This window comes from Bacillus sp. FDAARGOS_1420, assembly GCF_019344915.1.
GTDB classification, from domain to species: domain Bacteria; phylum Bacillota; class Bacilli; order Bacillales; family Bacillaceae_G; genus Bacillus_A; species Bacillus_A mycoides.
The window spans coordinates 1,845,488-1,902,035 of sequence record NZ_JAHWJB010000002.1 but is presented as its reverse complement, the minus strand read 5'-3'; the positions used below and the strand labels follow the sequence as shown (position 1 = coordinate 1,902,035).

Annotated in this window: 68 protein-coding genes, 2 pseudogenes and 1 other annotated feature (2 of these 71 cut by a window edge); of the genes and pseudogenes, 54 read left to right on the top strand and 16 right to left on the bottom strand. The window is 34.3% G+C overall.

What is annotated here, in order from left to right:
• The 6 genes from I6L50_RS19950 to I6L50_RS19925 all read left to right on the top strand — a co-directional run.
• Positions 1–513 carry the 3' portion of a phosphotransferase enzyme family protein gene (locus tag I6L50_RS19950; protein ID WP_219302587.1) on the top strand. It extends 417 nt beyond the left edge of the window, so 513 of the gene's 930 nt are visible here — the last part of the coding sequence; its start codon lies beyond the left edge, outside the window; the stop codon is at positions 511–513.
• Positions 510–1,022, top strand: coding sequence for a DNA topology modulation protein (locus I6L50_RS19945; protein ID WP_219302585.1), 513 nt, complete (start codon positions 510–512; stop codon positions 1,020–1,022). The genes I6L50_RS19950 and I6L50_RS19945 overlap by 4 nt, the downstream gene beginning before the upstream one ends.
• A gap of 39 nt (positions 1,023–1,061) precedes the next feature.
• Positions 1,062–1,754, top strand: a complete 693-nt coding sequence (locus tag I6L50_RS19940; protein WP_219303730.1) for a formylglycine-generating enzyme family protein — start codon at positions 1,062–1,064, stop codon at positions 1,752–1,754.
• A 92-nt stretch (positions 1,755–1,846) separates the two neighbouring features.
• On the top strand, positions 1,847–3,043 hold the full coding sequence (locus I6L50_RS19935) for a macrolide family glycosyltransferase (RefSeq protein ID WP_219302583.1): 1,197 nt from the start codon (positions 1,847–1,849) through the stop codon (positions 3,041–3,043).
• Positions 3,044–3,119: 76 nt separating this feature from the next.
• A complete protein-coding gene (locus I6L50_RS19930) occupies positions 3,120–3,656 on the top strand; it encodes a phosphatase (RefSeq protein WP_219302581.1) in 537 nt (178 codons plus the stop codon).
• 462 nt (positions 3,657–4,118) lie between these two features.
• Complete coding sequence (locus I6L50_RS19925; protein ID WP_219302579.1) at positions 4,119–5,486, top strand: lytic polysaccharide monooxygenase; 1,368 nt, start codon at positions 4,119–4,121, stop codon at positions 5,484–5,486.
• A 212-nt stretch (positions 5,487–5,698) separates the two neighbouring features.
• Here the strand turns inward: I6L50_RS19925 and I6L50_RS19920 are convergent, their stop codons facing one another.
• The 3 genes from I6L50_RS19920 to I6L50_RS19910 all read right to left on the bottom strand — a co-directional run bounded on the left by I6L50_RS19920 (position 5,699) and on the right by I6L50_RS19910 (position 7,226).
• Complete coding sequence (locus tag I6L50_RS19920; RefSeq protein WP_002136715.1) at positions 5,699–6,133, bottom strand: GNAT family N-acetyltransferase; 435 nt, start codon at positions 6,131–6,133, stop codon at positions 5,699–5,701.
• Positions 6,134–6,238: 105 nt separating this feature from the next.
• Entirely contained in the window at positions 6,239–6,901 is a 663-nt protein-coding gene (gene rpiA, locus I6L50_RS19915; RefSeq protein WP_219303729.1) for a ribose 5-phosphate isomerase A, read from the bottom strand.
• Between the two features lie 4 nt (positions 6,902–6,905).
• Positions 6,906–7,226 (bottom strand): 2Fe-2S iron-sulfur cluster-binding protein, encoded by a 321-nt coding sequence (locus tag I6L50_RS19910; protein WP_002085119.1) that lies wholly within the window; start codon positions 7,224–7,226, stop codon positions 6,906–6,908.
• A gap of 143 nt (positions 7,227–7,369) precedes the next feature.
• Here I6L50_RS19910 and I6L50_RS19905 point away from each other — a divergent pair, with 143 nt between their 5' ends.
• Together I6L50_RS19905 and clpP are read left to right on the top strand one after the other, a co-directional pair.
• The gene (locus I6L50_RS19905) at positions 7,370–8,056 is read left to right on the top strand and encodes an RNA polymerase subunit sigma-70 (protein ID WP_113938483.1); all 687 of its coding nucleotides are present in this window, start codon (positions 7,370–7,372) and stop codon (positions 8,054–8,056) included.
• Between the two features lie 20 nt (positions 8,057–8,076).
• Positions 8,077–8,658: an ATP-dependent Clp endopeptidase proteolytic subunit ClpP gene (clpP, locus tag I6L50_RS19900; protein ID WP_002147396.1), complete on the top strand. Its 582-nt coding sequence runs from the start codon at positions 8,077–8,079 to the stop codon at positions 8,656–8,658.
• A gap of 53 nt (positions 8,659–8,711) precedes the next feature.
• Here the strand turns inward: clpP and I6L50_RS19895 are convergent, their stop codons facing one another.
• On the bottom strand, positions 8,712–9,569 hold the full coding sequence (locus tag I6L50_RS19895; RefSeq protein ID WP_219302577.1) for a glycine betaine ABC transporter substrate-binding protein: 858 nt from the start codon (positions 9,567–9,569) through the stop codon (positions 8,712–8,714).
• 171 nt (positions 9,570–9,740) lie between these two features.
• Between I6L50_RS19895 and I6L50_RS19890 the strand changes: the two genes are divergently transcribed.
• On the top strand, positions 9,741–10,946 hold the full coding sequence (locus I6L50_RS19890; protein WP_000370622.1) for a quaternary amine ABC transporter ATP-binding protein: 1,206 nt from the start codon (positions 9,741–9,743) through the stop codon (positions 10,944–10,946).
• Positions 10,939–11,775 carry an ABC transporter permease gene (locus I6L50_RS19885; protein WP_219302575.1) on the top strand — a complete coding sequence of 279 codons (837 nt, stop codon included), beginning with the start codon at positions 10,939–10,941 and terminating at the stop codon, positions 11,773–11,775. The genes I6L50_RS19890 and I6L50_RS19885 overlap by 8 nt, the downstream gene beginning before the upstream one ends.
• A gap of 47 nt (positions 11,776–11,822) precedes the next feature.
• Here I6L50_RS19885 and I6L50_RS19880 read toward each other — a convergent pair whose 3' ends face one another.
• Positions 11,823–12,059, bottom strand: coding sequence for a hypothetical protein (locus I6L50_RS19880; protein ID WP_002085127.1), 237 nt, complete (start codon positions 12,057–12,059; stop codon positions 11,823–11,825).
• A 215-nt stretch (positions 12,060–12,274) separates the two neighbouring features.
• On the opposite strand from I6L50_RS19880, the gene I6L50_RS19875 reads away from it, so the two are divergent.
• The 8 genes and pseudogenes from I6L50_RS19875 (at position 12,275) to I6L50_RS19840 (ending at position 15,973) form a co-directional block, all read left to right on the top strand.
• Complete coding sequence (locus I6L50_RS19875; protein ID WP_002127725.1) at positions 12,275–12,448, top strand: glycine zipper domain-containing protein; 174 nt, start codon at positions 12,275–12,277, stop codon at positions 12,446–12,448.
• A gap of 104 nt (positions 12,449–12,552) precedes the next feature.
• A pseudogene (locus tag I6L50_RS19870) lies at positions 12,553–12,798 on the top strand (HIT family protein).
• Positions 12,776–13,606: a PP2C family serine/threonine-protein phosphatase gene (locus I6L50_RS19865; protein WP_219302573.1), complete on the top strand. Its 831-nt coding sequence runs from the start codon at positions 12,776–12,778 to the stop codon at positions 13,604–13,606. The pseudogene I6L50_RS19870 and the gene I6L50_RS19865 overlap by 23 nt, the downstream one beginning before the upstream one ends.
• Before the next feature lie 68 nt (positions 13,607–13,674).
• Positions 13,675–13,998 (top strand): DUF4181 domain-containing protein, encoded by a 324-nt coding sequence (locus I6L50_RS19860; RefSeq protein WP_219303728.1) that lies wholly within the window; start codon positions 13,675–13,677, stop codon positions 13,996–13,998.
• A 28-nt stretch (positions 13,999–14,026) separates the two neighbouring features.
• The gene (locus tag I6L50_RS19855) at positions 14,027–14,467 is read left to right on the top strand and encodes an NUDIX domain-containing protein (RefSeq protein ID WP_219302571.1); all 441 of its coding nucleotides are present in this window, start codon (positions 14,027–14,029) and stop codon (positions 14,465–14,467) included.
• 21 nt (positions 14,468–14,488) lie between these two features.
• Positions 14,489–14,869 carry a DUF4181 domain-containing protein gene (locus tag I6L50_RS19850; RefSeq protein WP_219302569.1) on the top strand — a complete coding sequence of 127 codons (381 nt, stop codon included), beginning with the start codon at positions 14,489–14,491 and terminating at the stop codon, positions 14,867–14,869.
• Positions 14,870–14,952: 83 nt separating this feature from the next.
• Positions 14,953–15,333: pseudogene (locus tag I6L50_RS19845) on the top strand (DUF4181 domain-containing protein).
• Between the two features lie 43 nt (positions 15,334–15,376).
• Entirely contained in the window at positions 15,377–15,973 is a 597-nt protein-coding gene (locus tag I6L50_RS19840; RefSeq protein ID WP_219302568.1) for a uridine kinase family protein, read from the top strand.
• 26 nt (positions 15,974–15,999) lie between these two features.
• On the opposite strand, the gene I6L50_RS19835 is transcribed toward I6L50_RS19840, so the two are convergent.
• Together I6L50_RS19835 and I6L50_RS19830 are read right to left on the bottom strand one after the other, a co-directional pair.
• The gene (locus I6L50_RS19835) at positions 16,000–16,518 is read right to left on the bottom strand and encodes a GrpB family protein (RefSeq protein ID WP_219302566.1); all 519 of its coding nucleotides are present in this window, start codon (positions 16,516–16,518) and stop codon (positions 16,000–16,002) included.
• Between the two features lie 39 nt (positions 16,519–16,557).
• On the bottom strand, positions 16,558–17,403 hold the full coding sequence (locus tag I6L50_RS19830) for an oxidoreductase (protein ID WP_219302564.1): 846 nt from the start codon (positions 17,401–17,403) through the stop codon (positions 16,558–16,560).
• 135 nt (positions 17,404–17,538) lie between these two features.
• Here I6L50_RS19830 and I6L50_RS19825 point away from each other — a divergent pair, with 135 nt between their 5' ends.
• The 9 genes from I6L50_RS19825 to I6L50_RS19785 all read left to right on the top strand — a co-directional run bounded on the left by I6L50_RS19825 (position 17,539) and on the right by I6L50_RS19785 (position 26,285).
• Positions 17,539–18,498 carry a helix-turn-helix domain-containing protein gene (locus I6L50_RS19825; protein WP_219302562.1) on the top strand — a complete coding sequence of 320 codons (960 nt, stop codon included), beginning with the start codon at positions 17,539–17,541 and terminating at the stop codon, positions 18,496–18,498.
• A 123-nt stretch (positions 18,499–18,621) separates the two neighbouring features.
• Positions 18,622–19,818, top strand: a complete 1,197-nt coding sequence (locus tag I6L50_RS19820) for an MFS transporter (protein ID WP_219302560.1) — start codon at positions 18,622–18,624, stop codon at positions 19,816–19,818.
• A 41-nt stretch (positions 19,819–19,859) separates the two neighbouring features.
• The gene (locus I6L50_RS19815; protein ID WP_219302558.1) at positions 19,860–20,339 is read left to right on the top strand and encodes a DinB family protein; all 480 of its coding nucleotides are present in this window, start codon (positions 19,860–19,862) and stop codon (positions 20,337–20,339) included.
• Positions 20,340–20,508: 169 nt separating this feature from the next.
• Positions 20,509–21,507: an acetoin:2,6-dichlorophenolindophenol oxidoreductase subunit alpha gene (gene acoA / locus I6L50_RS19810; RefSeq protein ID WP_016095568.1), complete on the top strand. Its 999-nt coding sequence runs from the start codon at positions 20,509–20,511 to the stop codon at positions 21,505–21,507.
• A 17-nt stretch (positions 21,508–21,524) separates the two neighbouring features.
• Positions 21,525–22,559 (top strand): acetoin:2,6-dichlorophenolindophenol oxidoreductase subunit beta, encoded by a 1,035-nt coding sequence (gene acoB, locus I6L50_RS19805; protein WP_074608677.1) that lies wholly within the window; start codon positions 21,525–21,527, stop codon positions 22,557–22,559.
• Between the two features lie 27 nt (positions 22,560–22,586).
• Positions 22,587–23,786, top strand: a complete 1,200-nt coding sequence (locus I6L50_RS19800) for a dihydrolipoamide acetyltransferase family protein (protein ID WP_219302556.1) — start codon at positions 22,587–22,589, stop codon at positions 23,784–23,786.
• A gap of 15 nt (positions 23,787–23,801) precedes the next feature.
• Entirely contained in the window at positions 23,802–25,181 is a 1,380-nt protein-coding gene (gene lpdA / locus I6L50_RS19795; RefSeq protein ID WP_219302554.1) for a dihydrolipoyl dehydrogenase, read from the top strand.
• Positions 25,182–25,266: 85 nt separating this feature from the next.
• Positions 25,267–25,638, top strand: a complete 372-nt coding sequence (locus I6L50_RS19790) for a VOC family protein (RefSeq protein WP_307897084.1) — start codon at positions 25,267–25,269, stop codon at positions 25,636–25,638.
• Positions 25,639–25,658: 20 nt separating this feature from the next.
• Entirely contained in the window at positions 25,659–26,285 is a 627-nt protein-coding gene (locus I6L50_RS19785; protein ID WP_219302552.1) for a DUF4085 family protein, read from the top strand.
• A gap of 49 nt (positions 26,286–26,334) precedes the next feature.
• On the opposite strand, the gene I6L50_RS19780 is transcribed toward I6L50_RS19785, so the two are convergent.
• The gene (locus tag I6L50_RS19780; protein WP_060751402.1) at positions 26,335–26,826 is read right to left on the bottom strand and encodes a hypothetical protein; all 492 of its coding nucleotides are present in this window, start codon (positions 26,824–26,826) and stop codon (positions 26,335–26,337) included.
• A 251-nt stretch (positions 26,827–27,077) separates the two neighbouring features.
• Between I6L50_RS19780 and I6L50_RS19775 the strand changes: the two genes are divergently transcribed.
• From I6L50_RS19775 to I6L50_RS19750, 6 genes are all read left to right on the top strand, one after another.
• Complete coding sequence (locus tag I6L50_RS19775) at positions 27,078–27,848, top strand: DeoR/GlpR family DNA-binding transcription regulator (protein WP_219302550.1); 771 nt, start codon at positions 27,078–27,080, stop codon at positions 27,846–27,848.
• A gap of 12 nt (positions 27,849–27,860) precedes the next feature.
• A complete protein-coding gene (locus tag I6L50_RS19770) occupies positions 27,861–28,457 on the top strand; it encodes a GNAT family N-acetyltransferase (RefSeq protein ID WP_107886811.1) in 597 nt (198 codons plus the stop codon).
• Positions 28,430–28,768: an NIPSNAP family protein gene (locus tag I6L50_RS19765; protein WP_002127705.1), complete on the top strand. Its 339-nt coding sequence runs from the start codon at positions 28,430–28,432 to the stop codon at positions 28,766–28,768. The genes I6L50_RS19770 and I6L50_RS19765 overlap by 28 nt, the downstream gene beginning before the upstream one ends.
• 314 nt (positions 28,769–29,082) lie before the next feature.
• A complete protein-coding gene (locus tag I6L50_RS19760; protein ID WP_219302548.1) occupies positions 29,083–30,933 on the top strand; it encodes a sigma-54-dependent Fis family transcriptional regulator in 1,851 nt (616 codons plus the stop codon).
• A gap of 115 nt (positions 30,934–31,048) precedes the next feature.
• A complete protein-coding gene (locus I6L50_RS19755) occupies positions 31,049–31,294 on the top strand; it encodes a DUF3977 family protein (RefSeq protein ID WP_000873838.1) in 246 nt (81 codons plus the stop codon).
• A gap of 22 nt (positions 31,295–31,316) precedes the next feature.
• Positions 31,317–31,556 (top strand): DUF3953 domain-containing protein, encoded by a 240-nt coding sequence (locus tag I6L50_RS19750; RefSeq protein WP_002165667.1) that lies wholly within the window; start codon positions 31,317–31,319, stop codon positions 31,554–31,556.
• 47 nt (positions 31,557–31,603) lie between these two features.
• On the opposite strand, the gene I6L50_RS19745 is transcribed toward I6L50_RS19750, so the two are convergent.
• The gene (locus tag I6L50_RS19745; RefSeq protein WP_002165668.1) at positions 31,604–32,215 is read right to left on the bottom strand and encodes a TetR/AcrR family transcriptional regulator; all 612 of its coding nucleotides are present in this window, start codon (positions 32,213–32,215) and stop codon (positions 31,604–31,606) included.
• 159 nt (positions 32,216–32,374) lie between these two features.
• Between I6L50_RS19745 and kynU the strand changes: the two genes are divergently transcribed.
• The 5 genes from kynU to I6L50_RS19720 all read left to right on the top strand — a co-directional run bounded on the left by kynU (position 32,375) and on the right by I6L50_RS19720 (position 36,866).
• Positions 32,375–33,661 carry a kynureninase gene (gene kynU / locus I6L50_RS19740; RefSeq protein ID WP_219302546.1) on the top strand — a complete coding sequence of 429 codons (1,287 nt, stop codon included), beginning with the start codon at positions 32,375–32,377 and terminating at the stop codon, positions 33,659–33,661.
• A gap of 2 nt (positions 33,662–33,663) precedes the next feature.
• Positions 33,664–34,293, top strand: a complete 630-nt coding sequence (gene kynB, locus I6L50_RS19735; RefSeq protein ID WP_078185613.1) for an arylformamidase — start codon at positions 33,664–33,666, stop codon at positions 34,291–34,293.
• A gap of 33 nt (positions 34,294–34,326) precedes the next feature.
• On the top strand, positions 34,327–35,166 hold the full coding sequence (kynA, locus tag I6L50_RS19730; protein ID WP_000661975.1) for a tryptophan 2,3-dioxygenase: 840 nt from the start codon (positions 34,327–34,329) through the stop codon (positions 35,164–35,166).
• Positions 35,167–35,292: 126 nt separating this feature from the next.
• Positions 35,293–36,210, top strand: a complete 918-nt coding sequence (locus I6L50_RS19725; RefSeq protein WP_113936327.1) for a serine hydrolase domain-containing protein — start codon at positions 35,293–35,295, stop codon at positions 36,208–36,210.
• A 20-nt stretch (positions 36,211–36,230) separates the two neighbouring features.
• Complete coding sequence (locus I6L50_RS19720; RefSeq protein ID WP_219302544.1) at positions 36,231–36,866, top strand: Pr6Pr family membrane protein; 636 nt, start codon at positions 36,231–36,233, stop codon at positions 36,864–36,866.
• Between the two features lie 56 nt (positions 36,867–36,922).
• On the opposite strand, the gene I6L50_RS19715 is transcribed toward I6L50_RS19720, so the two are convergent.
• Entirely contained in the window at positions 36,923–37,255 is a 333-nt protein-coding gene (locus I6L50_RS19715; RefSeq protein WP_219302542.1) for a DUF3889 domain-containing protein, read from the bottom strand.
• Positions 37,256–37,400: 145 nt separating this feature from the next.
• Between I6L50_RS19715 and sleB the strand changes: the two genes are divergently transcribed.
• The 7 genes from sleB (at position 37,401) to I6L50_RS19680 (ending at position 43,397) form a co-directional block, all read left to right on the top strand.
• Complete coding sequence (gene sleB / locus I6L50_RS19710; protein ID WP_002013086.1) at positions 37,401–38,180, top strand: spore cortex-lytic enzyme; 780 nt, start codon at positions 37,401–37,403, stop codon at positions 38,178–38,180.
• Between the two features lie 15 nt (positions 38,181–38,195).
• A complete protein-coding gene (gene ypeB / locus I6L50_RS19705; RefSeq protein ID WP_219302541.1) occupies positions 38,196–39,536 on the top strand; it encodes a germination protein YpeB in 1,341 nt (446 codons plus the stop codon).
• Positions 39,537–39,562: 26 nt separating this feature from the next.
• On the top strand, positions 39,563–40,159 hold the full coding sequence (locus I6L50_RS19700; protein WP_002085166.1) for a YhcN/YlaJ family sporulation lipoprotein: 597 nt from the start codon (positions 39,563–39,565) through the stop codon (positions 40,157–40,159).
• Between the two features lie 104 nt (positions 40,160–40,263).
• Positions 40,264–40,620 carry a hypothetical protein gene (locus I6L50_RS19695; RefSeq protein ID WP_002127693.1) on the top strand — a complete coding sequence of 119 codons (357 nt, stop codon included), beginning with the start codon at positions 40,264–40,266 and terminating at the stop codon, positions 40,618–40,620.
• Positions 40,621–40,647: 27 nt separating this feature from the next.
• Positions 40,648–41,145 carry a GNAT family N-acetyltransferase gene (locus I6L50_RS19690; RefSeq protein ID WP_219302539.1) on the top strand — a complete coding sequence of 166 codons (498 nt, stop codon included), beginning with the start codon at positions 40,648–40,650 and terminating at the stop codon, positions 41,143–41,145.
• Between the two features lie 334 nt (positions 41,146–41,479).
• Complete coding sequence (locus I6L50_RS19685; protein WP_219302537.1) at positions 41,480–42,559, top strand: RNA-guided endonuclease InsQ/TnpB family protein; 1,080 nt, start codon at positions 41,480–41,482, stop codon at positions 42,557–42,559.
• 301 nt (positions 42,560–42,860) lie between these two features.
• Positions 42,861–43,397 (top strand): DUF1697 domain-containing protein, encoded by a 537-nt coding sequence (locus tag I6L50_RS19680; RefSeq protein ID WP_219302535.1) that lies wholly within the window; start codon positions 42,861–42,863, stop codon positions 43,395–43,397.
• Between the two features lie 41 nt (positions 43,398–43,438).
• On the opposite strand, the gene I6L50_RS19675 is transcribed toward I6L50_RS19680, so the two are convergent.
• Positions 43,439–43,843: a hypothetical protein gene (locus I6L50_RS19675; protein ID WP_113710064.1), complete on the bottom strand. Its 405-nt coding sequence runs from the start codon at positions 43,841–43,843 to the stop codon at positions 43,439–43,441.
• Between the two features lie 209 nt (positions 43,844–44,052).
• Here I6L50_RS19675 and I6L50_RS19670 point away from each other — a divergent pair, with 209 nt between their 5' ends.
• Positions 44,053–45,222 carry a ParM/StbA family protein gene (locus I6L50_RS19670; RefSeq protein ID WP_219302533.1) on the top strand — a complete coding sequence of 390 codons (1,170 nt, stop codon included), beginning with the start codon at positions 44,053–44,055 and terminating at the stop codon, positions 45,220–45,222.
• Positions 45,223–45,233: 11 nt separating this feature from the next.
• The gene (locus tag I6L50_RS19665) at positions 45,234–45,569 is read left to right on the top strand and encodes a hypothetical protein (protein ID WP_002085171.1); all 336 of its coding nucleotides are present in this window, start codon (positions 45,234–45,236) and stop codon (positions 45,567–45,569) included.
• 280 nt (positions 45,570–45,849) lie between these two features.
• On the opposite strand, the gene mleBCA is transcribed toward I6L50_RS19665, so the two are convergent.
• On the bottom strand, positions 45,850–46,707 hold the full coding sequence (gene mleBCA / locus I6L50_RS19660) for a BCA family alpha/beta fold macrolide esterase (protein ID WP_201052254.1): 858 nt from the start codon (positions 46,705–46,707) through the stop codon (positions 45,850–45,852).
• A 236-nt stretch (positions 46,708–46,943) separates the two neighbouring features.
• On the opposite strand from mleBCA, the gene I6L50_RS19655 reads away from it, so the two are divergent.
• Entirely contained in the window at positions 46,944–47,870 is a 927-nt protein-coding gene (locus tag I6L50_RS19655) for an NADP-dependent oxidoreductase (protein ID WP_002013102.1), read from the top strand.
• Positions 47,871–47,931: 61 nt separating this feature from the next.
• On the opposite strand, the gene I6L50_RS19650 is transcribed toward I6L50_RS19655, so the two are convergent.
• A complete protein-coding gene (locus I6L50_RS19650; RefSeq protein WP_219302531.1) occupies positions 47,932–48,636 on the bottom strand; it encodes a class I SAM-dependent methyltransferase in 705 nt (234 codons plus the stop codon).
• Positions 48,633–49,535, bottom strand: a complete 903-nt coding sequence (locus I6L50_RS19645; RefSeq protein WP_219302529.1) for an SMP-30/gluconolactonase/LRE family protein — start codon at positions 49,533–49,535, stop codon at positions 48,633–48,635. Before I6L50_RS19645 ends, I6L50_RS19650 begins: the two co-directional genes overlap by 4 nt.
• Before the next feature lie 141 nt (positions 49,536–49,676).
• On the opposite strand from I6L50_RS19645, the gene I6L50_RS19640 reads away from it, so the two are divergent.
• Both I6L50_RS19640 and lysS read left to right on the top strand, forming a co-directional pair.
• Entirely contained in the window at positions 49,677–49,847 is a 171-nt protein-coding gene (locus I6L50_RS19640) for a DUF2197 domain-containing protein (protein WP_078203372.1), read from the top strand.
• 71 nt (positions 49,848–49,918) lie between these two features.
• Positions 49,919–50,175 (top strand) — a binding site (T-box leader).
• An 83-nt stretch (positions 50,176–50,258) separates the two neighbouring features.
• Complete coding sequence (gene lysS, locus I6L50_RS19635; protein ID WP_219302528.1) at positions 50,259–51,812, top strand: lysine--tRNA ligase; 1,554 nt, start codon at positions 50,259–50,261, stop codon at positions 51,810–51,812.
• Positions 51,813–51,873: 61 nt separating this feature from the next.
• On the opposite strand, the gene I6L50_RS19630 is transcribed toward lysS, so the two are convergent.
• Positions 51,874–52,302, bottom strand: coding sequence for a cell wall hydrolase (locus I6L50_RS19630; RefSeq protein WP_002013108.1), 429 nt, complete (start codon positions 52,300–52,302; stop codon positions 51,874–51,876).
• 159 nt (positions 52,303–52,461) lie between these two features.
• On the opposite strand from I6L50_RS19630, the gene I6L50_RS19625 reads away from it, so the two are divergent.
• From I6L50_RS19625 to I6L50_RS19610, 4 genes are all read left to right on the top strand, one after another.
• Complete coding sequence (locus I6L50_RS19625) at positions 52,462–53,376, top strand: acetamidase/formamidase family protein (RefSeq protein ID WP_219302526.1); 915 nt, start codon at positions 52,462–52,464, stop codon at positions 53,374–53,376.
• Between the two features lie 121 nt (positions 53,377–53,497).
• The gene (locus I6L50_RS19620; protein ID WP_002127681.1) at positions 53,498–54,205 is read left to right on the top strand and encodes a response regulator transcription factor; all 708 of its coding nucleotides are present in this window, start codon (positions 53,498–53,500) and stop codon (positions 54,203–54,205) included.
• Positions 54,202–55,185 (top strand): sensor histidine kinase, encoded by a 984-nt coding sequence (locus I6L50_RS19615; protein ID WP_219302524.1) that lies wholly within the window; start codon positions 54,202–54,204, stop codon positions 55,183–55,185. The genes I6L50_RS19620 and I6L50_RS19615 overlap by 4 nt, the downstream gene beginning before the upstream one ends.
• 134 nt (positions 55,186–55,319) lie before the next feature.
• Entirely contained in the window at positions 55,320–56,219 is a 900-nt protein-coding gene (locus tag I6L50_RS19610; protein WP_219302522.1) for a LysR substrate-binding domain-containing protein, read from the top strand.
• A gap of 116 nt (positions 56,220–56,335) precedes the next feature.
• Here I6L50_RS19610 and I6L50_RS19605 read toward each other — a convergent pair whose 3' ends face one another.
• A protein-coding gene (locus I6L50_RS19605; RefSeq protein WP_219302520.1) for an aldo/keto reductase family protein crosses the window boundary here: on the bottom strand, positions 56,336–56,548 show its end. Its footprint extends 777 nt past the window's final position; the window shows 213 of its 990 coding nt (coding positions 778–990); its start codon lies beyond the right edge, outside the window; the stop codon is at positions 56,336–56,338.

The following is a 56,548-nucleotide window of genomic DNA, read 5'->3' as shown; positions in this document are numbered from 1 at the left end:
TACGAATGGGCTTTACCGAATTTAGTAAAGAATGAGCATGTTCATCAGGATGTAATTCAAAAAATGGATCAAATACATACAACTTTCAAGGAAACGATTCACTCATTACCGAAACAAATTATTCATCGCGATATGCACTTATCAAATGTAATCTTTAGAGAAAGTGATTTTCAAGGGTTTATTGATTTTGAGCTTCTAGAAGAAAACGTTAGAGTATTCGATTTATGCTATTGCTGTACAAGTATTTTAAGTGAGATATTTAGTGATGAAACATTAAGAGGGAAATGGTTACAAATTGTAAGTGAAATTTTTAAAGGATATTATAAGCAAAACATTTTAACGAGAGCAGAACTACAATCAATTTGGTATGTAATGCTTTCAATTCAAATTATATTTATTACTTATTTTGTTCAGTTAAAAGATTTACTAAAGTTAAATGAAGAGATGTTTTTATGGATTTTTGCTAATAAGGAAGATATTGAAGAATCTATAGAAAGAAGCGTACTCATATGAAAAAAATAATATTAATAGGTTCTGGTGGTTCAGGAAAATCTACATTAGCAAAACAGTTAGGGAATAAATTAAATATTAAGGTGCACCATCTTGATGCACTATTCTGGAAACCAAATTGGGAGGGGGTACCGAAAGAGGAGCAAAGAATTGTTCAAAATAACTTAATTCAAGATGAGAATTGGATTATTGATGGGAATTATGGCGGAACAATGGATATAAGACTGAATGCAGCTGACACAATTATCTTCCTTGATATTCATAGAACGATTTGTGTTTATCGCGCTTTTAAAAGAATTGTACAATATCGAAATAAAACAAGACCGGATATGGGGGCTGGGTGTGAAGAAAGGTTTGACTTACAATTCTTCAAGTGGATATGGGAGTATCCTAAGACGAAAAGACCTTCAACTTTCAAAAGACTAAATCAATTAAGTCAGGATAAAGAAATTATTATTTTAAAATCTTCAAATGAAGTTAAGCGATTTTTAAAAGAAGTGCAGCAAGTATAAACTTATGCACTCAAAGAGTAAATTTTGTTCCATTTTAAAATGGAGGGGATAACATTGAATGAAATCATTCGATCGATTGATTCTTATATGGTGAAAATTCCAGCAGGAGAAGTAACATTAAGAGATGATCGTATAAAAAAAGAATGGCAAGTTCAAATTAAACCATTTCTTCTTGCAAAGTATGCTGTAACAATGGAAATATATTATGCTATTACAAATAGTACACCAAATAATAATAAAGATAAGCATAAACCTGTTGTAAATATTTCATGGAATGATGCAATTGCTTTTTGTAATTTACTGTCTAAAATAGCAGGGTTTACAGAGTATTATTCTATACAAGATGATGGGAAAAAGGTTAGTTGTAACTTACATTCAAATGGCTATCGATTACCGTCTGAGGCAGAGTGGCAATATGCATGTAAAGCAAATACGACGGGATATACATATGGAGCACTTGAGAAAATAGCGTGGTATAATGAAAATTCAAGTGGGCAAATTCATGACGTCGGTAAAAAAGAGCCGAATGCATGGGGACTTTATGATATGTTAGGGAACGTTTGGGAATGGTGCTATGATTTGTATGATGAAACAGTGTACGGGTCATACCGCATTTTTCGTGGTGGTAGTTGGGCTGAAGCAGCTAGAGGTTGCGGTGCCACTTGTCGCCGTCGTAGTCATCCTACATTTCATATAGATGATCTCGGTTTTAGGCTTGCTAGGTCAATTTAGCAGGAAAATGATACATATAACACCGTAAAGAGTATGGAAAGTATCCATATTCTTTACAACATAGAAATTTTGAAATTTGAGGAGTGTTTTGAATGGCACGTGTTTTATTCATTAACGCTGGATCAGAAGGACATATAAATCCAACATTACAGGTTGTAGAAGAACTGATTTCTCGCGGTGAAGAGGTAGTTTATTTTTCAATAGAGGCTTTCAGGGAGCGTATTGAGAAGACAGGTGCTACTGTACGAACGATTGATGATCAAAAATTTATACAAGCATTTCTTTCCGGTGGTCGGAATTATTTACAGGAAAGAATAAATGGTCTTTTACATACAGCAGATGTTATTATACCGAGTGTTCTAGAACAAATTGAAGGAGAACATTTTGATTATATTATTCATGATTCGATGTTTGGCTGTGGTCGCTTAATTGCCCAAATTCTTAATCTTCCAGCCATAAATTCATGCACATCTTTTGCACAAGATGAAAAATCATTTAAACAAATGTTAGACCATCTTTCTAAAAATATCCCACTGGAAGTTCAGGATAGAATACATAATGATTTTGAAAACTTAACTAATGGAATTACAGAAAAATATGGTGTTAATATAAACTCACCGTATGAAGTTTTCTGTAATCCAGCTTCACTTACTATTGTGTATACAATTAAGGAGTTCCAACCTTTTGGGGATACATTTAATGAAACATTCAAATTTGTGGGTCCATCTATCTCTACACAAGTGAAAAATGAAGGTTTTGATTACACTTCAATTGAAGAAAAAAGCCTGATTTACATTTCATTAGGTACTGTTTTTAATGAAGCGCTTGATTTTTATAAACTTTGTATGAAGGCGTTCGAGAATAGTAAGCATACAATTGTTATGTCTATTGGCAACAAAACGGAAATAAGTGATTTAGGTAATATCCCTAAAAACTTCATTGTGAAAAACTATGTACCACAAACTGAACTTCTCAAATATACGAAACTATTTATTACACACGGCGGTATGAACAGTACGCATGAAGGGATATATAACGGTGTTCCACTCGTTGTAATTCCGCAAAGTGCAGATCAGCCAGTAATCGCAAAGCAAGTGGAGAGTCTCGGGGCAGGAGTTAAATTGCAAATGCAAGGATTAACTGCGGATCAACTAAGTGAAAGTGTAGAAATAGTATTAAATAATCCGTCATGTAAAGAAGCTGCTTTGAATTTGAAGGAGTCTCTCCGAAAATCAGGTGGGTATAAGCAAGCAGTTGATGAAATCTTTAAATTTACAGGCTGTTATTAAAACTATACATGTGAAAGGGTGTCTATATTAAATGATATAGACACTTTTATGTTATATGAAGCGAGGAATTGATGAAATGGAAAGAATGAAAATACTAGATGTAAATTTTGCTGACATGACAGCTACACCATTTTTTCAAGTGGAGGCGAAAAATAGAATTAGATTCGATATAGAATTATTTGAGGGTAATTTGAGAGGATTAAGAGGGATTTTGACTGAACTTTTTAAAAGTCCTGATACAATTGATGTTTCATTTATTTCCGGTTACATAACATATGGTAAAAGTAAGAGAATAAATGAGAAAACAAAAATTGGAAGGTTCATGAAGATTAAGAATTGGGCAGAAACGAAAGTAGACGTTGATGATCTTGAAAGTACAATCATATTTACTACGATTAAAGGTGTACATGAAGATGAAGTATATAAGTATTGCAAGTATGTCGTTAATGGTGGTCAGCAAGCGTATATTTCTTTTTATAACGATACTTATTTATTGTATATAAGTACAGACGTTATTGACATTGTTTCACCAGATACAAGTTTAATAGAAAAGTTAAAACTTCAATACAGTGAAGAATATGATAAGTTTTATGAAACTATATTGACGGATTAGGAAATGTTTACAAGTGATAAGTAATTTCAAAGTATTGATAGAAAGATATATGGAAAATGGAGATGGCACGTTGTTTTAAAATAATGTGATCTCACATTGCCATGCGTTTTAAGTTAACGATGAAGGGTTTCAAGACGACTTGGTGCAATTCATCCATATATATACCTAAAATTTTTCATTACAAGTACTACAATTTCTATTGCTCACTTTTTCTTTATAAATTTAGGATGTAGTTTTACGTGTTAGTAGTAATTTCACTGTTTCTGCACAACTTCTGCACACATTTAGGTGATTTCTATGTCATGATATATTCCATAAGTGAAATATTTCACAAGAAATGAAATGTTTCTTTACGACGGTGTATGCATATTTACGCATACACGAAATAAGATTGACTCTTGTTATTCTTTTACATCAAAGCCCACATTACACTACGAAGTATAACAAGAAGGGGACAGGAACATGAATAATCGATTTTTAAAACAACTACAAAACTTGAAAATGAACAAAAAAAGTATAGGAGCTGTTGCATTAACAGCTGGAATTATCAGCACGACACTTATTCCTCAAAATGCATACGCGCACGGCTTTGTTGAAAAGCCTGGTAGCCGTTCCGCTTTATGTAGTCCAACTTATGGTGCTCTAAATGTAAACTGTGGAAGTGTTATGTATGAACCACAAAGTTTAGAAGCTCCAAAAGGATTCCCACAAGGTGGCCCAGTTGATGGGCAAATCGCTTCTGCAGGTGGGAAATTTGGCGGTATTTTAGATCAACAAACAGCAAATCGTTGGTTTAAAAATACAATCACTGGTGGGGAAAATACATTTACTTGGAAGTATACAGCACCTCACTTAACAAGCAAATGGCACTACTATATTACAAAAAAAGGATGGAATCCAAATAAAGCACTAACAAGAGCAGACTTTGAGCCAATTGGCACTGTACAACATGATGGTTCTGCAGCTTCAAATAATTTAACTCATAAAATCAATGTACCTACTGACCGTAGTGGATATCATGTGATTTTAGCTGTATGGGATGTAGCTGATACAGCAAATGCGTTCTATAATGTAATTGATGTGAATCTCATCAATAATGTGAAACCAGACACAGAAGCGCCAAGTATTCCAAATGGAATTCAGGCGCAAAAAGTAACAGCAAATAGTATAGAACTAACATGGAACGTTTCTACGGATAATGTAGGAGTAAAAGGGTACCAAATCTTCCGTAACGGAGAGATGATTGACACAGTACCAGGCACTTATTTTATTGATAAGAAATTACAACCAAGCACAGAATACACTTATACTGTAAAAGCAATTGACGCAGCTGGCAATGTATCGAAAGAAAGTACAGCGCTTACAGTGAAAACAATAGTTGAAGCTCCTGATACAGAAGCACCAACACAACCAAAAGGATTACATAGCATGGGAACAACAGCGGCAAGTGTGGATCTAATGTGGAGCCCATCTGATGATAACGTTGGAGTAGACTATTACGATATTTATAGAGAAATAGAAGGAACAATGAAAAAAATTGCAACATCCAATACGACTTCTTATATGGATAAAAATTTACTCGCTAATACTACTTATAAATATGCAGTGAAAGCAGTGGATGTAGTTGGAAATGAATCCGTACAAAGTGATACGTTCACAATTACTACAAAAACTGAAAGCGCTTCATATGAAGCGTGGGATGCAAAGAAAGCATATAAAAAGGAAGATAGAGTTTTACACGAGGGAAAAGTGTATGAAGCAGTCCAGAATTATGAAGGACATGGGGATCCAAACTGGATTTTTGCTTTATCCTTATGGAAAACAGTGTAAGCTTTACCTCAAAATGAAATGAAAGATGATGGGCTTTGATGCAAAAAAAGGAAGTTTGAGAGTTAACTTTTCTGCTTATAAAAAAGACGACGTATTCAGCGTCGTCTTTTTGTATTAATCTAGAATATTCATCAAAGAGACTTTCAAACGAATAAGCTACAGAAAGGTTACTATACGAATACATAATGTAGAATCATATAGTAACCTTTCTATTATGATAACACTTTCGTCATAAGAATATGTGGAATTCCATCTTCCATAAATACGTCGGAAGAAGTTTGATAGCCTAATTTTTCATAAAACCCTTCAGCTTGTGTTTGACCGTGTAGTTTAACTTTGTTTGCTTCTTTGTTACGAGCAATCTCTTCTAACTTTTGAATGATTACTTTGCCTAATCCGTATTTGCGATAGTCTTTTAAAATACAAATTCTTTCTAGTTTACCCATTCCTTCAACGAATCGTATACGGCCAGTTCCTACAGGAAGTTCATTATAATAAACTAATATATGTTTGCATGCCTCGCCAATTTGGTCATATGTATCGAATTCATCTTCAAGAGGTACACCTTGTTCTTTTACAAAGACTTCTTTTCGAATGTGAAAGGCAGTTTCTAAATCTGTAAGTTCTGTTATGAGTTTGGATTGCAAATTGTTCAGCCCTTTCTAGTGTGATATGAATGTGTTTTCATAGTATATCATACTGTAATGCTATAAAAGAAAAAACTGACTTGCGAAAGTCAGTTTTTAAAATGGTTAATATTCTTTTATACCGTTTTTTGTTCCGATGATCGCTTTGCTCGTCATATTGATAAATAATCCTGTTTCAACTACACCGGTAATCATCTTTAGCTCTGTATGTGTATCATTTGGATTCAATATTTTGTTTGGAAAAATACAATCAATAATTAAATTGCCGTTATCAGTTATAAATGGTCCGCCATCTTTCATACGTAAACGCGTTTCGCATCCTAAAGATTGAATTCTCTTTTCAGTTTGCTTCCAAGAGAAGGGGATGATTTCAATAGGAAGTGGAAAGGTACCTAAATGTGAAACGAGTTTGGATTCATCTGCAATAATAATAAGTTCTTTAGAGGAGGTGGCAACAATCTTTTCGCGAAGTAATGCACCACCGCCACCTTTTATTAATTGTAAATCATTATTGATTTCATCTGCTCCATCAATTGTGAGATCAAGTATATCAATTTCATTTAAAGAGATTAGCGGAATAGATAATTGTTTTGCTAATACTTCAGTTTCTTTTGATGTCGGTACAGCTTGAATGGATAACCCTTCTTGTACACGGTGACCTAACTTTTGTATCGTCCAATATACGGTTGAACCCGTACCAAGTCCAATCGTCATACCATCTCTTACAAAGCTAGCAGCATATTCGCCTGCAAGCTGTTTTAAATTCATCATTTTACTCCGCCGGGCGTGGTCCAGCATCTAAACCGGAACTTTCAACTGTAAGTATTGGGCGAACAGTAATATCTTTATGTACACGCATTTGGCACGATAATCGTAAGTGGTCTTCAATTCCTTTTTCCGTAATAGCTTGTTTTTCATCATTTGTCGCCTCACAAAAATCACCTGCAATGACTTCAACTCTACAAGTTGTACATCTTGCTTTGCCACCGCAACGATGAAGAATGTGTACACCGTTATCTTCAAGTGCTAATACTAATTTCGTTCCTTCTTTAATATCGAAAGTTCCGGTACCTTCAACTGTTAATTTTGGCAAATTGATTCCTCCTCATGTAAAATGCTATATAACATATTTATGACCCGTATTCATGAACATAAACATAAAATTAATTATAAGCCCCGTAACTTTTTTATTTGTTCAATCGTTTAATAAGTAAGCGCTGAAAAGGAGTGGTTATTTTGTGCACAAAAGTAACTCAGGTTTTAAAGAATCATATCGATATGAATCATTCAAATATAAATTTATTAATTGAACATTATCCAGAGGTAAAAAGATACTGTACGTTTTTGACGAAGAATAAATGGGATGGGGAAGACCTTGCCCAAGAAGCAATTTGCAAAGTTCTTCAAAAGTATAGTGAGAAGAAAATTTGTATAACGCTTCTGTATAAAATTGCTCGAAATCAATGGTTAGATCAAATGAAATCAAAATCCGTACAAGAAAAATTAGAACAGCAAGTTACATTTGAAGAACCACATGAAAAAATTGCAGATTTGCATGAAATGGTAGGGAAATTATTGTCTTCGTTAAATGTGCAACAATCTGTAATTTTATTATTAAAGGATGTTTTTCAATATAGTATCGCGGATATTGCTAAAGTATGTTCGGTATCAGAAGGTGCAGTAAAAGCATCGTTATTTAGGAGTAGAAATAGGCTGAAAACTGTAAGTGAAGAAGGAATTGAAATAGTGGAGTACACGGATGATGTTGAAATCGTTGTAACTTCTATTCGTGAAGAAAGACCTGAATTGTTGACGAAACTTCTCCCAACAATAGACTTCACTAAGTTACCATCAATACAACCAGTGTTATTATTCAGTATGAAAAAACCTTCTTCTTACAGTTGTATGCTTAGTGCGGCATAAAATAGATGGAGGGATTTAATATGAATGCAATTCCTTACGTAGTAGAACAAACGAAATTAGGAGAACGCTCCTATGATATATATTCAAGATTATTAAAAGACCGAATTATTATGATTGGTTCAGAAATTAACGATCAAGTTGCAAGCAGTGTAGTAGCACAATTATTGTTTTTAGAAGCGGAAGATGCAGAAAAAGATATATTCCTGTATATCAATAGTCCGGGCGGTTCAACGACAGCGGGATTTGCAATATTAGATACGATGAACCTTATTAAACCAGATGTGCAAACACTTTGTATGGGCTTTGCGGCATCATTTGGTGCGCTTTTACTATTAGCTGGCGCAAAGGGAAAAAGATTTGCGCTCCCTAACAGTGAAATCATGATTCATCAACCGCTCGGCGGTGTAAAAGGGCAAGCAACGGAGATTGAAATTACAGCAAAAAGAATATTAAAGTTAAAACATGATATTAACAAAATCATATCTGATCGAACAGGGCAACCAGTAGAAAAGGTAGCTCATGATACAGAAAGAGATTATTTTATGACGGCAGTAGAAGCGAAGGAATATGGAATTGTTGATGCTGTTATTGAGAAAAAATAATGTGAAACAGGCTAGAGAATACGCTGAATTCTCTAGCCTGTTTCTGTCGTTCTTTATTCTTTTACCCATTCATCGACTAACAATTGATTCTTTTTTATCCATTTTCGAGCAGCTTCTTCTGGATCTTTCGTTTTATTTAACATGACCATTAACGTACCAAGCTGTTCATCATTCATTTTCCATTTATCAAAGTATTTCACAATATCCGGATGATCTTTTTCGAAACCTTTACGAACGGAGTAATAAATGTCATCTTTTTCACCATATACTTTCTTAGGGTCTTTTAAATATTTTAAGTCAAATTCTGAAAAGCCCCAATGCGGATTCCAAAGCGTAACAGCGATTGGTTTCTTTTTCGTATATGCCTTCTTGAGTTCGCTCATCATCGCAGCTTCTGAAGATTGGACAAGTTTTAATTTTATATCATATGCCTTCATTGCTTTATCCGTTAAATTCATAAGGCTACTACCTGGTTCAATCCCAACAATTTTATTATCTAGCTCATCTTTATGTGCGTTTAAATCTTCTATGCTGTTTATGTTTTTCATATAAGAAGGGACGACTAAACCTAGTCCAGTGCCTTCATACCATTTTGATTTTAAGACAATATCATCTTTATAACGAGCATTTAGCGGTTTATCCGTAACAGGCAGCCATACTTCTAAATTTGCATCGACATCACCACGAGCAACACCAGTCCAAATCGCAGCTTTTTCTAAATACATGAGCTCAACTTTATAGCCTTTTTCTTCTAATAAAACTTTCCACATGTTTGCAGTTGCAATATTTTCTTTCCAACTTGTTACACCAAGTTTAATTTTTCCTTTCGAATTTGCATTTGTTGCATTACATGAAGTGAAAATCATAGTAATAAATAATGCAAGGCATATAAGCCATATTTTCTTTCTCATTGAAACCCTCCTAAGAAACGTTTGCCTCTTTAAATAAATGTATAAGTAAGCATTCTTATTATGAACGGAAACGAGAATTTTAAAGAAAGCTTATGAATGTCATTTTTATGTAATATTTCTTTGCAAAATCGCAACACTATGTAAATAGATGGATAGAAAAGGAGTAGTGACATGGATAATACAAAGGTACGTGTTGAAAATGTAACAAAAGTATTTGGGAAACATCCGCAAAGAGCGCTTACCTTATTAAAAGAAGGGAAAAGCAAATCGGAAATTTTAAAAGAGACAGGAATGAACGTTGGGGTGAAAAAGGCAACGTTTGAAGTATACACCGGAGAAATTTTCGTTATTATGGGTTTATCCGGTAGCGGGAAATCAACGCTAGTTCGAATGCTAAATCAATTAATCAAACCGACAGCGGGGCATATATACATAGATGGTGAAGACATCGCAACGATGGGAAAAGAAGAATTGCGAAGAGTAAGAAGGACGAAAATGAGTATGGTTTTTCAGAAGTTTGCTTTATTTCCACATCGTACGGTAATACAAAACGTTGCGTATGGGCTAGAAATTCAAGGAGTTCCAGTAGAGGAACGAGAAAATAAGGCGTTAGAATCGCTACAGTTAGTAGGACTCGATCATCATAAAGATAATTACCCTAGTCAACTTAGTGGTGGTATGCAGCAGCGTGTTGGAATCGCAAGGGCACTAACGAATAATCCAGATGTATTACTAATGGACGAGTCATTTAGTGCATTAGATCCACTAATTCGAAAAGAAATGCAAGATGAATTGTTAGAGTTACAAGATAAAATGGAAAAAACAATTATATTTATTACACATGATTTAGATGAAGCTCTTCGCATTGGAGATCGTATCGCATTAATGAAAGATGGAGAAATCGTTCAAATTGGAACGCCGGAAGAAATTATGATGAGTCCTGCCAATGAATTTGTAGAGAAATTCGTGGCGGACGTGAATTTAGGAAAAGTAATTACGGCGGAATCTATATTAAAACGACCGGAGACTTTATTAATTGATCGTGGACCACGTGTAGCACTTCAAATTATGAGGAATGCAGGTGTTTCTACCGTATATGTTGTAAACAAAAAGTATGAATTTTTAGGTATATTAACTGCGGATGATGCAAGTAAAGCAGTACAAAAACAGTGGCCGATTGCTGATTTATTACTTAACGATATTCCGCACGTTTATTTAGATACTTTACTTGAAGAAACGTATGCAAAAATGGCGGAGATGAAATATCCGTTACCCGTAATTGATGAGAAGAAAAGGTTAAGAGGAATTATTAAACGTGAAAGTGTCATTCAAGCTCTTGCAGGTAACATTGAGGAAGAGGTGAAAGACGATGAATAATATTCCGCGCATTCCATTAGGCGAATGGGTTGATTCATTTGTTGCAAGTTTATATGAGCACTTTGAAGGCTTGTTCCGAGGATTCTCCTATATTATCGGTGGATTTGTTGATTTACTCACTAATTTTTTAACAATAATACCAGCCATAGTGATGATTATCATCTTATGTTTCCTCATTTGGTACACAACGAGGAAATTACCTTTAGTCATTTTTACGCTCATCGGATTATTATTTATTTTAAATATTAACTACTGGGCACAAACGATGCAAACATTAGCGCTCGTACTTACGTCAGTTATTATTTCAATTATTATCGGAATTCCCATTGGCATTTTAGCATCTCAAAATGAACGCTTCTCAAAGTTTTTAAAGCCCACTTTAGATTTCATGCAAACAATGCCAGCCTTCGTTTATTTGATACCAGCCATTACGTTTTTTGGTGTAGGCGTTGTACCTGGTATTATTGCATCAGTAATTTTCGCTATGCCACCGACAATTCGTTTTACAGATTTAGGAATTAGACAAGTTCCAGAAGATTTAATTGAAGCTGCGAATGCATTTGGCTCTACCGCATCACAAAAATTATTTAAAGTACAATTACCCCTCGCAACTGGAACGATTATGGCTGGAGTGAACCAAAGTATAATGCTTTCGCTATCAATGGTTGTAACAGCGTCACTTGTAGGAGCGCCAGGACTTGGAGTCGATGTGTATCGCTCTGTAACACAAGTAAACATCGGAATGGGATTTGAAGCTGGACTAGCTATCGTCGTGATTGCGATTATATTAGACCGAATTACGCAAGGGTTTTATACAAAAAGAAAATAATTCAAAAAACACACTTTATACTACAAAGTGTGTTTTTTGAATTCGAATTACATCCGAACAATAACAGAGCCTCCAGCTGGTGCACAAACTTGGTTTTGCTGTTGTTCCATTGATTTTATTAATTGATTATTTTCTTCGATTAATGAGATTAATTTAGCTAATTGGCTTTCAAGGCTTGCGATGCGCTGCATCATGTATTGCGAATCATAATGCAGTGTATTCCTTACTGGATGAGGGGAGTAAGCATATTGTTGATTTATATTTGGATTCCAATGAGGATACATTTGAATCGTTCCTCCTTCAATAAATTACTGATCTTTCTTATAGTAAATGCCTATGTATATGTAATGGTGACTTGAAAATTCTTTCAAACGAAGAGGATTATGTAGGGGGAATGGAAAAGTAATAAAGTACATTTTTTGGAAATTTTTAAGCGGAATAGTAAATATATTAGGAAGCAGCAACGTTCATGTAAATGGATATTATATGGGGAGAAATTATGAGAGGAGATGCTATTTTGGCTAATAATAAAAAAAGAAATGATGCTATGACAATTGGTGTCGCTATAGGTGTTGTAATCGGTGTAATTCCTGGTGTATTTACTGATAATATAGCAATCGGAATAGCGATTGGGATTGCAGTTGGAATGGGGATTACGCTTTTGAAGAAATAATGAGTTGTAAATTATTTTAATGTGAAAATTCTAATTTCAAGAGATTGAATTTTCGGAATATAAAACCTGTTTTTCCTTTTTTTATGATATTATATATGCAAAGGATGGTGATGGATATGCCAATAAACAATCAAGCAGAACAAAACTGCTTCATTTGTGAAAAACATAAAGGGAACATTAATATTTGCATATGCACATTATTCCGCGTTATCCAAATACACCAAAAGAGTTTTGGTCACCGACTGAAAGCAAATTGGACTGGTGCACCACATGGAGATTCAGAGAAAATAAAAAAACTATGCGAAAGAATACGAAAGTATATGGTAAATGAGTATGCATACAACAAATAATACACAATATTCATGGGTTGGAAGTAGAGAAATGTGTTTAGACGAAGTTTCAGTCAAGCAATATGGTGATATTGTACTTGGTAAATACGGCGGGAATATAAGTGCCGGAGCAAAAAAGAATGAAGACGGTGCATTAGTTTGGTCGAATGGTGATTGGGAATTTACCGTTATATTAGACGGACATAATAGTGCAGAAAGTGTTGATTTAGTAGTAAGTACGATTCAAGCAGAATATGAAAATATAAAAGTAATTATGAATGAACAGATTGAAACAGTATTTCGATCTGTTGAAAATCATATACTTACGATATTTCAATCCCGCTCATTTAAAGAAAAGTGCGAAAGGGTAAAAGGTGAAACAGCTTGCTTAATATGTGTAAGAAAAGAAAATTACATATGGTGGCTATCTATTGGTGATTGCCTAGTTTATGTATTTCATGATGAATTACATAAATTAGGACAATATACATTAAACCAACGTCAATTTTATGAATGGATTGGTAATGTAAACACGTTTGATTTACCCGTTCCATGCTATTCTTCAGGAATTCGTGAACTACGTACTGGAAAGAATCGAATTGTAATGGTGACAGATGGGGTATTAGAATGCGGGGAACGCCGTTATGAAACGCCATTAAATCTTTATAATGATATGAATGGAAATAATATTGAGTTAAAAGAAAATATTCATAATGTGTTAGAACATGTTCATCATCAATTCGGAAGAGATAGTGCGACAATTATTAGTTGGGACGTTGAAAACAAAGAGAATGCTACGTATCCGAGTGATCAGCCAGATAAAAGGTAAAGGAGGAGACATCAATGTTTTTAGTTAAAGTAATTTTATTAGTATTATGGATTATATTTGTAGTTATTTTGGAAAAAGTAGTGAGAAAAAAATTAAATATACCGAAACAAACTGACTGGAATAGTAAATATGTAAACAACTCTCATAAATGGGGTACTAGGGCTCTTATCATTTCTTATATTATTGTTACGATGATATGTGCCACTTTAAATCCCATTTATATTAGTAATTTACCCATATTATTTTTAATAACTTTATACTGCTTTCAATCATATATGGAGTGGAAATATGATAAAGAATCGAGGGAATATGTTATTTCTTTAGGAACAGTTCCATTATTAATAATAACAGGAATTATGATTAATCTTTTCTTTTATAGCTATTGGATTTAATCATATGTGGAATGAATGGGGAGACAAAATGAAAAATCCTAAATTTCGCGCTGAAGTAATGATTTTAAATGATGATCATTCTAAAGTACTTGTACAATGTGATTTAAGGGAAACATTTTATCGTTTTCCAGGAGGTTCTATTGAATTTGGTGAAACAGCAGAAGAAGCTATTGCGCGAGAATTAATGGAAGAATACGATTTGAAGATTGATGTTCAAGAATTAGCAGTTGTAAGTGAGCATATTTTTGAATGGAACAACGAAAAAGGACATCATTGCACATTGTTACATTGGGGAACTGTTCAAGAGAGAGTTACAAATGAAATAAGGCATAAAGAACATGAGGATATTATATTAATATGGAAAAGTATAGAGGAGTTAAAGAATAAGCCCACATATCCTGACGGAATCGTAAGTTATTTAGAAGATAATAAACGTAATATAGTCCACTTTATTATTAAAGATAAATAGATTAATAGAAGGGGGATAACAATGGGAAACTCTACTTTTTGGATTATTATTTTTGCTTTTTGTATAGCGGGCTATTTTTTCGATAAGTTTTTAAGAAAAAAATTGAATATGCCAAAGAGTGGTTTTTGGGGATATAAGCATGTGAATAGTCTGCATGTAAAATTAGAAATAGGATTATTTATAATTTATTTAGTAACTAGTTTTATTTATATATATAACTTCGAAAATGCTAATATTGGATATGCTATTATTACCTATTTGGGCGTAACATGGATTTTAAGAGCGTGGATGGAATGGAAGTATGATAGAGAGTCGAAAGAATTTATTTTTTCAATAATTGGACTAGGTTCATTTATAGTTATGTTCTTAATACTATTTTATCTCATTCCACCAGCTGCATAATAAATTGACTATTCAGAAGATAATAACTGTCATGTAATCCACTTTATTTTAGAAAATGCAACGTAGTAATAGGAGGAATGGAAATGGGAACTTATACTGTTTGGATTATAATTATTGGAGTTGGTATAGGTGGCTATTTTTTTAGAAGAGCTTTTAAGAAAAAAGTTAAATATGGAGAAGAGAGGCTTCTTTGGATATAAACATGTAAATAGTTTACATGTAAAATTGGAAATTGGATTGTTTATTATTTATTTTGTAAGTAGTATGATTTATGTTAATAGCGATGAAAATGCAAACATAGGGTATGCCATTTTCATTTTTTTGCAACGTTATGGACGTTACGGGCATGGATGGAGTGGAAATTTGATAGGGAATCGAAAGAATATATCCTTTCGATAATCGGTTTATTTGCATTTATAGTTATGATTTCATTGCTACTTTACTTCGATCCATTATCAGCGTAAAAGCAAGTCTATAGAAATAAATAAAACGAGGGGATGAAAAAGTTTGGAGTTAAATAAGATATTAGAACGAATTCGAGAGAAATCAACAAAGCAATCACTACTAATAATAGGTGTTGATGGTTGTGGCGGCGCAGGAAAAAGTACGTTGGCTAATAAAATAAAAAGTAAGTTTTCAACTGTAACAATTGTTCATATGGATGATTTTTATTTACCATCCTCACAAATTATAAATGAACATCCTACGAATAAATCGATTGGTGCAGATTTTGATTGGAAACGCCTTTTACAAGAAGTTTTAGATCCGATTAGTAATGGCATTGAAGGATGTTATAAACGTTACGATTGGGAAACGGATTCTTTAGCAGAATCTCATACTGTCCTTGCAAACGGAATTGTTATTATAGAAGGTGTATATGCAACACGTCAGGAACTGGCGGAAATGTATGATTTGAAAATATGGGTGAATTGTCCTCGTGAAACACGTATAAAAAGAGGGATTGCTAGAGATGGAGAAGCAGCACGCGATATGTGGGAAAATAATTGGATGGTTGCTGAAGATATGTATATAGAAAGTCATAAGCCACATGAATTTGCAGATTTTATTATTGATGGTACAAATCAAGAGTTAACTAATAAATAAGAAACCATTTAGTAGTAAATGGTTTCTTATTTAAATTTATCATTTATTTTAGCTAAAATAGATGTAACGAAATTTGTTTTATCCTCTGCATATTTATGCTTATCATTTGGGTTAGCTTTTGAAAATTGAATCTTTAACTGTTCATATTGAATACGAGAGGTTTTATTGTCTATTAAGTAATCTCTGAATTTTAATTGTTCTATTAAATATGAATTCCCTTGTTCATACATATGAATTTGATGAGTTCTTGGCTCACCTTTATTGAAATAATACCTTTCGGGTAATACATCTTTTCTATATTTATAATTTAATTGTTCTAGGTTTGTAATACATTTTAGACCACTTTTGGAATCTCTTAATTCAATCGCAATATCAATAATAGGTTTTGCGCTTAAATGTGGGATGGAAGTACTTCCAATATGGTGTATCGCTAAAATATATTTTCCAATGTGTTCCTCAATTAATTGTTTTTCTTTTGAAAACTCAAATTCCCACTCTTCGGACCACGGAACTAAAAACACTTTACCATAGGGTAAACCTAGCATTTAATTAGCACCCCTTACATATTTTTTCAATAAAGTTACTTACATTTTCTTAAAGCTCCTCAATACAAGAAACTCCCACAATCTCCAAGGAAGAACCTTCTTCGCAAAGATCATAAATTTTACACCTTTCCCAATTGGGTATCGTAATGTAGTACGCCTTGCTTCAGCAATTTCTACGATTTTATTTGCAACATCCATCGGATTACCAAGTGTATCGTTGCCATTGTTTATGTGCTTTTGTATTTTATCCATATATTCTTTGTAAGGAGAGGTTGTATCAGATTGGTTTTCAGCTAATTGTTTACCAACTTCCCATATGTTCGTGTTATAAGAACCAGGTTCAAGTAAGGCAACGTCTATTCCGAAAGGCTTTACTTCTAAGCGAAGGGATTCACTCCAGCCTTCTAATGCATACTTTGAAGAAACGTAAGGGGATAAACCAGGGAATCCTACTTGCCCGCTAATACTGCTTATATTAATGATTTTTCCGCTTTTCTGCTTTCTCATATATGGTAAGACAAGTTGCGTGATGGATATAGCTCCAAAAAGATTTGTTTCAAATTGTTTTCGGTATTCCTCCACTAGGATTTCTTCGATAAAGCCCCCATTTGCATATCCTGCATTATTTATGAGAATGTCTATTCTGTTTATTTCGTTTAAAAATAATTGGAAGTTATGTATAGAACCTTGATCTGTTACATCTAATTGTTGAACTTTTATATTTTGTTGTAAGTGGAGTTTAGTAGCTTGAGATATTAAGTCTACTTGTTTTTCAAGATTTCGCATTGTAGCAATGACAAAATAGTCTTTTTTCGCAAGTTCAAGTGTCGTTAAAAGTCCGAATCCACTTGATGCCCCTGTAATAATCGCGATTTTTTTATTCATTGTTCGCTCGCTTTCTTTTTCTTTTATCATAACGAGTTATGGGAATAAAATCTATTTATTGTATAAAGATATTTGTTATAATTGAAAATAATTATCAATTGAATTTTAGTTTTATATAAAAGGAGTGTGGATTTCATGAAGACTAACGGTTTTCATGATATTTTTCATAAATACTTTCATGGTTTACAAGTTGTAGAGGAAAAACATATGAATATGCCCAAAACAATAGGTATGGGTGAAATACGAAGATGGACTTCATTTTCAGGTATGGAAATTGTGTTATCAAATTATCAATTTCATAATAACCATCGCATTCAATTTGCATCGGACGCAGCAATGGTGGAGCTTAATTTTTGTTTACAAGGGTTCGGAGAAGTGCAAGTTGGTCATTCTTCGTATGAATTAATGACTGGAAATAGCTATTTATATTTTATGAATGATTTTGATGTAGTATTTGAATATGAAAAAGAAACGCCTCTATATTCATTAGCGATTGGGATTCCTGTACAATTGTTTAATCATTTCATGATGAATAATGCTATTGAAAAAAGTCTTGATTTTCATTCTATATTAGGAAATCAATCTTTTAAAAAGTTTCAAAATCCAATTGATTCTATAACATCTAATCTTATTAAGAGAATGATAGAGTATCCCCAAAAGGATCGTATTAATCAACTAGAAATAGAAAGTAAAGCGCTCGAATTGCTTTCTATACATTTTGGGAGAGTGTTGCTTAATGATTGTGACGCAAATAAAAGGAGTCAATTATCAAAACAGGATTTGAATAAAATAAAACAGGCTGAAGAAATTTTACTTCAACGAATGGAATCACCCCCATCATTATTAGAATTAGCTAAAATAGTAGAGTTAAATGATTATAAATTAAAAATTGGGTTTAAAGAATTATTTGGGATGTCCACATTTGCATATTTACGAGAAAAACGTATGGAACATGCGATAGATTTACTGCGTTCGGGAAATAGTAATGTGACCGAAACGGCATTTGCAGTTGGATACAATAATGTCAGTCATTTTTCAGAGTTATTTCGTAAAAAGTATGGAATGAATCCATCAGAACTTTTACGTATTTATTAACGTAAAACAGGAATAATCCGCTATACCGTAAATTCCTCCGTCATTTGGTAGTTGCTTTTTGTAATGGTCATTATAATTACAAACAACATCCAATTGGAAATAACTTTTTATGGAGGAATTTAAATGAAAGAACGGAATGAAAGTCATTTTTGGATATTTGTATTAACAGGAATGTTTCTTATTATAACAACGACGGGTTTTGCACGTATGGCATATGGAATTATATTGCCGTTTATGCAAGAAGGACTCCATTTATCTACAGCTCAAGCAGGTATGTTAGGAACTATACTCTTTTTAGGGTATTTATTAACAGTCGGAACATCTGGAATACTTACTATCCGTTTTGGAGCAAAATCAGTTTTATTAATAGGGAGTTGGCTCGTCGTTATAAGTTTAATAGGATTAGCATTTGTTTCCTCATTTTGGATAGCCTCTATTTGTATGCTATGTGCTGGAGCTGGAAGTGCTCTTGTATATACACCACTCATGTCAATAACAGTAGGATGGTTTCCAGAAAAAAGAGGAACTGCAATGGGGCTGTTATTAAGCGGTGCTGGCATAGGCATGCTATTTAGTGGAATAATTGTTCCTTATATAGTACGTATATTTCCAGAGTATAGTTGGCGTGGTTCATGGCTTTTGTTTGGCGTTATTACATGTATTGTTGTATTCGTTGCCTCAATTGTTTTGAAAAATCCAGAAGTTACTGAAGATGAGGGGGAAAGGAATAATAAGTCGTTTTTATGGAAAACGAAAGAGTTATACATCATTGCATGGATGTATTTTATTGTGGGCGTTGTTTATTTAATTCCAAATTTATATCAAACTAGTTTTATGATTAATAATGGTATTTCGGCATCAATTTCGGGAACTGTTTATGCGATTGCAGGAATGTTTTCAATCGTAGGAGCTCCTGTCTGGGGATTGATTTCGGATCGGATTGGTATAAAGAAGACGTTATGTATTGCACTTTTATTAGCTGTAATAGGTGATATGATTCCAATTATATTTGGACATATCATTGGCTTTATCATGTCGGCAATTATTTGGGGTTCCAGCCTCGGAGGTATCCTTTTATTAATTCAAGTTGCTGCTTCAAAGCAAGTATCTCCGAAATATGTCTCAATGGCAATTAGTTTTATATCCGTTTTCTATGCAGTTGGTCAAATGATTGGACCAGGACTTGCAGGATGGATTATCGGGGAAAGTGGTTATACAACAGCTTATGGATTAGGTGCTTTCGGTTTCTTTATGTGCATATGTTTGGGATTAAGGCTAAAAAGAGGGGATCTGGCAAACTCAGCGTATATAGAGAAGTGAGTATTGTCTTGAAATGAATCTTTTTAACGGGGGGAAGAAAAGTGTTCCATGTTAAAGACGTATTAGCAGATCAGTTATTAGCAAATGCGAATGATCCCAGTTGGTATATTCCATTTTCAGATGCAGTTAAGGATTTATCTGAGAGAGAAGCTTTATGGAAACCGAATGAAGAGTGTAATAGTATAGCTGAAATTGTACAACATTTACTGTATTGGAATACGACGTGGCAAACTAGGTACAAAGAATCAAATGTTAATGCTGTGCCCGCTATTGGTGATAATAACAAAAGTTTTATGCTTTCAGATAATCAAACATTTGAAGAGTTAAGAGAAAAACTATTAGAGAAACTGTTACAATGGCAAAGTCTCATAAATGAAGACAAGGTTGAAAGTGATGTAATTGGATTTCCTGTATGTACGAAGTGGTGGGAAGTATTAGCTAATGTAACGACTCATAACGCGTATCACATTGGTCAAATTATTTACATTCGGAAATTACAGAAGAGTTTTGATAATGAATAAGATAATAATTCTCAAATTAGGTGAACAAAAGTGGACAAAACGAGACAGATGTCTCATTTTGTCCACTTTTTTATTATGAAAGAAAAGAGAAAACCTATTAAATCAGGGATTAGAATTTGGCACAGTACTTGCAATATAAAAGATGAACAAGAAAATAGGAGGGCTGGACATGTTAAAAACAACTGAAAGTAAAGGGAATGAAATTACGAAAGAACAAGCTCGTTGGATGTATGAAAAAATGTTAGAGATTCGTAAGTTTGAAGACAAGGTGCATGAATTGTTCGCGCAAGGCGTTCTGCCAGGTTTCGTTCATTTATACGCTGGTGAAGAAGCGGTAGCAGTTGGTGTATGTGCCCACTTAACGGATAGTGACAGTATTACAAGTACGCATAGAGGACATGGGCATTGTATCGCAAAAGGCTGTGATTTAAACGGAATGATGGCTGAACTTTTTGGGAAAGTGACAGGGTTATGTAAAGGTAAAGGCGGTTCCATGCATATTGCCGATTTAGATAAAGGAATGCTTGGTGCAAATGGGATTGTAGGCGGAGGTTTTCCACTTGCTTGTGGTTCAGCATTAACAGCTAAATATAAAGGAACGAAAGATGTGAGTGTTTGCTTCTTCGGCGACGGAGCAAATAATGAAGGGACATTTCACGAAGGGGTTAATTTAGCAGCGATTTGGAAGTTACCAGTTATTTTTATCGCAGAAAATAACGGCTACGGTGAAGCAACAACATTTGAATATGCGTCAAGTTGTGATTCCATTGCAGATCGAGCGAAAGCTTACAATATTCCAGGTGTTCAAGTGGATGGAAAAGATTTACTTGCAGTGTATAAAGCGGCGGAGGAAGCAGTAGAACGTGCGCGTAATGGCGGTGGCCCAACAATAATTGAATGTATGACATATCGTAATTACGGTCATTTCGAAGGTGAAGCGCAAACATATAAAACTTCAGAAGAAAAAGAAGAACATTTAAATGAAAAAGATGCGATTGTGAATTTCCGTAAGCATTTAATTCATGAAGCTTTATTAACGGAATCTGAACTTGTGGATATGGAAAAGGCAGTAGATGAAGCAGTGCAACAATCAATTGAATTTAGTGAAAATAGTCCATATCCAGAGGATGAAGAATTATTAAAAGATGTATACGTTTCTTACAAATAAGAGGAGGGTGAAAAATAATGACTAGAACAGTAAGTATGTCAACTGCAATTAATGAAGCGATGAAAATTTCAATGCGTCGTGATGAAAATGTAATTTTAATCGGAGAAGACGTTGCAGGTGGTGCACAAGTTGATCACTTGCAAGATGATGAAGCATGGGGCGGTGTACTCGGTGTTACGAAAGGACTTGTACAAGAATTTGGCCGAAATCGTATTTTAGATACACCAATTTCAGAAGCAGGTTATATGGGAGCGGCAATGGCAGCTGCGGCAACAGGTTTACGTCCGATAGCTGAATTAATGTTTAATGATTTTATCGGAAGTTGTCTTGATCAAGTATTAAACCAAGGTGCAAAGTTCCGCTATATGTTCGGTGGAAAAGCGAAAGTGCCAGTTACAGTACGTACGATGCACGGTGCTGGATTTAGCGCAGCGGCACAGCATTCACAAAGTTTATATGCGTTATTTACGAGCATTCCAGGTATAAAAGTTGTCGTTCCTTCCACTCCTTATGACGCAAAAGGCTTATTATTAGCGGCAATTGAAGATGACGATCCAGTAATCTTCTTTGAAGATAAAACACTTTACAATATGAAAGGCGAAGTACCAGAAGGGTACTATACAATTCCTTTAGGAAAAGCAGATATTAAACGTGAAGGTTCTGATGTAACAATCGTTGCAATTGGAAAACAAGTTCATACAGCGCTCGCTGCTGCTGAGCAATTAGCGAAAAAAGGACTTGAAGTAGAAGTAATCGATCCGCGTTCTTTATCACCACTTGATGAAGATACGATTTTAGCATCTGTTGAAAAAACGAATCGCCTGATTGTTATTGACGAAGCAAATCCAAGATGTAGTATCGCAACAGATATTGCGGCAATTGTAGCGGATAAAGGATTCGATTTGTTAGATGCACCTATTAAACGAATTACAGCACCACATACACCAGTTCCGTTTTCGCCACCACTTGAAAAGTTATATTTACCAACGCCGGAGAAAGTAATTGAAACTGTATCAGAAATGATCGGAGACCAATCTTTATTACATGTGTAATGAAACGATGAGAAGGGAGAGAGAAACATGGCTGTAGAAGTTGTAATGCCGAAGTTAGGTATGGCGATGAAAGAAGGTATTATTACGAGCTGGAATATTAAAGCAGGTGATAATGTAGAAAAAGGTGAACTAATTGCTAGTATTAACTCGGAAAAAATCGAAACTGAAATAGAAGCACCAGCTGATGGAACTGTTCTTGATATAGCTGTAAGTGAAGATGAGGGAGTGCCGCCGGGTACTGTAATTTGCTACATCGGTAAACCGAACGAAAAAGTAGAAGTTCATGAAAACATACATGCTGTAGAAGAAAAAGCATCAAATCCAGAACCTAAAAAGGTACAACATTCAGAACCATATGCGATAGATGTGACGAAGCAAAGAGTTAAAATATCTCCAGTAGCAAAGAAAATTGCAAAAACTGAAAATCTCGATATTAGATCATTAATTGGTACAGGACCTGGCGGAAGAATTACAAAGGTAGATGTATTAAAGGCGCTTGAAGAAAGAGTAGCAATTCCAGAAGTACTTGAACAAGAAGAAAGTAAAGTCATTCCTATTACTGGTATGCGAAAAGCAATTGCGAACCGTATGCATGCAAGCCTACAAAATAGTGCGCAATTAACATTAACGATGAAAGTAAATGTTACAGATTTAGTTGCTTTACATAAAGAAATAGCGGAAGTTGTACAAAAACGATACGATAACAAACTAACTATTACTGATTTCGTTTCTCGTGCTGTTGTATTAGCGCTTAGAGAGCATAAAGAAATGAACAGCGCGTATATAAATGATGCCATTCATCAATTTGAACATGTTCATTTAGGTATGGCGGTCGCGTTAGAAAAAGGATTAGTGGTTCCAGCTATTCGCTTTGCTAATAATCTATCTTTAGTAGAGTTATCTAAAGAGATTAAAAATGTGGCACAAAAGGCACGAGCAGGCAGTTTAAGTAGTGATGATATGCAAGGGACAACATTTACAATTAGTAATTTAGGTAGCTTCGGTATTGAATATTTTACGCCAGTATTAAATACACCTGAAACTGGTATTTTAGGTGTAGGTGCAATTGAACATGTTCCTGTATATAAAGGGAAAAAATTAAGAAAAGGAAGTATGTTACCTTTAAGTTTAACATTTGATCATCGTGTACTAGACGGTGCACCAGCAGCTGCATTTTTACGCACAATTAAAGAGTATTTAGAAGAGCCTGTAACAATTCTTTTATAAAGAGAAGGTGAGAAAATGAGTAATTTAGTTGTTATTGGGGGCGGACCTGCTGGTTATGTAGCGGCAATTACCGCGGCTCAAAATGGAAAAGATGTCACTCTTATTGATGAAGCTGATCTTGGCGGGACTTGTTTAAATGTCGGTTGTATGCCTACGAAATCATTGTTAGAAAGTGCGGAAGTGCATGACATTGTGAGAAAAGCGAATAATTATGGAGTTACACTTAACGAAGGAAGTATATCAATTGATTGGAAGCAAATACAGGCGAGGAAATCACAAATCGTAACGCAGCTCGTCCAAGGAATCCAATATTTAATGAAGAAAAATAAAATAAAAGTTATACAAGGTAAAGCGAAATTTGAAACGGATCACCGTATGCGAGTTACACACGGTGATAAAGAAGATGTAGTACATGGAGAACAGTTCATTATAGCGGCAGGATCAGAACCAACTGAATTACCTTTTGCCCCATTTGATGGGAAGTGGATTTTAAATAGTAGTCATGCAATGTCCCTAGAAAATATACCAAAATCATTATTAATCGTTGGTGGTGGTGTAATAGGTTGCGAGTTTGCAAGCATTTATAGTCGTCTTGGAACAAAAGTTACGATTGTTGAAATGGCATCGCAATTATTACCTGGTGAAGATGAAGATATCGCACAAATTTTAAGGGAGAAACTAGAAAATGATGGCGTAAAAATATTTACAGGAGCGGCTTTAAAAGGATTAAATAATTATAAGAAGCAGGCTTCATTTGAATATGAAGGAAGTATCCAAGAAGCCAACCCGGAATTCATTCTCGTTTCTGTAGGTCGAAAACCACGTGTACAAGAATTAGCTTTAGAAAAAGCAGGCATTCAATTTTCAAATAAAGGAATTTCTGTGAATGAACATATGCAAACAAATGTATCACATATTTACGCAGCGGGTGATGTGATTGGTGGAATACAGCTTGCTCACATTGCCTTCCATGAAGGAACGACAGCGGCATTACACGCGAGCGGAGAAGATGTGAAAGTAAACTATCATGCTGTACCTCGCTGTATTTATACAGCTCCAGAAATTGCTAGTGTCGGTTTAACAGAAAAAGGAGCAAGAGAGCAATATGGGGATATACTTATTGGAGAATTTCCTTTTACAGCGAACGGAAAAGCGCTTATTATTGGAGAACAAACGGGGAAAGTAAAAGTTATTGTGGAACCTAAATATCAAGAAATTGTAGGAATTTCTATTATCGGTCCTCGTGCAACCGAACTAATCGGACAAGGGACTGTAATGATTCATACAGAAGTAACCGCTGATATAATGAGAGATTATATTGCAGCACATCCAACTTTATCTGAAGCAATCCATGAAGCATTATTGCAGGCAGTAGGACAAGCGGTGCATGCTTAAGTGGAGAAAGACTAGTCTTGAATGACTGGTCTTTTTTACGATGTATAAGTAAAATGAATGAAAATGGTATAAATAAAAAGGGGGAATCTATATACAAATTCGTTTAGAATTATTTGTTGCGGATTTACAGAAGTCTATTCAGTTTTACGAAGAAATACTTGGTTTTAATTTTTTTAATAAAACTGAGAAAAGCGCAGTGATGAGATTAAACGATTTTGCATTATTATTAACTCCAGATTACATTTTGCATAAAGATCATTATTTGAGGAAAGGAGGATTAACGCCGAAAGGAAAAGGTATAGAGATTATAGTAGCTGTTCAAAATGTTGAACAAATATATGAACATGTGCTTGAGAGAGATTATTTAATAGAATCAGCTCTTCAACCACAGCCGTGGGGAATGAGGGACTTTCGATTAAGTGATCCAGATGGTTATTATTTGAGGATAACATCATAATAAGAAAACGAGGAATGTATTTGAAATATTACAACAAAAATTGGTATAAAGAAATGCAAATGATAGAATTTGTAAGTTTTATAGAGTCTATAGAAGAATGGACAGAAATGGATATTCAAAGTTTACTAGATGAAATAGCGGAAAGGAAACTAGATTTATTAAAATTTCTTCCTGCATCAATATATTCACTTTTTCATACTAGCATAATTAATTCAAAATATCCTTCCGATGAATTGAAAAAACTTTTGAAAGAATGGATAGAGAATTGTGAGAAAAGAAGGTCTCATTTAGATCGATTTTACTTAGAACACTTTCATTCGATTAAGAAAACCCTTCCACTAAACGCTATTCAGTTACATGAATACTCACTACATGACAGTGTAGTCAAATCAGTAGAGAGAAGATCAAAAGATACGCTAATCATAACTTTAGATTGCAGTGGTACTTTCAGTGAATTTGACAAACTGGAAGTAACTTTTACAGGCGTAACGAAATGTTCTATTCCGGAAAATTTTGAAGGTGCTTGGTGGTTATATCATGAAATAGATCTCACTAATGAAGGTTTCGAATTGGGTGTTTTATTTGATTGCCCATTTGAAGAAGTGACGATTTGTGCAAAAGATGTATTGCTTGAGATGGGTAACTAGTAAACTTTATAACTTTACAAACAAAAAAACAGTCTTATATGACTGTTTTTTATTTAGATGCTAAATTATCAAGTTTCCAATATGTATCTGTTAACGGCGCAGCTTTGCTATCTATGTATAAATACATATTATTTAAATCTTTTGGAGAAGTTTTCATATTAAATACAATGTCGGTAGTTAAAGAAAACTCAGATGGAACCTTTTTAGCATTTTCATTTTGTATAAATTCACCTTCGTATTTTTCACCCGTTTTTTCATCTTTTATGAAATATTTTATTTCTGAAAGATCTATCGTTTGTCCGTCAGCACGAGCATTATTTATAGTAACGCGAGCTGTGAGACGCCACTCTTTGTCTATTTTATCGAATTTTGCATTTTCAACAGTTGCTCTATAGTATTCGTTTTTAAATATTTCCCCATAGTGCATTGCATTCTTTTCAAAAGCGCTCTTTTCTTGTTTTGGTGCAGTATTTCCACTACATCCTGCCATTATTCCTGTAAATAATAATGCTGTACAAGTTACTTTAATTATAGATTTCATAGTAATCCCTTTCTGTATTAAAAAGTAAAACATAGGAATAATTTTACATCAGTAGGAAGGTAAATGGAAGTATGTTTGTGGAATATGCAAATATACATTTATTTCGTTTTTAAGTTAATGGGATAGAAAGAGGGAGAAAAACTGTATAAAGCTGAATAAATAAGAATTGAAAATATTGTAATACAGAAAAAGCATGCATATAATTAAAATAAAGATTAAATTTCTGAATCTTCAATAATGGTGGTGGGAACATGTTTACTGAAGAGCGTAGAGAGAAAATTTTAGAGTTACTTAAGAAAGATGGAAGAGTAATCGCAAAGGATCTTGCTGAAATTTTTGATATGTCTATTGATTCTATAAGAAGAGATCTATCTATTATGGAGAAAGAGAATTTATTAAAAAGAACGCACGGAGGTGCAGTTGAACTTACGCGAGTGAGAAACTTAGCTGCCGAACCATCGAAACGTTATCGTGATAGTTCAATAGATGAAGATGCGATTGCGAAAGTTGCTGTATCCTACATACAAGAAGGAGATTCCGTTTTTATTGGCGGGGCTTCCATTCATTATGCCATGTTAAAGTATTTACCTGAAACATCATTTACAGTTATTACGAATGCTTTAGAAATTGCTAGTAAGTTACGGGAATATAAGAACATTGATACGTACTTAATTGGTGGAAAAGTGAAACCATCAGGAAATATGACAGATACACTGGCCTCTGAATTGATAAGTAGATTCTCTATTGATCTTTATTTCTCTACAGGTGGCGGTATTTCATTGAATGGTATAAGTACTGCGACACCGGAAGTTGCTTATTTTGGAAAAACAGTAAGTAAAATTGCTAGAAGAAATATTTGTTTAGCTCCTCATAATAAACTTGGAATAGACTGCTTTATAAAAGGAGAGTCACTGATAGAAATTGACCTTATAATAACAGATGAAGGGGCTAGTAAAGAAACGATTCAACAATTTGAGAAACAAGGTAAAGAAATTGTAATAGCGTCAATAGACCGCATTTAAAAGGAGTTTGAAATGATTATAAAAGGACAAGAGTTTCATATAAATGGATTAACTTATACAGTTCGTTCTGCAGTTCAAACGGATGCTGAGCAGTTATCAGAAATTAGAGTTCAGATCGATGGCGAAACTGAAAATATGGATAGAGAAGCTGGAGAGGGGTTTATTGATAAGATAGGGTTTCAAAAAATAGTAAAAACAGATAGTGAAGAGATGAAGAATCTTTTTTTAGTTGCAGAAGTGCACAACCGAATCGTAGGATTTTCGAGATGTGAAGGATCAAATTTGAAGAGATTATCCCATAAAGTAGAGTTTGGTGTTTGTATTTTAAGAGAGTTTTGGGGATATGGAATGGGTAAGAGTCTATTGCAACAATCTATTCAGTGGGCTGATGAAAATGAAGTGAAAAAGATATCATTGCAAGTGTTAGAGACAAATGAGAAAGCTATTCAGCTTTATAAAAAGTTAGGTTTGGAGGTAGAAGGTATTCTAAAAAATGATAAAAAACTGTCAGATGGTAAGTATTATAATACGGTAGTAATGGGAAGGTTTACTGATACTTTTCATAAAAGAGGTGAAGAAGTATGTTTTACAGAAGGAAATACTATGTAGTAAAAAATGAATTCATAGAAATATTTAATGATCATTTCAATGATACTAATTTACCTAATCAAATAAAATATGGTTCTCGTTTAATAGGACGCTGGATGAAAGATAATAATGATGGTACGACTGAAGTATTTGCAATATGGGAATATGATAGTTATGAACAGTATAAAGAAATTGAATCAAAAATTAGAAGCGACAAGATACATGTTAAAAGAATACATGATTGGTATGAAAAACATGGCGGGAAAGAATATGTTTTACAGGAGTACATATTAGAGTTAAAAAATGAAGAGTTAGTATGTACTGTAAAGTGATAGAGGGGTGAGGAATAATGGGAATTAAAACAAAATTATATTTTAGTTTAGCATCCACCATTTTATTTGCAATAGCGGTGATAGTTTTCTTTATAAACGGCAACCCACAAAAGTGGTTTTGGTTATGTATTTTCTTTGCGTCCATTATACAAAATATAGTTCTACTAAAAAAGAATAAAGAAGTTTATTAAAATATTCAAATTATTAACATATTTGTGTCATCTTTCTAGTTGTATTGAAAACGCTTTTATTCAGTTTTATAATAAAAGTATGTTTTATAAATCTCCAAAACAATTAATAGGGGAGATGATACAATGTTAGCTTCACCGTTTTACTTACATACATGGAAAAAGTTTGTTGATGAAGGAGTCCTTGATTCGAACCGTATAAACGAAAGAATTTCAGAGTCATGGCATCGATGTAAACAAGCAAATGTGAATCCTCATATGAATAAAGGTCAGAAAATTTTGTCTTCTGATATTTTTCAGGATCAAAAGAAAAAGAGTGAAATCTTCCTTGATATAGCAATACCTCAAATACAAAATATGAGAAGAACCATTGATGAACTGCAAATGATGGCATTATTAATTGATCCAGATGGTTATGTTCTATCATTAAGTGGAAATCAGCAAACGTTGAAACGAGCGAAACATATTAATTTTATTGAAGGTGTGAAATGGACGGAAGCAGCTGTTGGTACAAATGCGATAGGAACAGCGTTACAGATTGAAGAGGCTATTATGATAAGTGGTACAGAGCATTATTCTGTCGCATCTCATAGCTGGAGCTGTGCGGCCTCTCCGATTCATAATGATGACGGGAAATTAATTGGTGTTCTAGATTTCTCTTGTCCAATTGAGTTTTCACATCCATATATGCTCGGAATGGTAACTTCGATCGCGCATGCGATTGAACGTGAATGTAGTATTCGAGTACATCAAAATGAACTGCATTTAATCCATCGTTTTTTAGATGTAATTGACAGTGATGAACAAGTTGTTATTTGTAACCATCGTGATGTTATCGTTTCTGCGAGCAAGAGGGTTCGTGAACGAGTATGTAATTGGTCACGAATGAAACTTGAAGATTTAATGCACCATGGATTGAAACCTAAATTAGAGGTACCGGTATATGGTAATGATAGAATGATCGGGAAATGTATTTACTTAAAGGAAAATAAACAAGAAAATTTATTTTCTACTTACCCGTTTATAAACGGAATTACTTTCCCTGGAGTTATTGGGACAAGCAGCGTATTTCAACATACTTTAGAAGAAATTAAGCTTGTTTCACCAACTGACGCTAGTGTATATGTATGTGGTGAAACAGGTGTAGGGAAAGAATATGTAGCGAGAGCGATTCATGAAAATAGTCCAAGAAAAAATGGTCCTTTTATAGCTGTTAACTGCGGTTCATTACCGAAAGAATTAATGGAAAGTGAATTATTCGGTTATGCTGAAGGTGCGTTTACAGGTGCGCGGCGCCAAGGATATAAAGGGAAATTCGAACAAGCAGACGGAGGAACAATATTTTTAGATGAAATTGGTGAAGTGCCGCCAAAGATGCAAGTGGCATTATTGCGTGTTTTGCAAGAACGAACAGTAACCCCAATTGGTAGTTCAAAAGAGGTACCAGTAAATATTCGTATTATTACTGCGACACATAAAGATTTACTACGATTAGTAGAAGAAGGGAAATTCCGTCAAGATTTATATTATCGTTTACATGTTTATCCGCTATATGTTCCGTCGTTAATAGAAAGAAAAGAGGATATTCCGTACTTCATACAACATTTTTGTGAACGAAAGGATTGGAATGTTGTATTTCCAAAGAGTATTTGTAATCAATTTTCACAGCATACATGGCCCGGAAATATTCGAGAATTATTAAATGTATTAGAACGCATATACATTTTGTCGCAAGGACGGGAAATATGCGAAAAACAAATCTCTTTTTTATTACAAACAATGATGGGAAATCAACATCAACTTGAATTGCAAGCAGAAAATAAAACGGAGCATACATTAAATTTCCGTGAAAAAATACAGCGTGATAGCATGATTGAAGCGCTAGAAAAGACGAACGGAAATGTTTCATTAGCTGCAAAACTATTAGATGTGCCACGCAGTACGTTTTATAAACGTATGCAAAAATTTAGGATATAAAAGTAGATTTTTGTAATCTACTTTTTCTTTATGGGCTCACGTTCTGTCGGAATGTGCGCTTGCCAGGGAAATAATAGAATAATTAGAAAGAAGATTTCCTGAAGGGGGTTAGCATGTGAAGTATATTGAAATTGGAATCGGGAATAGGTGGTTCATTCGAACGGAAACCGAAAATAAAGATGGAACTGAATTCGAGGAACGAGGAATTATTAAACCTATTTATTTTGAGTCTTTATATGTACGGATTTGGTTTCGGAAAACGTGTTTTATTTTTGATACGAAAGAGGGCTTTAAGAAAGTAAGAAAAAGTAGAGCTGAGTATAAGTTTATTGTTGGAATGGTGAGTAGGTTAAAACAATAGAATCACACAGGGGGGTGTTTTTATGATTAGAATTATCACATTCATACTCGCTTTTATTATAATGGGCTATTCTATTTACAGTTGGAATGATGATTCGAAGCAAAGTATGCTCATTTTACAATTACTTTTAGGTTTTATGCTTGCCGGTATGGGGATACACAACGTTAAGAAGGATGAAAAAGAGAATAAGAATATGGGGCTTTTGCTATTACTTACATCACTTTTTTGTATTATTGTATCGTTAATAAAATATTTTAAATAAACCGTTACTAAGCATATTGAGTAACGGTTTATTGAGGTTATAATGTGCTATTTATATAACCCCGTCGTATACATTACCGTTAAATTATGTACAATTTCTTCTAATTCTAGTTCTTTATCATTTTGCACGATTGTCCAAAGAAACGTTTCATTCATAGAGAACCAGCCGCATGCGACAATCTCTTTATTTAACTCAGTTCGTACTAATTCATTTTCCTGGGAATGAGTAATGTCTTGTATAATCCGTGTTACAAAGCGTTCGCGAATCTCATCCCATTTTTGACGTATTTCTTTTGAGGTTCTTATTGCTTCTTCAACAACTTGTAATATAGCTCTTTCTTCTTGTGCTAACTGTAAAAAAGCGCGCACTTGATTCTGAATCATATCTCGTGCTTCGGCCTTTGTTTGAGGGGAAAAAGAGCGATCAGCAATATCATAAAAGCGATTCATAACATCTTCCATCAAAACGACGAGGAGAGCATCTTTGTTTTTAAAATATACATATGCTGTTCCATAACCAGTTTCTGCATGTTTAATAATTTGCGTGATTGTAGTTTTCTGAAATCCGTTTTTTATAAACATAGTATAACCGGAATGTAATAGTTTCTTTTTTGTTTCTAAGGAGCGGTGTTTTCTTGTTGAAAGAGTAGAATTTTTCAAGGAATCACCTCTTTATACTGAAATATCTGAAAATATAATTGTATTGTAAAAGAAGTTTGTATATAAAGTCAACTGACATAATATCATTGACGTTATATCAATTTAAGTGATATATTTCAATTAGTTAGAATAAAAAGAAAATTAAAAGAAGGTGACACCATGTATAAAGAACCATTTCAACCAACTTATGAGTATGCGCTTGAATGTGATAAACATGATGAACTGAAAGATTTTCAATCTGAATTTTATAAAAAAGAAGGAACAATATATTTAGATGGTAACTCTTTAGGGTTGCTTTCAAAAAGAGCAGAGAAATCGTTACTCACCTTGCTAGATTCATGGAAAGAGTTTGGGATTGATGGATGGACTGAAGGTGAGCATCCATGGTTTTTCCTTTCGGAGAAATTGGGTGAATTGACAGCACCTCTTATTGGATCTTTACCGGAAGAAACGATTGTAACCGGTTCTACGACTGCGAATATACATCAAGTTATTGCGACGTTTTATGAGCCGAAAGGAATACGAACAAAAATTCTTGCGGATGAATTAACTTTTCCGTCAGATATTTATGCACTTCAGAGTCAAATTCGTTTAAAAGGCTTAGATCCAGATGAACATTTAGTACGAGTGAAAAGCCGAGATGGAAGAACACTTTCTGAAGATGATATTATTCATGCGATGACCGATGATATCGCTTTAATATTATTGCCTTCTGTACTATATAGAAGTGGACAAATTCTTGATATGAAGCGATTAACAGCTGAAGCTCATAAACGTGGTATTCATATCGGTTTTGATTTATGTCATTCAATCGGCTCCATTCCGCATCATTTTAAAGAGTGGGATGTAGATTTCGCTGTATGGTGTAATTATAAATATTTAAATGCAGGTCCTGGTGGTGTTGCGGGCCTTTATGTAAATAATAAACACTTTAATAGACTCCCAGGATTATCTGGTTGGTTTAGTTCTAGAAAAGATAAGCAATTTGATATGGAGCATTCATTAACTGCGGCTGACCATGCTGGAGCTTATCAAATAGGGACACCTCACGTATTAAGTACTGCACCATTAATCGGTTCTCTTGAAATTTTTAAAGAAGCTGGTATTGAAAAGTTACGTGAAAACTCATTACATATTACGAGATATATGCTTGATTTAATTGAACATGAATTAAAAGGCTTTGAATTTACAATTGGAAATCCATTAGAGGATGAAAAACGAGGCGGGCATATTTATTTAGAACATGCCGAGGCGGCACGTATATGTAAAGCGTTAAAAGCAAATGGGGTTATTCCAGACTTTAGAGCTCCAAATGGAGTTAGACTTGCGCCTGTTGCTTTATACAATACGTATGAGGAAGTATGGAATTCTGTACAAATCTTAAAGAACATTATGAAAAATGAAGAATATAAAAACTTTGAAAATAAGCGAGAGGTTGTGGCGTAAGCATGAAAACATCGCAGTGGATTGATATTTCACAACCGCTAAATAATGATATCGCGACATGGCCAGGGGATACACCGTTCTCGTATGAAGTTTCATGGTCAAAAGAAGACAGTGGCTCAGTAAATGTCGGAAAGTTAACGATGAGTATCCATACAGGTACTCATATTGATGCACCTTTTCATTTTGATAATGACGGTAAGAAGGTGTTGGATTTAGATATTCAAGTTTATGTTGGTCCAGCCCGGATCATTGACGTTTCTAATCTTGAAAGCATCGGGAAAAAGGAATTAGAAAACTTTCATTTAGAAGGTGTAGAACGATTGTTATTACGTACATCTTCACATGGTAAAGTAAATGAATTCCCAGATGTAATCCCGCATTTACGCGCAGATATTGCAGCCTTTCTTTCTGAAAAGGGAATTCGTTTAATCGGGGTGGACGTACCATCTGTTGATCCTTTAGATGATAAAGAACTAGCAGCGCATCATCAATTATTTAAACATGGAATTCATATTTTAGAAAATGTCGTACTAGATCACGTAGTAGACGGCGATTACGAACTTATTGCATTACCACTTGCATTAACAGATGCGGATGGGAGTCCAGTTCGAGCTGTTATTAGACCAATATAAGTAGAAATGAACACAAAGGGGCGTTTGGCTAATATGAAAGAAAATGAAAAGGTAATTATGGAAAAAGGGATTCATACGGATTTTAAAGAGAATATGACGTACGGAGAGTATTTACAGCTAGATAGCTTATTATCTAGTCAACAAAGATTATCAGATCATCATGATGAAATGTTATTTATCGTTATCCACCAAGCGAGTGAGCTTTGGATGAAACTAATTTTACATGAATTGAATGCAGCGATTGAATCTATTAAACAAGATAAATTACCACCAGCCTTTAAAATGTTAGCACGTGTATCAAAAATTCAGTCGCAAATTATTCAATCTTGGGATATTCTTGCGACATTAACGCCATCAGAATATATTGAGTTCCGCGATTCACTTGGTCAGGCTTCAGGTTTTCAATCGTATCAATATCGAATGATTGAATATGCACTTGGTTATAAAACACCACATGCATTAAAAATTTATGAAAAGGACCCAGAATTACATGCTCGTCTTCATAAAGCACTTCATGCACCAAGTTTGTATGATGTGGCGATACAAGCCCTTGTTAAAGAAGGATTTCCAATTCATAAAGATGTGTTAAATCGTGATGTTACGCAGCCTTACGAAGAGGATGCAACTGTAGAAGCGGCTTGGATAGAAGTGTATGCGGACGTGCAGAAATATTGGGATTTATATCAGCTTGCAGAGAAATTAATCGATATTGAAGACTGGCTACAACAATGGCGTTTCCGTCATATGAAAACGGTAGAACGAATTATTGGTCATAAAATGGGAACAGGTGGCTCTTCTGGCGTATCTTATTTAAAGCGAGTGCTTGATCAATGCTTCTTCCCAGAGCTTTGGAACGTTCGAACGAAATTATAAAAATAAACTTGTCAGCTATTAAATGCTGGCAAGTTTATTTTTTTGTTTTAATAACAAATATGATTTAATAGAGAGAACGAGATGAACTACAAATATTACATAACCGTTTAGATGGAGGAAGATTTCTTGAATTTCGAGCAATTACAAAATAAATTTGAAAAGAAAAAGGTTAATGCATTTCTTGTTTATCAAAAGGGGGAATTAACGACTGAGTACTATAAAACGATAGACTGTGCAAATGACTTATTTAAAATTAATTCGATTACAAAAAGTATCGTATCTATATTAATTGGTATCGCAATTGATAAAGGATTTATAAATAATATACATACACCAATCACAACATGGATTCCAAATGTACCGGAGAATAAGAGGGAATTAACGCTGTATCATTTATTAACGATGACAACAGGAGAAGATTGGAAAGAGTTCGGAAATGGGGTTGTTTTCCCGAATGATTTTGTGGAATCAGACAATTGGGTGCAATACATTTTAGAAAAGCCGCTCATTGAAGAAATGGGTACGAAAATGAATTATAACTCAGGTTCTTCCCATTTACTTAGTTACATCATTCAAGAATCAACTGGAATGTCGACGGAGCAGTTTGCGAAAAAGTATTTATTTGAGCCGTTAAACATTACGGAGTATGAGTGGCAACAAGACCCGCAAGGTATATATGTTGGCGGATTTGGTATGAAAATGAAATCTATAGATTTATTAAAGTTAGGAAAATTATGTTTGCAGAATGGATATTCGAAGGGAAATGAAATTATATCATCGAAATGGTTAGAGCAATCAAGTACAGCTCTATTTGAAACGTATGAACATGTCGGGGCATATGGATATCACTGGTGGGTGTTAAATAACGAAAGATTTCACATACCGTATTGTATGTATTTTGCTATGGGATACGGAGGGCAATACATTATTATCATTCCGCAGTTAGAGCTCGTAGCTGTTATTAGTAGTCACATGCCCAAACGTGGCCTCGTACCATTAAAGTTATTTATAGAGCATATAAAAGAGAATTCCAATCATAAATAAGAAGAGACAGGAGGTGTTTTATGAGAAGTGCAAAAATGATAGCGATATTAAGATTGTTTTTAAGTCTTTTAGCGTTTAGTGCACTTGTTACTCAATTTGTTACAAGAGCACAAGTGAAACCGTTCAATCCAGTTAATTTTTTTAGTTACTTCACAATTGAAAGTAACATTTTAGTGGCGGTAATTCTTCTATTAAGTAGTTTAGGGACAACCCTATTTGGACGTTCGGAGCAGTTTGGAGTTCTTCGAGGTGCAGCTACAGTATACATACTGACTACAGGGCTTATTTATTTTTTGTTATTAAGGGGATTAGAAGAGTCACTTCAAACACCGATACCGTGGGTCAATACTGTGCTTCATTACATCATGCCGTTAGCGATGATTTTAGATTGGGTTATAAATCCACCTACGAAGACCATTACATGGAAACAGGCTGCGAGTTGGCTTGTTTTCCCGCTTTTATATGTTGTCTATAGCTTAATACGCGGGCCATTCGTGAATTGGTACCCATATCCGTTTTTAGATCCGAGAATAGGTGGATATGGGAGAGTATTTTTATATAGTATAGGGATATCCGTTGTTATTGGAGCTATTTGCGGATTAGTAAAAATGTTAGGGAATCGATCTTTGCATATAAAAAATAATCCTCCTTATTAAGGAAGAAGTACATAAAGAAACCTCTGTCTGTATGTAAAGACGGAGGTTTTTTTGTTTTACCGACTTGTCTTCTGAAAGGACATCTTTAAAAATTCCTCTGTTTTCGTATCAAACTCTACATCCACAAAAACACCATACTCTTTTCCACCCTCACGTAGCCATAATTTAAACTTTTCAACTGTTATTTGAACAGTTTTTGGTTGTCTACCTATATGAAGGTAATCAATAATCTCTGCTTTCGGATATTGTTCTTTCGTTTTTTCAACGGCTAGTTTACCCCATTTTGCATAGGGTGGCTGTGCGCGAACAATAGATGGGTCGGTATGTATATTTGAACATATTGTTATTAAAAAAAATATAAATGCTGTACGTACGAGGAATCGCTTCATAATAAGCTCCTTTTATTCTTTTTGTATATTGTTTACATATTTCTTCAAGCATATAAGTTTGGATTTTTTTGTCTTCTTTACATAAAAGCGAGGGTTTTACAAAACATAACCATGAAATCATTTCCGTAATTAAGGAGGGAAATACATGCGTCAAAAAGCTGTTTTTAAGATAGCGATCTTGCTTGTCTTTATCGGGCTATCTTTAATGGTAAGTAGTATACAAACCAAAAATGTGGAAGCCTTTTCTAATCAAGTGATTCAAAGAGGGGCATCTGGAGAAGATGTCATTGAACTGCAAACTCGTTTGAAATATAACGGATTTTATACGGGGAAAGTTGATGGTGTTTTCGGATGGGGTACATATTGGGCACTTCGAAACTTTCAGCAAAAATTCGGATTACCAGTTGATGGTTTAGCGGGTGCTAAAACGAAGCAAATGCTTGTAAAGGCAACGAAGTATGATAAGTCGACCGCTAATAAAGATACTACAACTAATAAAGGGAACAGTGGTGGAGGTACACAGGAAAATAAGCCGCCAAAAAGTACAGGGACAAATGTTCCAAACGGTTATTCTCAAAATGACATTCAGTTAATGGCAAACGCTGTATACGGAGAATCCCGTGGTGAGCCGTATTTAGGACAAGTTGCAGTAGCTGCGGTTATTTTAAACCGTGTCACAAGTGCATCATTTCCAAATACTGTTTCAGGAGTAATCTTTGAGCCGAGAGCATTTACAGCAGTAGCAGATGGACAAATATATTTAACGCCAAATGAAAATGCGAAAAAAGCCGTATTAGATGCGATCAATGGATGGGACCCAACTGGGAATGCATTATATTATTTCAACCCAGATACTGCGACAAGTAAATGGATTTGGACTCGTCCACAAATTAAAAAAATTGGTAAGCATATTTTCTGTAAATAGAGCGGAGGTGGAAACATGTTACGAGGTATTATCATCGTATTGTTAACAGTAGGTGTAGTCGGAACAGGGTATTGGGGCTATAAAGAGCATCAAGAGAAAAATGCAGTATTAATTCGAGCGGAAAATAGTTATCAGCGTGCGTTTCATGATTTAGCATATGAAGTTGATTTATTACACGATAAAATTGGAACAACACTGGCGATGAATTCACGTTCCTCATTATCGCCAGCTTTAGTAGATGTATGGCGTTTAACATCAGAGGCTCGTTCTGATGTAGGACAATTACCTTTAACATTAATGCCATTTAATAAAACGGAAGAGTTCCTTGCGAATATCGGTGATTTTAGTTATCGTGCAGCGGTTCGTGATTTAGAAAAAGATCCGTTAAATGATCAAGAATATAAAACGTTACAAGGTTTATATTCAAATGCAGCAAATATACAAGATGAACTGAGAAAAGTGCAGCATCTTGTATTGAAAAATAATCTTCGCTGGATGGATGTAGAAATGGCTCTTGCGTCAAACCAAGATCCAGCAGATAACACAATTATCGATGGATTAAAGACGGTAGAAAAGAATGTAACATCATATTCGTCCACAAACTTTGGACCGACTTTTACAAGTGCACAAAAGAATAAAAAAGGCGGATTTGAGGCAAAAGGAAAGGCGATTTCGAAAGAGGAAGCGGAAAAAATCGCGAAATCATTTTTAAACTTAAAAGGGAATGAAAAAGTAGAAGTTGAGAAAAGTGGAAAAGGTGCAAAAGAATTATTCTACAGTGTGAAAATTCAAGATCCAGCAACGAACAATGAGTATTATATGGATATTACCGGAAAAGGTGGATATCCAATTTGGGTAATGAACAACCGAGAAATTAAAGAGCAAAAAATCAGTTTAAATGATGCAGGAAGTAAAGGATTAACATTTTTAAAGGATCACAAGTTTACAAATATGGAGCTGTTTGATAGCTCTCAATATGATAATATCGGTGTGTTTACGTACGTTGCAAGTGAAAATGGAGTGCGTATTTATCCAGAAGCAATCCAAATGAAAATTGCTTTAGATGATGGGTCGATTGTTGGTTTTTCCGCAAAGGAATATTTAGCATCACATCAAAAACGAACGATTCCGAGTGCGAAGCTAACCGCTGCTGAGGCGAGAAAGAAAATTAACCCCGATGTAAAAGTTATGGAAGAACGTAAAGCTGTAGTAGTAAATGACTTGCATAATGAAGTACTTTGTTATGAATATATTGGTACTTTAGGGAAAGATACGTACCAAATTTTCATTAACGCAAATAGCGGAGCAGAAGAAAAAGTGAAGAAGATGCAAGCTGTTGAGAAAATTTATGATTAAACATCAATGATAAAGTGGTGAAAATAATGAAAATCATTATATATATGTTAATGCTTTGTTTCGTTATTACTGGATGTAGCATTGGAAAAAAAGACAATCCTAATGAAAAGCCAGAACAAAAAAATGTCTCGATGAAAAATGTTACGTATACAAATAAATCAAATAAGCCAAATGAAAAAGCAGCTGATCATCTGGCATCTTTAGCTGCAAGTATACCTGGTGTAAACGATGCTACAGCAGTAGTAGTTGGGAAGTATGCTGTTGTAGGTATTGATGTGAAAGCGAAACTTGATCGAACTCGCGTTGAGTCAATTAAGTATTCTGTTGCAGAAAGTTTAAAGAATGACCCGAACGGTGCAAATGCAGTCGTTGTAGCAGATGTTGATACGTATGAAAGACTAAAACAAATAGGCAAGCAAATCAAAAAAGGTAAAACTGGTGAAGGCATACTTGATGAATTAGCAGCAATTGTTGGCCGAGTAATGCCGCAAGTTCCAAATGATATGATTGAAAATAGAGAAACGAATCCGATTAAAGATAATGATAAACAATTACCAAAAGATGAAGAACAAGAACTACGAAAAGAACAAGAAGATCAGTCAAATAACCATTTGAAAAAATAGTGAAAACCCCGTACTAAATTGTACGGGGTTTTTCTTTAAGATTAAATATTCAGTTTATTTTCAAGGGAATATATGGTTTAATAATGAGGGGAGGGACAGCCGTTATGATGAAAAAAAGCGCACTCATATTAGGTAGTTTATGCATAGGTTTTAGTATGACAGCGTGTGACCAGAAGAAAGAAGTGAAGAAGAAAACAGCTATGTCTTCTACTATAACGGAAAATAAAAAGCAAGAGACCATTAATATAAATCATTTCTCAAATATTAATGAAGGAATGACTTATTTAGAAGTGAAAGATTTAATCGGTTTTGAAGGGGATTTACTCATAGAAGAAGGAGAAGAACATTCTACACGAATTAAGCAAATTTTTGCTTGGAAAGGAAACGATCCAAAATCATTTGCTAAAATAACATTTTTGGATGGAAAAGTGCATTCTAAAACACAGCAAGGTTTAAGTTAATAACTTGAAGGAATGGGAGAGTTAAGCATGAACATACATACAAGCGAAATACAATTAGTGCCGTATAAGGAGCAATATAAAGAGATAATACAATCATTTACTTTACCAAGTGAACAAGTTCAATTTACAGCGAATCCAGGTGAATTACTGGAGAAAGCGAAAAATGATCGAACGAAAAATGTAGTTGTTATTTTAGACTATAACGGAGTACCTGTCGGTGTATTTATATTACAAACAGGTGATAGGGTACAGGAGTTTACAGAAAATAAGGATGCCATACTTTTAACTTCTTTTTCCGTTAATCACAATAAACAAAAGAAAGGATATGCTAAAAAATCATTGGCGTTATTACAAGACTTTGTAAAATATTATTATCCAATAAAAAATGAAGTGATTCTCGCTGTAAATGAAAAAAATATTCCGGCACAAAAGTTATATGAGAAAGTTGGATTTCAAGATAAAGGGTTTAGAAGAATGGGACCAATTGGACAACAATTCATATTACATTTACCTATAATGAGATAACAAAGCTTACAGCCCTTTCCGAACGAGAAAGCCCATCGCCTTTAGGCATGGGATGAAAGTGAGGTTGGATACGGAGTGCCACTGAAAATCGAAAGGTTAAGTATCCAAAGTATAGGTAGTTTCTTCAAGTCTTTTTGTTGTGATTTTTCGAAAGTAAATGATACATTGTAACTAGAATCAATGATGATAGAAGTACGTTTCAAAGTGTTTGAGAGGAAAATCTCCTCACCTCATGTAGTTGTAAAGTTTATGGACACGTTCTTATTTTGTTTCTATTGCTAGAAATGTATCACATGAACGATGTTGAAAATCAAAAAACAAGGGGATGAAACGTATGTCACAGACCCTAACAGTGAAAGTGAAATTGATTCCAACAAAAGAACAAATCCGTTTATTAGAACAAAGTAGCCAAGAATATATCAAAGTCATAAATATACTTGTATCAGAAATGGTTGAAGCACAGAAAAGTACGAAAAAAAGCACAAAAGATATCGAAGCAAATATCCCAAGTGCGGTGAAGAATCAAGCAATCAAAGACGCAAAAAGTTTGTTTGCTACAAAAGTAAAGAAAAGCAATTATAAAATCATTCCGATTTTAAAGAGGCCTGTTTGTATATGGAACAATCAAAATTATTCGTTTGACGCCACTCATATTTCAATCCCGTTTAAGGTAAATGGAAAGTCCACTCGTTTAAAGGTCCGAGCTTTATTAATCGATAAAAACAATCGCAATTTGGATTTGCTAAAACATAAGTTAGGTACACTTCGCATCACAAAGAAATCGAATAAGTGGATTGCTCAAATATCTGTCACGGTTCCTACAAATGAAAGAGCAGGGACGAAAATTTTAGGAGTAGACCTAGGTCTCAAAGTCCCTGCGGTAGCGATCACAGATGATGACAAGGTTCGTTTCTTTGGGAATGGTAGGCAAAATAAATATAGGAAGCGTAAGTTCCGTAGTGTTCGTAAGAAGTTAGGAAAAGACAAAAAAGTGAATGCAATTCGGCGATTTGATGATAAAGAACAAAGATGGATGCAAGAAAAAGATCATAAAATAAGTCGTGAAATCATTAATTTTGCGATTGCAAATCATATTTCTGTCATTCGATTAGAACAATTAACGAATATAAGACAGACGGCAAGAACAAGCCGTAAAAACGAAAAAAACCTACACACTTGGTCATTCTATCGTTTGTCAAAATTTATTGAATATAAAGCGATATTAGCTGATATTCAGGTTGAATATGTGAATCCAGCTTATACAAGTCAAAGCTGTCCGAAATGTACTGAAAAGAACAGGGCACAAGACAGAAAGTACAAGTGTCCATGTGGGTTTGAGACACACCGTGATATCGTTGGGGCGATGAATATTCGCTACGCAACTGTGATTGATGGTAACAGTCAATCAGCCTAAGCACCTATATGGTCTGGTTTAGGAGGGGCAATGAGATGCCCTCATCTTGAAGGCTGTTCAAAACAGAAATAGACTGCGAACGCTTAGTTATTCAAGAATCCCACCCGTAATTCCGTAAGGATCCAGGCTTGCGACTTTAGTCGTGGGAGTCTCAATCTTGAAAAAAATCATGTAGTAAGTTTTTTTATTTGAGATATTTTCCGTACATGATATGTTAGATGTATTAAAGTAAGTATTCGAGAAACATGAAGGTGCAAAACAATTCGCTTGTTAAGCATGTAAATACGTGAGGGGTAATCATATGACAATTTATATTGCACTACTACGGGGAATTAATGTAGGTGGACATAAAGTAATCAAAATGGCAGATTTGAAAATAATATTTGAATCAATAGGATTAAAAAGAGTGAAAACATATATTCAAAGTGGAAATCTAGTGTTTGAGTCAGAAGAAGAGATAAGTTTTTTAAAGGAACGAATTGAATGTGAAATTAAGAACGTTTTTGATTTCAATGTTCCAGTCATGTTACGAGCAAATGATGAATTTATTAATATTATTAAAAAGTGTCCTTACGAGACCCATTCGTTATTAGAAGGAGAAAGTGTACATGTGGCCTTTTTAGCTAATCCACTTTCTGAAGAAGACAGTAAGCGGTTACTTATGTACAAAAGTGACATAGAAGACTGCCATATCGAAGGAAGAGTAGTGTATTTATTTTTCAAAAAAAGTATTCGAAATTCTAAACTAATGAACCAGTTTCAAAAATTACATACGCCAGCTACAGTAAGGAACTGGCGGACTGTGAATAAGCTGAAAGCAATAGCAGAAGGTATTTAAACATAAAAAAGTGGTTTTCTGCATTTAGAAAACCACTTTTTTTATTTATATTGTTTGGCGACAATGAGTTCAACGATAGGATAAATAAAGAATGAAGAACAAAGCGCTATAAAAAGGGGAAGGTTTTTTACACCATCCAAATTGGAACCCATAGAAAATCCTTCTGACCAGAATAATATAAGAAACATAACACCTACAAGAACAAAATACGCGATTTTAAAGCTTTTATATGTAATTTGTTGTCCCATCTCATCTTGACTTTCTTTCGATACTCCGTTTGGATCTCCCCATGTAATATGATTAATTAAATTACTAAGTATTAAAGAAGCAGCGAAAATTGTCCCGCCAAAAATCGAGCCTTCAGTTGCATATTTGTATGCGCCATGTCCGAGTATCGCGATTAACGATAAAACAATGATTACAAAAATAATTTTTTTAGTATTCAATATATAATTGCACCTCCACTTTTGTAAAAAACTCTTTACATCCATAGTATAAAATTGGAAAAGATTCATGTCAAACATTTTTTACATATGAAGTGAATGTTTAGGATGTTTTATTTTTGAGATAAATAAAAAATTACAATACATTTGAATGTAAAAGAATGGGCTCGCATATATTTGGAAGGGATGTCAGATTAATTTAGGGGGTAGTTATGTCTATTCTTTTAAAAGCGGGTGCAGATGCAGGAAATAATGGTTTGAAGTTAATGGTGAAAGGGCAGGAACCTATTTTTATTCCGAGTATTTATTCTTTATATATAGGTGAGTCTACGGGGTTGTTAGATGAGGGTGAAGTTTCATCGTCAGAATTAGAGAATCACATTGATGTGACCATTAGTTCTCCATCGCTAATGTTAAATAATGTACGATACATCGTTGGAGAAAAAGTGATTCAAGATCAATTAAAAGGTACTGAAGTGGAGAAGAAATCAAATAAATCTACTGATGAATTAATGGTCATTACAATCCTTTCAGGTTTAGCGATAAGTGCTATGCGTCAAAGTCCAACTTCAAGTCATATTAATATTCGTTATGATTTATCTGTTGCTCTTCCAATGCAACTTATTACACAGGAAATTGCTGCTGAAAATGCGAAACGGTATATGGGTAATCACAAGGTCATATTCCATTATCCAAATGGACGCGATGTTACGATTAATGTTTCTATTGAGTTTTGTAAATGTCTACCTGAAGGCGCTTCTGGGACGTGGGGGATTGTATATGATGAGGAAGGAAATGTTGTGAAACATAAAATAGAATGTGAACAAAATCAAGTTTCAGAAATTGATTTTGTAGATAAAACTTTATTGTCTTTTGATATTGGCGCGGGGACAACGGAAGAAGTTGTTTCATTAGGGGTAAATTTCCGTCCGCAATTAAGTAAAGGATTATCATATGGTGTAAAAGAAACGTTACTACAAATTATTACGAGATGGAATCGGAAATATCCTACGAAAACAATTGATAGCATTACAGAATTTAACCAAATTTATTTAAATGCAAAGCACCCAAGAAATGCATTGTTAGTTGAGGAATCGCAGCCAGCATTTTTAGGTTTAGCAGCACGTGTCGCAACGGATATTATTAACAAAATTGATGATATGAAAGACGATCCATATGTATTTATTTATGGTGGGGGCGCAGTTATTATTAAAAATAGCTTAAAAATGATTTTGAAACAAAAAGGACGCTTGAAAAATGTGATTTTTGTAGATAACCCGTTATTCACCAATGCTCGCGGGTTATTAGTATATACATGCTCGCCAAAATATAGAGAGCATAAGCAAAAAGAGTTAGGGTTTACAAACTTAACGATAAGTTAGTTGGTGGAAGTATGCGATCTAGGCGATATAAACGTGGTGATCGAGTGAAAATTAATATTAATAAATCAGTATCGCCTGAAATGATTGCTTGGCTTAATAAACAATCTAATCCAACTAATTTCTTTTTCTTTGCGGCCCAGCAATTATTTAAACAAGTAGGAGATATTGATGTATCAAAAACCTTGCCAAGTAGCCATGTTTTTTCTTTATATATAGAACCATCATCTCTATTAAAAGTTGAAATGAATCCATTTAAACACGTACCACTAGAAAATAGTAAATCCACCGAAAATGTAAAAAAAAAATCGTGGGAATCTGTTGACCAGTTAGATTGTCCATTTTTTTAAGCATAGAAAAATATAGGTAGAGCCCATCACTATACATACGAATGCAGTGATGGGTTTTTGATATTGTATCGTAATCTTTATAAAGTGAAACTATAATCAGTGGGGGTTTTGTTCATCCCCCACTGATTATTAGCCTTCACCAATCGGGCGTTTACGGGCAGTTTATCTCCCACCTAATTTCTTTGCTTCAGCTGAATTTTGAGGTGGGAGTTTTACTGCCCACAAATAGCGGGATAAATAGAAGGGGCAAAACAATTTGTGCCCCTTCTAATAGTTGTTCTTATCTTATACTGGATATATGTTCTGAAACTGCTTTAATAATTTTATCCCAGTCATCGGGATGAATCTCGTGCCCTGTACCTTCAAGGGATAATAGCTTTGAGTTCGGAATTTCATCAATAAGTGCGAGTCCATGTTCAAGTGGAAGAGCTGTATCGTCCGTACCATGAATTACTAAAGTAGGTACTAGTAACGACTTTAGTATACCTTCATAAGAATCATCACCTGTAAGGAGGGCGTGATTAAACATGCTTAATAGATTGTTAGCACGTTCTATTTCTTGCTTTACTTGTTTTAAAGTTCTTGCTTCATCAAATATACGCTTGGATCCACAGAGTAGACGTGATCCTGTAATTAAATATTTCGCTATAACATCTTTATTTGTCCAATCTAAATTTGCACCATTAGCATGATGTGTCAAAATTCTTTCATCCATTGGAGGCAAATCACGAGTATTGTTATTAGATCCAATAACGCTTGTTGCTAGTAATGTTAAGGTCAAAATTCTTTCTGGGTGTTTTACTGCAGCAATTTGAGCAATCATACCCCCTAATGACATGCCAAAAAGGTGTGCCTTGTCAATATGATACGCATCGAGTACTCCGATTGCATCTTCAGCCATATCTGCTACAGTGTAATTGGAAGTCCCAGGCTCATATGTAACAGAACGCCCAACATCACGGTTATCATAGCGAATGACAAACCTTCCTGTGCTAGCCAACCTTTCACAAAATTCTTCATCCCAATAAACCATTGAACACGTAGCTCCCATAATTAATAATATTGCTGGGTTATTAGGATTTCCAAAGCTTTCTGTACATATATCAATACCGTTTACTTTGAAAACTTGTTCACTCATAGCACACTCTCCGTTTCATTTAAAGGTCATTAATAAATAAAGAGAAATATAACTTTGGGTGTTTCTTAGGCGTAAATTAGATTGTATTTAAGTGAAATAAATGTTTTTTGCACTCATGATGCTTAATTAGTAGAGTAGCATAAATATCACCTCCAAACATATTTATTTTCATTCAAGGCGAAAAATTTTGAAAAATAATTGTTTGTTATTACAATAAACAGCAAGGGGGAGAGGAAATGAAATCAATTGTTATTGATCAATATGGTAGTGTTGAAGAATTACAAGAAAGACAAGTTCCTAAACCAGTTGTTAAATGTAATGAAGTATTAATACGTATACACGCAACATCTGTCAATCCTGTTGATTGGAAAATAAGAAAGGGAGACTTACAAGAAAAGTTGCGATTTTCATTTCCAATTACATTAGGATTAGATGTTGCTGGAATAGTTGAAGAAGTTGGAGAAGATGTGAATCATTTTAAAATAGGAGATAAAGTGTTTACGAAACCTGAAAATATAGGGAAAGGTTCTTATTCTGAATACATTACAGTGAAATCAAATTTAGTAGCGCAAATGCCTAATAATCTTAATTTTGAAGAAGCAGCATCTATACCTCTTGCAGGACTAACAGCTTGGCAAAGTCTTGTTGATTACGCACAAATAAAAGAAAATGACCGAGTATTAATTCATGCTGGAGCGGGCGGAGTAGGGAGTTTTGCAATTCAAATCGCAAAATCATTTGGGGCCTTTGTCGCAACAACTGCAAGTAGTAAAAATGAAGAGTTTTTAAAGTCTTTAGGTGCTGACCTTGTTATTGATTATAAAAAAGATAAATTTGAAGAGCTACTATCAGATTATGATATTGTGTTAGATACAATCGGCGGAGAAGTACAAGAAAAAAGTTTTCAAATTATTAAATCTGGTGGTGTTCTAGTTTCTATCGTTCATGAACCACGTCATGAAGTAAAGGCCATAAAATCAGGGTTTTTATGGTTGAAACCAAGCGGGAAGCAATTGGACGAATTATCTGTTTTGATTGAGCATGGAAAAATTAAACCTATCATCAGTAAGGTTGTTCCGTTTAATGAAGAAGGAATTAGAGAAGCTCATATTTTAAGTGAAAGTCAGCATGTTAGAGGGAAAATTGTAATTACGATGGAATGATATTTACATAAATATACGAGTGGTGACTATAAAAAATAAAAATTGTCACCACTCATATAAACTACAATTTTTGCACGACAAAAGTAATCGCATTCGTATTTAATTGAATGTGTTTACCGTTTCGTACAATATCATACGCTAAATTTTTCATTTCAACTTTTACTTCTTTCCATTCGTTATAAACACTTTTTAGTGTACGTATCATTTCTTCCGTAGAAAGGTTAATTTCAATTAAAGCATCTAATTCTTCTCCTGTTTCTAAATCTATTTCTTGAATGTTAGAGTTAACTATTAAACAATTGATACCACCACTCTTTGTCCCATTTTTCATAGAGTGAAGCACTTTTTTAAAATCGTCTATTGATCTAACATGTTCTAAACTTGATACTACAACGATGTAGTCATAAGTATTAGGAGCAATATAGTAGTCTTCAATTGCTGCTTGTTCCGTTTTTATGTATTCAAATACATCATATTCTTTGCTATAAACTTGTAACTTCATTAAAGCCGAATCAAGTAAATCAATACAAGTAACAGTGCCGCCACTATTCATAATTTTTTGTGCAATCGGAATACTGTTTCTACCGACACCAGAGCCAAGGTCCAGTATTTGTAGGTCTTTCTGTTCTTCAAGATAGTTCAGCATGTCCATAACTGTTTTAACAGGTTTAAAAAGCCAAGATCCCGCTTCGAATAATTTATATTGTTCATAGCAAAGATCGTGATACTTTTTCTCTTCTTGTCTTATGTAATCGATTCTGTTCATAGTGTTTCAGCTCCAATAGTTTCATGGCGAAATGAATAGGTTGGACAACCTTTAACATTCATTTGAATTCGAAATATACCACCAGCATGTGGGTACTGTTTTAATTCCGCATCAGTCATTCTTGTTCTGGCTGTTGTGATATATAAATCGGTCAAATTAGGTCCTCCAAATGTACACGACGTTACATATAAAGCAGGAATCGGAATACTTAAAATCTGTTTTCCAGTAAAGGGATTCCATCTAGTAATCTTCGAGCCACCCCAATGTGCAATCCATAAACAACCTTCTACATCAATTGTCATACCATCGGGTATACCTTCATTTTCAGGGAAGATGATAACATCTGTTGGATTGCTAATTACACCAGTATGTATATCATAATGAAAACGGACTACTTTTTTTGTAGGTGTATCAATAAAATAAAGGTATGTATCGTCAGGAGACCATGCTATGCCGTTTGATGTATTTACATGTAATACCTTTTTCTCTACTTGGAGATTATTATTTAAAGAATACAAGGAACCGGCGCCACTTATACCATATAAGTCAGTAGTGCCTGCCCAAAAGCGGCCAGCCGGATCGCATTTCCCGTCATTAAAACGATTTTCTATTAAATGTGGTTCAGGATCATAAATATGTGTAAGCTCTTCTGTATTTAGATTAAAAGAATAAAACCCTTTTTCTAGAGCTAAAAGTACTACATCATCTAGATATGGAACGACGCAGCCGATTTGCTGATTGAGGGCAATCACTCGGTTTGAATTATTAGCGGGGGTATAAATGCATAGTTTTTTCTCCATAATATCAACCCAGTATAAAAGCTGCTTTTTTTCATTCCAACATGGTCCTTCAGCTAAACTTGCTTTAGCATCTAAAACTAATTCTATATTACTGAACAAGATGTTCACCTCGCTTTATAAGATATTTATATAATTCGATAAGAATAGAGGTAAACCTTTTGTGAGAGATTATTAAGATTTGCAATGTCGAAAACAGACCTTTTCAAGTTATTAAAAAAATGTATAAACACTGTGAGGAAAATGCATATGCTGTTTTATGAGATTGTTTGCTTTTCGTGTAAAAATATATTCCGAGTATACGAAGGAAGTGAAAAATATAAGCGATTTAAAGAGAAACCGAAAGGGACATATTGTTGTGATGAGTGTAGCCACAGAATTCAATTAGAAGCGATAAAATGTTTTTTTAGGTAGTTTTATATTTTTGTTCAGAAAAAATTGACAATAAACGCATAATAAATTATCATATGTAAAAATCAATATTTAAAATGGCATTGAAGAGAAGAGTAGTTAAGAAAGAATACGTACAGAGAGCTCTGGTAGCTGAGAAAGAGCGGTATACATCTTAATGAAAAAAGACTTGGAGCTGCGCAAGGAACTAATTAATTTAGGGATGGTGCGACGGGTTCTCCCGTTATAGAGATAGGGTATAAGCATATTTTGCCGTACCTGAAAAGGTTAATATGGTGACGTATTAACAAACTGAGGTGGTACCGCGAAGTTAATAACTCTCGTCCTCAAGATGAATAATCTTGGGGGTGGGAGTTTTTTTGTTGTATAAAACTGAAAATGTGAAAATAAAAATACAATTGAGGTGAGTGGCATATGCATTGGGCGTATGAAGTAGCACATGAATTAATTAGAAAACATCCAAACAAAGAAACTTTTGTTTGTGCAGCTGGAATTAGTCCATCTGGTTCTGTTCATATTGGGAACTTCCGTGAAATAGTAACGACTTATTTCGTTGTAAGGGCTCTGCAAGATTTAGGGAAAAAGACTCGTTTTATCTTTTCATGGGATGACTATGACAGGTTTAGAAAAGTTCCTAAAAATATTGATCCATCTTTTGGAAGATACATTGGTATGCCGTACTGTGATCTCCCTGATCCGCATGGGTGTCATAACTCATATGCGGATCATTTTGAAAAAGAGTTTGAGGAATCGCTCCAAGCATTTGGAATTGAAGTAGAATTTATTTATCAGCATGCTGAATATAGAAGTGGAAGGTACAACGAAAACATATTAGAGTCTTTGTGTAAAAGAAAAGAAATATATGATATTTTAATGGGTTTTAAAACAGGAATACACCGAGAAGAAGATAGAGAAAACTTTTACCCCGTTACGTTATATTGTGAGAGGTGTGGGAAAGATGCAACAACTATTACACATTTTGATGAAGTATTAAAAACAGTTCGGTATGACTGTGAATGTGGAAATCAAAATAAATTATCCGTATTAAATACAAATCAAATGAAACTGAATTGGAAAATCGATTGGCCGATGAGATGGATGATAGAGGATGTTATTTTCGAACCGGGCGGAAGAGATCATTCATCGGAAACCGGTAGTTATAATGTATCAAAAGAAATTGCAAGGAAAATATTCAATTGTGAAGCCCCTCAATACGTTGCTTATGATTTCATTGGAATTAAAGGGCATCATGAAAAAATGTCCAGTTCTTCAGGGAATAGTATTACACCTAGCGACTTATTAAAAGTGTATGTACCAGAAGTGATTCTTTTTATGTTTGCAAAATATAGGCCCGGCGCAGCTTTTCATATTGGACTTGATGAAGATGTGATTCGCAATTATACAGAGTATGAGAGATTGAAGGATAGTTATGAAAATAAAACACTCAAAAATGAAGATTTATTTGATGCAATTAAACTTTCTAGACTTGATAGCCGATTTAAAGAGTATCCAAAGTTTAATCAAGTAGCAGGAACTTTACCATTATTAAATTTTGATTCATCTATTTTACAAGATATATTAGAGAAAATAGATAGGAGCTATGCATTACCTGAAATGATAGCGATAAGTAATCGTGCTGAGTATTGGATAAGAAACTTTCAATCTAAAAAATTAATTGCGGTAAATAAAGAGAAAAATACGGAGTTTTATAACACATTAGATGAACGGCAGAAAAAATGGCTAGTAGAAGTTTGTAAAATAATTCGTTCTAATAACGATCATTCTAAACTAATGGAGCAATTGTATACGATTTGTCATCATGAAAATAAAAAAATAATGAAAGAAAATCAAAAACAATTATTTACCATTTTATATAGGCTCATTATGAATCAATCAAGTGGTCCACGTATACCATTATTAATACATGTGGTAGGCGCTAGAAAATTTGTCACATTATTAGATTTCTAAAATATAGTTAAAAGCAACGCAAGTACTCAATAGAATAAGTACTTGCGTTGCTTAATTTTTACTATCTTGAATACATTTTTGGACATTCATCGCCACTAGGCTCGTAAAAGCAATGGCTTTTAAATTGTCCTGCAAACGGCTGATTATACCATTCGGGCGGACAAGCTCCAACTGGACGGAAATACCAAAGAGCCCATCGTGCTGGCCAGCGCCATTCACCTTGTAAAACTTTTCTTGCGATTTCTTTTTCTGATTCACGGGCACGTTGATAAAAGTAACCGTATTGAACTGCTTCGAATCCGCCAGGGCTTTGATATACTGCATCACGCACAGATCGAAGTTGTTTGAAATCTAAGCAATCACAAAATACACGGTTTACTACAACACATCCAACAAGTTGTTCACCTTGTCGTCCTTCGCCCTCAGCTTCAGCACGTATTAAACGTGCTAGTAAATCAACGTCACTTTCGTTGTATGGAATAAGGGGCATTGTAATACCACCTTTCTTTACCTGTTATAGTAAAGAGTGTATGTTTCAAAATGAGCTAAGTGCATTTTTCTTGAAAATAACTACTAATTTTAAAAAGGAGCTTATGCAGATAAAAGCTAATTATTATATAGAAGATAAAAACGAAAAAGGAGAGGTACTATGCATCGTATTCATAAAGAACATATCATTTACGCAATGTCACCAGAAAATAATCCATGTATTGAAGTAGAAATTGGGAGCCGTCTTGTATTTGAAACATATGATTGCTTTGAAAATCAAATTAATTCTGAAGATGTTGTGTTTCAAGAATTAGATTGGAATCGAATAAATCCAGCGACCGGACCTGTACATATTAAAGGTGCAGAACCTGGTGATATATTAGTCGTAACGATTGAAAAGATTAAAATTGCAGAGCAGGGTGTTTTAACTACAGGTGCGAACCTAGGTGTAATGGGTGATGAGCTAAATGAAAATACAGTAAAAATTGTCCCAATACATAATGGACATGTTTCATTTTCAAATGAACTGCAAATTCCAATTAATCCAATGATTGGTGTGATTGGTACTGCACCGAAAGAAGAGAGTATTTCATGTGGTACACCGCATGATCACGGCGGGAATATGGATTGTAAAGAAATCAAAGAAGGTACAACGTTATTATTACCTGTAAATGTTCCTGGTGCTCTTTTAGCATTAGGCGATTTACACGCTGCGATGGGTGATGGTGAAATTGGTGTTAGTGGAGTAGAGGTTGCTGGTGAGGTAACTGTAACTGTTCAGACTATAAAAGGAAAGAAATGGCCATTACCATTGGCTATTCAAAAAGAAAAAATAATGACGATTGCTTCAGAGAAATTGCTAGATGATGCAGCGAATCGTGCTGTACGTAATATGGTGACATTTTTACATGAAGAATTAGAAATGTCTAAAGCTGATGCAACTCTTTTATTATCAGCAGCAGGTAATTTAAAAATTTGCCAAGTTGTGGATCCACTAAAAACGGCGCGGATGGAACTAGGAAGGGAATATGTGGAGAAGTTAGGATTTTCTCTAAATGCATTTCATATTAAATAAGAAAAATAGAAAAAGGATACTTTTGTATAAAAGTATCCTTTTTCTATTTTACGGATTTTGTGAAAAGAGGTAGTATTTATATAAGTATATTTGAGATTGTGGATCAAAAAGGAGTTCAGAGATGGTTAAAATTATGATTGTTGAAGATGATATGAAAATTGCGGAGCTATTATCAACATATGTTGCGAAATACGGTTACCAAGGAATTATTGTAACGGATTTTCAAAATGTGTTAGACATATTTTTAGAAGAACAACCGGAGTTAGTTTTATTAGATATTAATTTACCAAGTTTTGATGGTTACTATTGGTGTCGTCAAATTCGCGGGGTTTCCACATGTCCGATTTTATTTATTTCGGCCCGTGAAGGTACGATGGATCAAGTTATGGCGTTAGAAAATGGTGGCGATGATTTTATTCCGAAGCCGTTTCATTATGAAGTTGTAATGGCGAAAATTCGTAGTCATTTAAGACGTGCTTATGGAGACTATGCACCGAAACTAGAAGAACGAATGATTGAGCAACAAGGTCTTAGTTTATATCCCGAAAGACTTGTATTAAAACTTAGGAACCAAGAGATTGATATAACGAGAAACGAAGCCATTTTATTAGAGATGTTAATGAAAAACTATCCGCGTGTTGTGAGTAGGGAAGTATTATTAAATAAATTATGGGATAGTGAATCCTATGTTGATGACAATACATTAAGTGTAAATACAACACGTGTGCGTAAAAAGTTAAAAACGTTACAAATTGAAGGAGCAATTGAAACAATTCGTAGTGTTGGGTATAGATTACATATTACTTGGGATAATGGTATGGAAAAATGATAAGGTTATTTATACGTGATCATATACCACTTATTTGTTTTACTGCGATCCAACTACTAGCCATATTCTTAGTTTATTGGTTTGATGGGCATAATCATATTTCAACGGCATTATATGCAATGTTTTTAGGTGCTTTTTTTATGGTAAGTTATTTAGTATTTCGTTATTTTACACATCGTTCTTTTTATGAACGTTTAGCAAATCCGTTGCAATCTTTGGATGAATCTGTTCAAAAATCTGATTTTGCAGTTTTATCTACTGCTCTCCAAGATTTGCTCGAAGTACAATATCGACATTATCAAAATCAGCTCCAGTTACAAGAGAGGAAAAATAATGATCATTTAACCTTTATGAATCAGTGGATTCATCAAATGAAAACACCTTTATCTGTAATAGAATTAATTACACAAGATGAAGTGGATTCACGTTTTGAAAGTATTAATGAGGAAACAGATAGGTTGAAAAAGGGGTTAGAGATGGCACTGTATGTCGCACGTTTAGAAGCATTTACACAAGATTTTTATGTAGAAAGAGTACAACTACATAAAATAGTGAATGATTCCGTGCATGAACATAAACGCTTTTTTATTCGGAATTTTGTATACCCAGAGCTTGAAATTGATAAGAGTATTACTGTAGAAAGTGATGCGAAGTGGTTACAATTTTTAATTGGACAAATAATATCGAATGCGATTAAATATTCATCAGGTAGTAGAGAAAAGATTAAAGTGAAAGCACGTAAGGAAGGTAATACAGTTGTACTTGAAATTACCGATAGTGGCGTAGGGATACCGAAGCAAGATTTACCAAGAGTATTCAAACCCTTCTTTACAGGAGAAAACGGTAGAGATTTTAAAGAATCAACTGGAATGGGGCTCTATCTTGTATATGAAATTACGAAACAATTAGGGCATAGTGTAGAAATCCATTCAGAAGTTGATAAAGGTACCGTTGTACGAATAATATTTTTTAATGTGTAACAAGTGAACAAGGCTAAAGAACTTTGGAGATAAGTTTTTTAGCCTTGTTTTGTACCACTTGGGAATAAAGAATTATTTACCTAAGAGAAGTAAAAGCGAATTGTTTATTATTCGGTTATGGTAGGGGGATTGAAATGGATATTCGTAAAATGAGATATTTCATAACAGTGGCAGAAGAATTAAACTTTAGTCGTGCAGCAGAACGGCTTAGGATGGCACAACCTCCTTTAAGCCAAGAAATTCGTAAATTAGAAGATGAATTGGGCGTTCAACTTTTTCATCGAACGAAAAGAATGGTTGAACTTACGGATGCTGGAAAAATATTTTTAGAAGGTGCGCGGCAAACGTTGCTTCAAGTAGGTAGAACTATTAAAGAAACACAGCTTGTGGATGAAGGGAAGACAGGACATTTAATCATCGGTTTTGTCGATTCTACAGAAACCGTTATAGACATATTAAAAACATTTCGAGAACGGTTTCCTAAAATTCAGCTTATATTACGTGAGATGACAACAGACCAGCAAATAAAAGCGCTATATGAAAAACAAATTCATATTGGATTTATTCGTTCCAAGCAGAATAATGAAATATTAGTTTCCGAAGTTTGTTCTGAGGAATGTTTAAAATTGGTTTTGCATGAAGATCATCCTTTAGTTTCGTTACGTAACATTTCAATCAAATCATTAATTGATGAACCATTTATTTTATTTCCCCGTCATTTCGGTACAAACTTTTATGATTTAATTATTAGTTACTTTTGGGAGCATGGAGTCAGCTTAAATATTGTTCAAGAAGCGATTCAAATGCAAACGATTGTGAATTTAGTTGCTACAGGGATGGGGATTTCTGTAGTTCCATCATCGGTGGAAAGCTATAAAAAATCGGGTGTCATGTATAAAGACATTCAAGAAAATACACCGAAAATAAATTTATATGTTGGATGGAGACAAGATGAAAAATCTGTCGTATTAGAGAACTTCTTAACAGTTGTTAGAGAGGTTTATACGACTTCACAATTTGAATTTGAAAAGTAAAGGCCCATCTTGATGGGATGGGCAGGGGGAAAGTTGGATAGGAAAACTTCTATTTTTATTTTAAAGTCAGACTACAAAGATATTTTGTGGTTTTTAAAAAGGAATTCACTGATGTTTCAACCTGTTTTACTCGGATCGTACTCAATGAAACCTTTTAGTACACTATCAATCTGATCCATAATTTCAGGTTGCAATTTAACACTAGAAGCAATTACGTTTTCTCTTATTTGCTCAGGATTTGAAGCGCCAATAATTGCAGAGGAAACAGCTGGATTTTGTAGTACCCAAGCAACTGCGAGTTGTGGTAGGGTAAGATTAGTTTCTTGCGC

Bases quoted from the DNA above. Each gene is read 5' to 3' on its own strand.
- I6L50_RS19945 (WP_219302585.1), top strand. From the start codon at position 510: ATGAAAAAAATAATATTAATAGGTTCTGGTGGTTCAGGAAAATCTACA.
- I6L50_RS19940 (WP_219303730.1), top strand. From the start codon at position 1,062: ATGGAGGGGATAACATTGAATGAAATCATTCGATCGATTGATTCTTAT.
- I6L50_RS19935 (WP_219302583.1), top strand. From the start codon at position 1,847: ATGGCACGTGTTTTATTCATTAACGCTGGATCAGAAGGACATATAAAT.
- I6L50_RS19930 (WP_219302581.1), top strand. From the start codon at position 3,120: ATGGAAAGAATGAAAATACTAGATGTAAATTTTGCTGACATGACAGCT.
- I6L50_RS19925 (WP_219302579.1), top strand. From the start codon at position 4,119: ATGAATAATCGATTTTTAAAACAACTACAAAACTTGAAAATGAACAAA.
- rpiA (WP_219303729.1), bottom strand. From the start codon at position 6,901: ATGAATTTAAAACAGCTTGCAGGCGAATATGCTGCTAGCTTTGTAAGA.
- clpP (WP_002147396.1), top strand. From the start codon at position 8,077: ATGAATGCAATTCCTTACGTAGTAGAACAAACGAAATTAGGAGAACGC.
- I6L50_RS19895 (WP_219302577.1), bottom strand. From the start codon at position 9,569: ATGAGAAAGAAAATATGGCTTATATGCCTTGCATTATTTATTACTATG.
- I6L50_RS19890 (WP_000370622.1), top strand. From the start codon at position 9,741: ATGGATAATACAAAGGTACGTGTTGAAAATGTAACAAAAGTATTTGGG.
- I6L50_RS19885 (WP_219302575.1), top strand. From the start codon at position 10,939: ATGAATAATATTCCGCGCATTCCATTAGGCGAATGGGTTGATTCATTT.
- I6L50_RS19880 (WP_002085127.1), bottom strand. From the start codon at position 12,059: ATGTATCCTCATTGGAATCCAAATATAAATCAACAATATGCTTACTCC.
- I6L50_RS19875 (WP_002127725.1), top strand. From the start codon at position 12,275: ATGAGAGGAGATGCTATTTTGGCTAATAATAAAAAAAGAAATGATGCT.
- I6L50_RS19865 (WP_219302573.1), top strand. From the start codon at position 12,776: ATGAGTATGCATACAACAAATAATACACAATATTCATGGGTTGGAAGT.
- I6L50_RS19855 (WP_219302571.1), top strand. From the start codon at position 14,027: ATGAAAAATCCTAAATTTCGCGCTGAAGTAATGATTTTAAATGATGAT.
- I6L50_RS19850 (WP_219302569.1), top strand. From the start codon at position 14,489: ATGGGAAACTCTACTTTTTGGATTATTATTTTTGCTTTTTGTATAGCG.
- I6L50_RS19835 (WP_219302566.1), bottom strand. From the start codon at position 16,518: ATGCTAGGTTTACCCTATGGTAAAGTGTTTTTAGTTCCGTGGTCCGAA.
- I6L50_RS19830 (WP_219302564.1), bottom strand. From the start codon at position 17,403: ATGAATAAAAAAATCGCGATTATTACAGGGGCATCAAGTGGATTCGGA.
- I6L50_RS19825 (WP_219302562.1), top strand. From the start codon at position 17,539: ATGAAGACTAACGGTTTTCATGATATTTTTCATAAATACTTTCATGGT.
- I6L50_RS19820 (WP_219302560.1), top strand. From the start codon at position 18,622: ATGAAAGAACGGAATGAAAGTCATTTTTGGATATTTGTATTAACAGGA.
- acoA (WP_016095568.1), top strand. From the start codon at position 20,509: ATGTTAAAAACAACTGAAAGTAAAGGGAATGAAATTACGAAAGAACAA.
- acoB (WP_074608677.1), top strand. From the start codon at position 21,525: ATGACTAGAACAGTAAGTATGTCAACTGCAATTAATGAAGCGATGAAA.
- I6L50_RS19800 (WP_219302556.1), top strand. From the start codon at position 22,587: ATGGCTGTAGAAGTTGTAATGCCGAAGTTAGGTATGGCGATGAAAGAA.
- lpdA (WP_219302554.1), top strand. From the start codon at position 23,802: ATGAGTAATTTAGTTGTTATTGGGGGCGGACCTGCTGGTTATGTAGCG.
- I6L50_RS19780 (WP_060751402.1), bottom strand. From the start codon at position 26,826: ATGAAATCTATAATTAAAGTAACTTGTACAGCATTATTATTTACAGGA.
- I6L50_RS19775 (WP_219302550.1), top strand. From the start codon at position 27,078: ATGTTTACTGAAGAGCGTAGAGAGAAAATTTTAGAGTTACTTAAGAAA.
- I6L50_RS19770 (WP_107886811.1), top strand. From the start codon at position 27,861: ATGATTATAAAAGGACAAGAGTTTCATATAAATGGATTAACTTATACA.
- I6L50_RS19765 (WP_002127705.1), top strand. From the start codon at position 28,430: ATGTTTTACAGAAGGAAATACTATGTAGTAAAAAATGAATTCATAGAA.
- I6L50_RS19760 (WP_219302548.1), top strand. From the start codon at position 29,083: ATGTTAGCTTCACCGTTTTACTTACATACATGGAAAAAGTTTGTTGAT.
- I6L50_RS19750 (WP_002165667.1), top strand. From the start codon at position 31,317: ATGATTAGAATTATCACATTCATACTCGCTTTTATTATAATGGGCTAT.
- kynU (WP_219302546.1), top strand. From the start codon at position 32,375: ATGTATAAAGAACCATTTCAACCAACTTATGAGTATGCGCTTGAATGT.
- kynB (WP_078185613.1), top strand. From the start codon at position 33,664: ATGAAAACATCGCAGTGGATTGATATTTCACAACCGCTAAATAATGAT.
- kynA (WP_000661975.1), top strand. From the start codon at position 34,327: ATGAAAGAAAATGAAAAGGTAATTATGGAAAAAGGGATTCATACGGAT.
- I6L50_RS19720 (WP_219302544.1), top strand. From the start codon at position 36,231: ATGAGAAGTGCAAAAATGATAGCGATATTAAGATTGTTTTTAAGTCTT.
- I6L50_RS19715 (WP_219302542.1), bottom strand. From the start codon at position 37,255: ATGAAGCGATTCCTCGTACGTACAGCATTTATATTTTTTTTAATAACA.
- sleB (WP_002013086.1), top strand. From the start codon at position 37,401: ATGCGTCAAAAAGCTGTTTTTAAGATAGCGATCTTGCTTGTCTTTATC.
- ypeB (WP_219302541.1), top strand. From the start codon at position 38,196: ATGTTACGAGGTATTATCATCGTATTGTTAACAGTAGGTGTAGTCGGA.
- I6L50_RS19700 (WP_002085166.1), top strand. From the start codon at position 39,563: ATGAAAATCATTATATATATGTTAATGCTTTGTTTCGTTATTACTGGA.
- I6L50_RS19695 (WP_002127693.1), top strand. From the start codon at position 40,264: ATGATGAAAAAAAGCGCACTCATATTAGGTAGTTTATGCATAGGTTTT.
- I6L50_RS19690 (WP_219302539.1), top strand. From the start codon at position 40,648: ATGAACATACATACAAGCGAAATACAATTAGTGCCGTATAAGGAGCAA.
- I6L50_RS19685 (WP_219302537.1), top strand. From the start codon at position 41,480: ATGTCACAGACCCTAACAGTGAAAGTGAAATTGATTCCAACAAAAGAA.
- I6L50_RS19680 (WP_219302535.1), top strand. From the start codon at position 42,861: ATGACAATTTATATTGCACTACTACGGGGAATTAATGTAGGTGGACAT.
- I6L50_RS19670 (WP_219302533.1), top strand. From the start codon at position 44,053: ATGTCTATTCTTTTAAAAGCGGGTGCAGATGCAGGAAATAATGGTTTG.
- I6L50_RS19665 (WP_002085171.1), top strand. From the start codon at position 45,234: ATGCGATCTAGGCGATATAAACGTGGTGATCGAGTGAAAATTAATATT.
- mleBCA (WP_201052254.1), bottom strand. From the start codon at position 46,707: ATGAGTGAACAAGTTTTCAAAGTAAACGGTATTGATATATGTACAGAA.
- I6L50_RS19655 (WP_002013102.1), top strand. From the start codon at position 46,944: ATGAAATCAATTGTTATTGATCAATATGGTAGTGTTGAAGAATTACAA.
- I6L50_RS19650 (WP_219302531.1), bottom strand. From the start codon at position 48,636: ATGAACAGAATCGATTACATAAGACAAGAAGAGAAAAAGTATCACGAT.
- I6L50_RS19640 (WP_078203372.1), top strand. From the start codon at position 49,677: ATGCATATGCTGTTTTATGAGATTGTTTGCTTTTCGTGTAAAAATATA.
- lysS (WP_219302528.1), top strand. From the start codon at position 50,259: ATGCATTGGGCGTATGAAGTAGCACATGAATTAATTAGAAAACATCCA.
- I6L50_RS19630 (WP_002013108.1), bottom strand. From the start codon at position 52,302: ATGCCCCTTATTCCATACAACGAAAGTGACGTTGATTTACTAGCACGT.
- I6L50_RS19625 (WP_219302526.1), top strand. From the start codon at position 52,462: ATGCATCGTATTCATAAAGAACATATCATTTACGCAATGTCACCAGAA.
- I6L50_RS19620 (WP_002127681.1), top strand. From the start codon at position 53,498: ATGGTTAAAATTATGATTGTTGAAGATGATATGAAAATTGCGGAGCTA.
- I6L50_RS19615 (WP_219302524.1), top strand. From the start codon at position 54,202: ATGATAAGGTTATTTATACGTGATCATATACCACTTATTTGTTTTACT.
- I6L50_RS19610 (WP_219302522.1), top strand. From the start codon at position 55,320: ATGGATATTCGTAAAATGAGATATTTCATAACAGTGGCAGAAGAATTA.